The organism is Herbaspirillum sp. Her3, from assembly GCF_057961275.1.
In genome coordinates this window covers 3,015,036-3,072,706 of record NZ_CM176328.1, presented here as the reverse complement: position 1 = coordinate 3,072,706, position 57,671 = coordinate 3,015,036, and the positions used below count along the sequence as shown (strand labels likewise).

General features: G+C 59.3%; 42 protein-coding genes, 2 pseudogenes and 1 riboswitch (2 of these 45 cut by a window edge). Of the genes and pseudogenes, 36 read left to right on the top strand and 8 right to left on the bottom strand.

From position 1 onward, the window contains the following. The 7 genes from ACVC5H_RS13990 to ACVC5H_RS13960 form a co-directional block, all read left to right on the top strand. Positions 1 to 564, top strand: partial view of a sugar ABC transporter ATP-binding protein gene (locus tag ACVC5H_RS13990; protein WP_489618460.1) — the end only. Its footprint begins 1,005 nt before the window's first position; 564 of the gene's 1,569 nt are visible here — the last part of the coding sequence; its start codon lies beyond the left edge, outside the window; it ends in the stop codon at positions 562 to 564. Between the two features lie 51 nt (positions 565 to 615). After that, entirely contained in the window at positions 616 to 1,602 is a 987-nt protein-coding gene (locus ACVC5H_RS13985) for an ABC transporter permease (protein ID WP_121040189.1), read from the top strand. Between the two features lie 11 nt (positions 1,603 to 1,613). Continuing rightward, the gene (locus tag ACVC5H_RS13980; RefSeq protein ID WP_489618459.1) at positions 1,614 to 2,627 is read left to right on the top strand and encodes a LacI family DNA-binding transcriptional regulator; all 1,014 of its coding nucleotides are present in this window, start codon (positions 1,614 to 1,616) and stop codon (positions 2,625 to 2,627) included. A gap of 16 nt (positions 2,628 to 2,643) precedes the next feature. Then, positions 2,644 to 3,555 carry a ribokinase gene (gene rbsK, locus ACVC5H_RS13975; protein ID WP_489618458.1) on the top strand — a complete coding sequence of 304 codons (912 nt, stop codon included), beginning with the start codon at positions 2,644 to 2,646 and terminating at the stop codon, positions 3,553 to 3,555. Positions 3,556 to 3,586: 31 nt separating this feature from the next. Further along, the gene (gene rbsD / locus ACVC5H_RS13970) at positions 3,587 to 3,979 is read left to right on the top strand and encodes a D-ribose pyranase (protein ID WP_489618457.1); all 393 of its coding nucleotides are present in this window, start codon (positions 3,587 to 3,589) and stop codon (positions 3,977 to 3,979) included. A gap of 224 nt (positions 3,980 to 4,203) precedes the next feature. Next, positions 4,204 to 5,931 (top strand): methyl-accepting chemotaxis protein, encoded by a 1,728-nt coding sequence (locus ACVC5H_RS13965; protein ID WP_489618456.1) that lies wholly within the window; start codon positions 4,204 to 4,206, stop codon positions 5,929 to 5,931. 184 nt (positions 5,932 to 6,115) lie between these two features. Further along, positions 6,116 to 8,125 (top strand): AsmA family protein, encoded by a 2,010-nt coding sequence (locus ACVC5H_RS13960; protein WP_489618455.1) that lies wholly within the window; start codon positions 6,116 to 6,118, stop codon positions 8,123 to 8,125. Positions 8,126 to 8,137: 12 nt separating this feature from the next. Here ACVC5H_RS13960 and ACVC5H_RS13955 read toward each other — a convergent pair whose 3' ends face one another. Then, positions 8,138 to 8,905: a VOC family protein gene (locus ACVC5H_RS13955; protein WP_489618454.1), complete on the bottom strand. Its 768-nt coding sequence runs from the start codon at positions 8,903 to 8,905 to the stop codon at positions 8,138 to 8,140. Positions 8,906 to 9,141: 236 nt separating this feature from the next. On the opposite strand from ACVC5H_RS13955, the gene ACVC5H_RS13950 reads away from it, so the two are divergent. The 6 genes from ACVC5H_RS13950 (at position 9,142) to glgB (ending at position 23,771) form a co-directional block, all read left to right on the top strand. Beyond that, on the top strand, positions 9,142 to 11,250 hold the full coding sequence (locus tag ACVC5H_RS13950; RefSeq protein WP_489618453.1) for a response regulator: 2,109 nt from the start codon (positions 9,142 to 9,144) through the stop codon (positions 11,248 to 11,250). Between the two features lie 177 nt (positions 11,251 to 11,427). Next, positions 11,428 to 11,501: riboswitch (Fluoride riboswitch) on the top strand. 72 nt (positions 11,502 to 11,573) lie between these two features. Next, complete coding sequence (locus ACVC5H_RS13945; protein WP_489618452.1) at positions 11,574 to 12,914, top strand: voltage-gated chloride channel family protein; 1,341 nt, start codon at positions 11,574 to 11,576, stop codon at positions 12,912 to 12,914. Positions 12,915 to 13,089: 175 nt separating this feature from the next. Continuing rightward, entirely contained in the window at positions 13,090 to 13,704 is a 615-nt protein-coding gene (locus ACVC5H_RS13940) for a pyridoxamine 5'-phosphate oxidase family protein (RefSeq protein ID WP_489618451.1), read from the top strand. A 717-nt stretch (positions 13,705 to 14,421) separates the two neighbouring features. Beyond that, positions 14,422 to 17,787, top strand: a complete 3,366-nt coding sequence (locus tag ACVC5H_RS13935) for an alpha-1,4-glucan--maltose-1-phosphate maltosyltransferase (protein ID WP_489618450.1) — start codon at positions 14,422 to 14,424, stop codon at positions 17,785 to 17,787. A 1-nt stretch (position 17,788) separates the two neighbouring features. Beyond that, the gene (gene treS, locus ACVC5H_RS13930) at positions 17,789 to 21,295 is read left to right on the top strand and encodes a maltose alpha-D-glucosyltransferase (protein ID WP_489618449.1); all 3,507 of its coding nucleotides are present in this window, start codon (positions 17,789 to 17,791) and stop codon (positions 21,293 to 21,295) included. 115 nt (positions 21,296 to 21,410) lie between these two features. Further along, on the top strand, positions 21,411 to 23,771 hold the full coding sequence (glgB, locus tag ACVC5H_RS13925; protein WP_489618448.1) for a 1,4-alpha-glucan branching protein GlgB: 2,361 nt from the start codon (positions 21,411 to 21,413) through the stop codon (positions 23,769 to 23,771). Positions 23,772 to 23,889: 118 nt separating this feature from the next. On the opposite strand, the gene ACVC5H_RS13920 is transcribed toward glgB, so the two are convergent. Next, positions 23,890 to 24,189 carry a hypothetical protein gene (locus ACVC5H_RS13920; protein WP_489618447.1) on the bottom strand — a complete coding sequence of 100 codons (300 nt, stop codon included), beginning with the start codon at positions 24,187 to 24,189 and terminating at the stop codon, positions 23,890 to 23,892. 736 nt (positions 24,190 to 24,925) lie between these two features. Between ACVC5H_RS13920 and ACVC5H_RS13915 the strand changes: the two genes are divergently transcribed. The 4 genes from ACVC5H_RS13915 to ACVC5H_RS13900 all read left to right on the top strand — a co-directional run bounded on the left by ACVC5H_RS13915 (position 24,926) and on the right by ACVC5H_RS13900 (position 28,034). Next, positions 24,926 to 25,486 (top strand): hypothetical protein, encoded by a 561-nt coding sequence (locus tag ACVC5H_RS13915; RefSeq protein ID WP_489618446.1) that lies wholly within the window; start codon positions 24,926 to 24,928, stop codon positions 25,484 to 25,486. 200 nt (positions 25,487 to 25,686) lie between these two features. Further along, positions 25,687 to 27,279, top strand: coding sequence for a methyl-accepting chemotaxis protein (locus tag ACVC5H_RS13910; protein ID WP_489618445.1), 1,593 nt, complete (start codon positions 25,687 to 25,689; stop codon positions 27,277 to 27,279). A gap of 76 nt (positions 27,280 to 27,355) precedes the next feature. Next, positions 27,356 to 27,760 (top strand): hypothetical protein, encoded by a 405-nt coding sequence (locus ACVC5H_RS13905; protein ID WP_489618444.1) that lies wholly within the window; start codon positions 27,356 to 27,358, stop codon positions 27,758 to 27,760. A gap of 4 nt (positions 27,761 to 27,764) precedes the next feature. Continuing rightward, on the top strand, positions 27,765 to 28,034 hold the full coding sequence (locus ACVC5H_RS13900) for a hypothetical protein (protein ID WP_489618443.1): 270 nt from the start codon (positions 27,765 to 27,767) through the stop codon (positions 28,032 to 28,034). 32 nt (positions 28,035 to 28,066) lie between these two features. Here the strand turns inward: ACVC5H_RS13900 and ACVC5H_RS13895 are convergent, their stop codons facing one another. The 4 genes from ACVC5H_RS13895 to ACVC5H_RS13880 all read right to left on the bottom strand — a co-directional run bounded on the left by ACVC5H_RS13895 (position 28,067) and on the right by ACVC5H_RS13880 (position 30,320). Then, positions 28,067 to 28,741: a GAF domain-containing protein gene (locus ACVC5H_RS13895; RefSeq protein WP_489618442.1), complete on the bottom strand. Its 675-nt coding sequence runs from the start codon at positions 28,739 to 28,741 to the stop codon at positions 28,067 to 28,069. Positions 28,742 to 29,211: 470 nt separating this feature from the next. Continuing rightward, positions 29,212 to 29,532: a hypothetical protein gene (locus ACVC5H_RS13890; RefSeq protein WP_489618441.1), complete on the bottom strand. Its 321-nt coding sequence runs from the start codon at positions 29,530 to 29,532 to the stop codon at positions 29,212 to 29,214. A gap of 18 nt (positions 29,533 to 29,550) precedes the next feature. Further along, on the bottom strand, positions 29,551 to 29,913 hold the full coding sequence (locus tag ACVC5H_RS13885; protein WP_489618440.1) for a hypothetical protein: 363 nt from the start codon (positions 29,911 to 29,913) through the stop codon (positions 29,551 to 29,553). A 47-nt stretch (positions 29,914 to 29,960) separates the two neighbouring features. Beyond that, positions 29,961 to 30,320: a response regulator gene (locus ACVC5H_RS13880; RefSeq protein ID WP_489622694.1), complete on the bottom strand. Its 360-nt coding sequence runs from the start codon at positions 30,318 to 30,320 to the stop codon at positions 29,961 to 29,963. 417 nt (positions 30,321 to 30,737) lie between these two features. On the opposite strand from ACVC5H_RS13880, the gene ACVC5H_RS13875 reads away from it, so the two are divergent. The 15 genes from ACVC5H_RS13875 (at position 30,738) to ACVC5H_RS13805 (ending at position 48,246) form a co-directional block, all read left to right on the top strand. Then, positions 30,738 to 32,756 carry a methyl-accepting chemotaxis protein gene (locus ACVC5H_RS13875; protein WP_489618439.1) on the top strand — a complete coding sequence of 673 codons (2,019 nt, stop codon included), beginning with the start codon at positions 30,738 to 30,740 and terminating at the stop codon, positions 32,754 to 32,756. Positions 32,757 to 32,765: 9 nt separating this feature from the next. Then, the gene (locus ACVC5H_RS13870; protein ID WP_489618438.1) at positions 32,766 to 34,319 is read left to right on the top strand and encodes a chemotaxis protein CheW; all 1,554 of its coding nucleotides are present in this window, start codon (positions 32,766 to 32,768) and stop codon (positions 34,317 to 34,319) included. 6 nt (positions 34,320 to 34,325) lie between these two features. Then, entirely contained in the window at positions 34,326 to 35,417 is a 1,092-nt protein-coding gene (locus ACVC5H_RS13865; protein WP_489618437.1) for a protein-glutamate methylesterase/protein-glutamine glutaminase, read from the top strand. Further along, positions 35,408 to 36,025: a HEAT repeat domain-containing protein gene (locus ACVC5H_RS13860; protein WP_489618436.1), complete on the top strand. Its 618-nt coding sequence runs from the start codon at positions 35,408 to 35,410 to the stop codon at positions 36,023 to 36,025. Before ACVC5H_RS13865 ends, ACVC5H_RS13860 begins: the two co-directional genes overlap by 10 nt. Before the next feature lie 7 nt (positions 36,026 to 36,032). Then, positions 36,033 to 36,875, top strand: a complete 843-nt coding sequence (locus ACVC5H_RS13855; protein WP_489618435.1) for a CheR family methyltransferase — start codon at positions 36,033 to 36,035, stop codon at positions 36,873 to 36,875. Continuing rightward, positions 36,872 to 37,243, top strand: coding sequence for a response regulator (locus ACVC5H_RS13850; protein WP_489618434.1), 372 nt, complete (start codon positions 36,872 to 36,874; stop codon positions 37,241 to 37,243). The genes ACVC5H_RS13855 and ACVC5H_RS13850 overlap by 4 nt, the downstream gene beginning before the upstream one ends. Then, on the top strand, positions 37,240 to 39,657 hold the full coding sequence (locus tag ACVC5H_RS13845) for a chemotaxis protein CheA (protein WP_489618433.1): 2,418 nt from the start codon (positions 37,240 to 37,242) through the stop codon (positions 39,655 to 39,657). Before ACVC5H_RS13850 ends, ACVC5H_RS13845 begins: the two co-directional genes overlap by 4 nt. Further along, a complete protein-coding gene (locus tag ACVC5H_RS13840) occupies positions 39,657 to 39,935 on the top strand; it encodes a hypothetical protein (protein WP_489618432.1) in 279 nt (92 codons plus the stop codon). Before ACVC5H_RS13845 ends, ACVC5H_RS13840 begins: the two co-directional genes overlap by 1 nt. A 19-nt stretch (positions 39,936 to 39,954) precedes the next feature. Then, positions 39,955 to 40,329: a response regulator gene (locus ACVC5H_RS13835; protein ID WP_489618431.1), complete on the top strand. Its 375-nt coding sequence runs from the start codon at positions 39,955 to 39,957 to the stop codon at positions 40,327 to 40,329. A 24-nt stretch (positions 40,330 to 40,353) separates the two neighbouring features. Continuing rightward, on the top strand, positions 40,354 to 41,547 hold the full coding sequence (locus ACVC5H_RS13830; RefSeq protein WP_489618430.1) for a methyl-accepting chemotaxis protein: 1,194 nt from the start codon (positions 40,354 to 40,356) through the stop codon (positions 41,545 to 41,547). A 94-nt stretch (positions 41,548 to 41,641) separates the two neighbouring features. Beyond that, a complete protein-coding gene (locus ACVC5H_RS13825; RefSeq protein WP_489618429.1) occupies positions 41,642 to 43,894 on the top strand; it encodes a putative bifunctional diguanylate cyclase/phosphodiesterase in 2,253 nt (750 codons plus the stop codon). A 10-nt stretch (positions 43,895 to 43,904) separates the two neighbouring features. Beyond that, complete coding sequence (locus tag ACVC5H_RS13820; RefSeq protein ID WP_489618428.1) at positions 43,905 to 44,933, top strand: GlxA family transcriptional regulator; 1,029 nt, start codon at positions 43,905 to 43,907, stop codon at positions 44,931 to 44,933. A 269-nt stretch (positions 44,934 to 45,202) separates the two neighbouring features. Next, positions 45,203 to 46,420 (top strand): HD-GYP domain-containing protein, encoded by a 1,218-nt coding sequence (locus ACVC5H_RS13815; RefSeq protein WP_489618427.1) that lies wholly within the window; start codon positions 45,203 to 45,205, stop codon positions 46,418 to 46,420. A 30-nt stretch (positions 46,421 to 46,450) separates the two neighbouring features. Further along, on the top strand, positions 46,451 to 46,702 hold the full coding sequence (locus ACVC5H_RS13810) for a hypothetical protein (RefSeq protein WP_489618426.1): 252 nt from the start codon (positions 46,451 to 46,453) through the stop codon (positions 46,700 to 46,702). Continuing rightward, positions 46,699 to 48,246 carry a sensor domain-containing diguanylate cyclase gene (locus ACVC5H_RS13805; RefSeq protein WP_489618425.1) on the top strand — a complete coding sequence of 516 codons (1,548 nt, stop codon included), beginning with the start codon at positions 46,699 to 46,701 and terminating at the stop codon, positions 48,244 to 48,246. The genes ACVC5H_RS13810 and ACVC5H_RS13805 overlap by 4 nt, the downstream gene beginning before the upstream one ends. 1,008 nt (positions 48,247 to 49,254) lie before the next feature. On the opposite strand, the gene ACVC5H_RS13800 is transcribed toward ACVC5H_RS13805, so the two are convergent. Next, positions 49,255 to 49,596, bottom strand: a complete 342-nt coding sequence (locus ACVC5H_RS13800) for a hypothetical protein (protein WP_489618424.1) — start codon at positions 49,594 to 49,596, stop codon at positions 49,255 to 49,257. Positions 49,597 to 49,719: 123 nt separating this feature from the next. Here ACVC5H_RS13800 and ACVC5H_RS13795 point away from each other — a divergent pair, with 123 nt between their 5' ends. Together ACVC5H_RS13795 and ACVC5H_RS13790 are read left to right on the top strand one after the other, a co-directional pair. Continuing rightward, positions 49,720 to 51,495, top strand: a complete 1,776-nt coding sequence (locus ACVC5H_RS13795; RefSeq protein ID WP_489618423.1) for a hypothetical protein — start codon at positions 49,720 to 49,722, stop codon at positions 51,493 to 51,495. Positions 51,496 to 52,298: 803 nt separating this feature from the next. Further along, positions 52,299 to 56,504, top strand: coding sequence for a hypothetical protein (locus ACVC5H_RS13790; RefSeq protein ID WP_489618422.1), 4,206 nt, complete (start codon positions 52,299 to 52,301; stop codon positions 56,502 to 56,504). 160 nt (positions 56,505 to 56,664) lie between these two features. Here ACVC5H_RS13790 and ACVC5H_RS13785 read toward each other — a convergent pair. Then, positions 56,665 to 56,772 (bottom strand): annotated as a pseudogene (locus ACVC5H_RS13785) (integrase core domain-containing protein); the annotation flags it as partial. Between ACVC5H_RS13785 and ACVC5H_RS13780 the strand changes: the two are divergent. Together ACVC5H_RS13780 and ACVC5H_RS13775 are read left to right on the top strand one after the other, a co-directional pair. Further along, a complete protein-coding gene (locus tag ACVC5H_RS13780; RefSeq protein ID WP_489618421.1) occupies positions 56,734 to 57,078 on the top strand; it encodes a helix-turn-helix domain-containing protein in 345 nt (114 codons plus the stop codon). The pseudogene ACVC5H_RS13785 and the gene ACVC5H_RS13780 sit on opposite strands and share 39 nt — an antisense overlap. A gap of 135 nt (positions 57,079 to 57,213) precedes the next feature. Further along, positions 57,214 to 57,671, top strand: a pseudogene (locus ACVC5H_RS13775) (IS256 family transposase) (it continues 767 nt past the right edge of the window).

Sequence of the window (57,671 nt, the reverse complement as noted above, 5' to 3'; positions counted from 1 at the left end):
GTCAAGGCCGGCATCGCCATGGTCACCGAAGACCGCAAAGGGCAGGGCTTGCTGCTGCCGCAGGCTATCAGCGTCAATACCTCGCTGGCCAACCTGGGCAGCGTGAGCCGGGGCGGCATGCTCGATCATGCAGCCGAGAGCAGCGTGGCACAGGATTACGTGAAGAAGCTGCGCATCCGCAGCGGCAGCGTGGCCCAGGCTGCCGGTGAACTGTCGGGTGGCAACCAGCAGAAGGTGGTGATCGCGCGCTGGCTGTACCGCGATTGCCCGATCATGCTGTTCGATGAACCCACGCGCGGCATCGATATCGGCGCCAAGTCGGATATCTATCGCCTCTTCGCCGAACTGGCCGCGCAAGGCAAGGGCCTGCTGGTGGTGTCGAGCGACCTGCGCGAGCTGATGCAGATCTGCGACCGCATTGCCGTCATGAGCGCCGGCCGCATTGCCGATACCTTCAGCCGCGATGACTGGTCGCAAGAGCGCATCCTGGCGGCCGCCTTCAGTGGTTACGTGGGACGCCAGGAAGCGACAGAAGCCGCCCACGTGGCGGGCAACACTGCCTGAGCGGCCGGACTCTGCGGCCCGACTATCAACTGCCAAGAATCAACGAGACAGATGCAAACTTCTTCCTCTACCCCCGCCGCCAGCCGGCAAGCGGCCTACCTGGCCGGTTTCAAGAACTACCTGGGCCTGATCGCGGCGCTGCTGGCGATGTGCGTGATGTTCGCCTTCCTGAGCGAGAACTTCCTCAGCGCCGCGACCTTCATCACGCTCTCCAATGACATTCCCCCGCTGGTGGTGATGTCGGTGGGCATGACCTTCATCCTCATCATCGGTGGCATCGACCTCTCGGTCGGCTCGGTGATGGCGCTGGCCGCTTCCATGCTGTCCATGGCCATGGTGCGCTGGGGCTGGCCGCTGTATGCCGCCGCCCCCCTGGGCGTGGTGGTGGCCGCGCTGTGCGGCACGCTGACCGGCATGGTGTCGGTGCACTGGCGCATTCCCTCCTTCATCGTCTCCTTGGGCGTGCTGGAGATCGCGCGCGGCCTGGCCTACCAGGTCACCAATTCGCGTACCGAATACATCGGCAGCGCCGTGGACGTGATCAGTTCGCCGATCCTGTTCGGCATGTCGCCGGCCTTCCTGTCGGCCATCGCCATCGTCATCATTGCCCAACTGGTGCTGACCCGCACCGTGCTGGGCCGCTACTGGATCGGCATCGGCACCAATGAGGAAGCGGTGCGCCTGTCCGGCGTGAACCCCAATCCCAGCAAGATCCTGGCCTTCGCCCTGATGGGCGCGCTGGCCGGTATCGCCGCGCTGTTCCAGGTGTCGCGCCTGGAAGCGGCTGATCCCAATGGCGGTGTGGGCATGGAACTGCAAGTCATTGCAGCGGTGGTCATCGGCGGTACCAGCCTGATGGGAGGCCGTGGTTCCATCGTCAGCACTTTCATTGGCGTGCTCATCATCTCGGTGCTGGAAGCCGGTCTGGCCCAGGTCGGCGTGAGCGAGCCGATGAAGCGCATCATCACCGGCGCCGTCATCGTGGTGGCCGTGATCCTGGATACCTATCGCCGCCGCGGCCAACGCCACGCGCGCTGAGCGAAGACGCCATGGCCACCATCAAGGATGTCGCCAGGCTGGCCGGGGTGTCCTACACCACGGTCTCGCATGTGCTCAACCAGACGCGTCCGGTCAGCAGCGACGCTCGCGAGCGCGTGCTGGCCGCCGTCAAGGAGCTGGACTACGTGCCCAGCGCCCTGGCGCGCTCCTTGCGCAGCAAGGTCACCGGCAGTATCGGCCTGATCATTCCCAACAACACCAACCCGTACTTTTCGGAGCTGGCGCGCGGGATCGAAGACCATTGCTACGGCGCCGGCTACAGCGTCATCCTGTGCAATTCCGACGATGACCCGGACAAGCAGCGCGATTACCTGCAGGTGCTGCAGACCAAGCGTTGCGACGGCCTCATCATCGCCACCCTGAACCAGGCCGACCTCAACCCGGCCGGCAAGATGGATATCCCGACCGTGCTGCTGGACCGCGCACCGAAGGAACTGGACATCGATCTTGTCAGCACCGACAACGCCCTCGGCGGCAGCCTGGCCGCGCGCCATCTGCTGGAGCTGCAGCGCCGCCACGTGGCCTGCATCGCCGGCCCGGATGGTCTTGAACTGTCCGACGAGCGTGTGCAGGGCTTCCGCCAGACCCTGCAGGCGGGCGGTTTGAGCCTGGACGACGGTGATCTGCTGCATGCGGACTTCAGCGGCATCGGCGGCTACCAGGCGGCCATGCAGCTGCTGCAGGGCCGTCCCGCCGGGCAGCGTCCCGACGCCATTTTCTGCTGCAACGACATGATGGCCATCGGCGTGCTGCGGGCGGCGGGTGAATTGCAGATCGAGGTGCCGGGGGAATTGTCGGTGGTCGGCTTCGACGATATCGAACTGGCCCAGTTCGTCCATCCGCCGCTGACCACGGTGGCACAGAATACCCGCAAGCTGGGCAACCTGACGGCGCAGTTCCTGCTGGAACGCATCGCCGATCCCGGCCTGCCGGCGCGCCGCGAGACGGTGGCGCCACAACTCCAGCAGCGGGGCTCGACGGCCCCGCGCGTGAAACCGACTTGAGAACTAGAGAGCACACATGATCGTCATCATCGGCAGCGTCAACATGGATCTGGTCTTGCGCGTACCGCGCATGCCCTTGCCGGGCGAAACCCTGGCCGGCGACAAATTCATGACCATCCCCGGCGGCAAGGGCGCCAACCAGGCCGTGGCCTGCGCCCGCCTGGCGGCACCCGGCACGGCGGTCGCCATGGTGGCCTGCGTAGGCGACGATGCTTTCGGCAGCCAGATGCGCGGCTCGATCACCGCCTGCGGCATCGACGACCGCTACATCGACGAGGTGGCCGGCGAGGCCACCGGTATCGCTTCCATCATGGTCGATGCCAAGGCCCAGAACAGCATCGTCATCGCTGCCGGCGCCAATGGCCGCCTGGACGTGGAGCGCATCGAGCGCGCCCGCCCGCTGATTGAACAGGCTTCCATCGTGCTGCTGCAACTGGAAGTACCGATGGCCACCGTCATCCACAGCATCGAACTGGCCTACGCCCTGGGCAAGACCGTGGTGCTGAACCCGGCGCCAGCGCAAGCCTTGCCGCGCGAATTGCTGCAGAAGATCGATTACCTGATCTTGAATGAAATCGAAGCGGCGATGCTGGCCGAGGTGCAGTCCGATGTGCAGTCGGAGGATATTCCCTTGCTGGCCCAGAAGCTGCATGAGCTGGGCGCACGCAACGTGGTGGTAACGCTGGGCGAGAAGGGCGTCTACGGCTCCTTCGCCGACGGCCAGCAGCGCCATCTGCCGGCCCGCAAGGTGCAGGCGGTCGATACCACGGCGGCTGGCGACACCTTCATCGGTGGCTTCATCGGTGCCATTGCGCAAGGCCGCGACCAGTTCGACGCCATTGCCTATGCCCAGGCCGCTGCCGCCCTGAGTGTGACCCGCATCGGCGCTCAGACCTCCATTCCCACGCGCGACGAAGTGGTGCTCTGAGCGCCTGCGTCCGCTTTCATTCAGGATTGCCATGAAAAAGACTGCTCTGCTCAACGCCGCCATTTCCCAGCTCATCGCCACCATGGGCCACGGCGATACCCTGGTCATCGGTGACGTCGGCCTGCCGGCACCAGCGGGCGTGCCCGTGATCGACCTGGCCGTGACGCGCGGTGTGCCCGGTTTCATGACCGTGCTCGAGACCGTGCTCAGCGAATTGCAGGTCGAGTTCCACATCGTGGCCGAGGAAATGCAGAGCGTCAGCCCGGCATTGGCCGCGCAGATTGAAGCGCTGAACCTGCCGCAGCGCCGCAGCGTGTCGCATGAGGCGTTCAAGCAGGCAACCGGGCGCGCCAGGGCCTATATTCGCACCGGCGAATGTACGCCTTATGCCAACATCATCCTGGGCTCCGGCGTGGTGTTCTAAGCAAGAAATTTGCAAGACAACACATTTACACCTCTAGTTGTGTGATGACTTTGCGACACTTGCAGAAATAGTGTCAGTCAAGGGTTGTCCGTCGGGTTTCCTTGGCGCATCATTCCGACTCCAGAAATAGTTCAGTGGATATGCTTTCCCTGTTCGATAACAACAAGCTGGATCTTCGAGGATAAGGAGAGACAGCCAATAAATGAACAGCAGAGGACAGCAGCATGTTTGCATATTTCGGAAATCTCAAGGTCGCCACGCGTCTGGCGGTGGTCTTTGCCTTTATCGTGGCGCTGCTCGCGGTAGTGGCCGTCACCGCCTTCATCAAGATCAACAATATCAATCGCGGAATCGACGCGATCGTCAATGATCGCTACCTGAAGGTGCGCTGGGCCTTCGACCTGCGCGATGGCGTCAATGAGCAGATCAAATACCTGCGTGGCATGGCCATCGACATCGGTAACCCGGCCGCCAATGAAAAACGCACCGGCCAGCTGGAGGTGGCCGTACGCGCGACCAAGGAAGCCCTGGACAAGATCACGGCGCGCCAGGTCACGGCGGTGGGGCAAAAGAAGGTCAAGGTGCTGGATGACGCGCGCCAGGTCTTCGATGCCAGCAGGGCGCAATTTCTGACGCTGTTGCGAGCCGGCCAATCGGATGCTGCCGATGAATTCGTCTTGCGCAAGATCACCGATAGCCAGAACAAGTTTCTTTCGCTGGCTACTGCCTTCGCCGATTCGCAGGATAGCCAGCTGCGTGCCGAAGGTGCGCAGGCAGTAGCGGACGGCGCGATGGCCATCCAGGTGACCCTGGCCTGTTCGGCCGTCGCCGTGCTGGCTGCCATCCTGCTCGGCTACCTGATGGCGCGTTCCATCGTCAAGCCGCTCAATGAGGCTGTGCGGGTGGCAGAGAACGTTGCCGCCGGCGACCTGACTACGCGCATCGCGCCTCACTCCAAGGACGAGACCGGCCAACTGATGGTGGCGCTGCGCAAGATGAACGACAACCTGATCGATATCGTCTCCGGCGTGCGGCGCAGCACCGACGCCATCTCGACTGCCTCGGGTGAAATCGCCAGCGGCAACCTGGATCTGTCTTCCCGGACCGAGCAGCAGGCCAGCTCGCTGGAAGAAACCGCGTCCGCCATGGAAGAGATGACCTCCACCGTGCGCCAGAATGCAGACAACGCCCGCCAGGCCAACCAGCTGGCCGCCAATGCCTCCCAGGTTGCCTTACAAGGCGGCGAAATCGTGGGCCGCGTGGTGACGACGATGGAAGAGATCAATCAGTCCTCGCGCAAGATCGTCGACATCATCGGTGTCATCGACGGCATCGCCTTCCAGACCAATATCCTGGCCTTGAATGCCGCCGTGGAAGCGGCGCGCGCAGGCGAGCAAGGACGCGGCTTTGCGGTGGTGGCCTCGGAAGTGCGCTCGCTGGCCCAGCGTTCGGCTGCTGCGGCCAAGGAGATCAAGGAGCTCATCAGCGATTCCGTCGCCAAGGTGGAAGGTGGCAGCACCCTCGTGGCCGAAGCCGGCAATACCATGGACCAGGTGGTCAGCAGCGTGCGCAGCGTCACTGATATCGTGGGCGAGATTTCGGCTGCCAGCGCCGAGCAAAGCACGGGCATCGAAGAAATCAACCGGGCAGTCACCCAGATGGACGAAAGCACCCAGCAAAATGCCGCCTTGGTCGAACAGGCAGCGGCAGCGGCTGGCGCCATGCGCGAGCAGGCAGCCCATCTGGCGACGGCGATCAGCATCTTCAAGCTGGCCCAGGGAAGCGACGTGCCTGCAGCAGTTCCTGTCAAGCCCGCTCCCGTGGTCCGTCCGGTGGTCGTGGCCAGGACGGCAGCTATTGCTCCGGCGCAGCGCTTGCCCGCCGTGGCCGCTCCGGCTCCTGCGTCCAAGGCCGCGTCCCGCGTGGATGAAGACGCCTGGGAAACTTTCTGAGCCCGCAGGCGCTGCCGCGCAGCGCCTCTTTTCCGCTACTCTGACAAGCAGGCGGCTTCACCTCCTATAGCCTTGGCCTGCCGGGAAGCTGATACTGTTGCGTTCGCATGATCGCAACAATCAATGAACAGCAGCCACGGAGGAAAGGGGAGCGATGCGCTTGGACGGGCATACGGCAACGATGATGGCAAGGGCATTCAAGGTCTTGACCTGGAGTGTCATCACGCTGCTCGCACTGATGGTCGCCATGGCGTTGGCCATCGCCTTGTTCGACTGGAACCTCGCCAAACCCTGGATCACGCGCCAGCTCTCGGCCGCACTGGCGCGCGAGATCCGCATCGACGGGCCGATCACGCTGGGCTGGTCGCTGGCGCGCAACGACAAGGCCGGCAGCGTCAACTGGCTGCCGCAACTGCATTTCACCGCGCGCGGGTTGGAGGTCGGCAACCCCGACTGGGCCCGCAGTACCGGCCACCTGTTGCGCGCCCAGACCCTGGACCTGCACTTTTCCCCCTTGCCGCTGCTGCACTGGCATTGGCACATCACCGACCTGCGCGTCGATGGCCTGGACCTGGCCATGGAGCGCGTCGACGAGCGCCACAAGAACTGGCGCTTCTCCGACCAGCCGCGTTCGCGCTGGAGTTTCGACATCCACCAGATCGTCTTTGAGCGTGCGCAGATCCGCTACGTGGACCAGCCGCTGGAGATGGACCTGCACTTCGACGTCCGGCCGCTGGTGAGCCCGACCAATCAGGCGGCGCAGGTTCGCGAGAAGCAGGCACCGACCAGCGTCGGCCCCGCCAACCCGACCGCTCTGGTGTTGCAGGCTGCCGTGTCCGGCCGCTTTGGTCAGGCCCGTATCGAGGGCAAGCTGCGCGGCGGCGCCTTGCCTGATCTGCTCAACGAGGACAGCATCTATCCGCTGCAGGCTGAAGGCGACGTAGGCGGCGTGCATACGGTACTGGCCGGCAATCTCGTCAATCCTCATCACCTCGCGCGTGCCGAGTTGCAGATCGCCCTCAGCGGTGACAGCCTGGATCGTCTCTACGCCGCCAGCAGGGTGCCGCTACCGGCCACGCGTCCCTTCAGTACACAGGGCCAGCTCACCATCAGCCGCGTTGACAGCGAGACGCGCGCCTGGGACTGGCACTATGCCCACTTCACCGGCAAGGTCGGTGACAGTGACTTTGCCGGCGACGCGCAGTATTACAGAGGTCCGCCCAAGAACCGGCTGAGCGTCAAAGCGCAGGCTGATCTCTTGCGCCTGTCGGATTATGTTCCGGCCGCTGGCAAGAACGCAGGGGACAGTCAGGATCACACCAGGGTGCGCGTCCTTCCCGAGGATCCCGCCAAGCCCGAGCGCTGGGCCAAGCTGGATGCGGAGATCGGCTTGTATGCAAAACGTGTGGAGTTGCATCCAGACATCCACTTGCAGGACGCCACGACGACCTTGCGCCTGCAAGACCAGGTGCTGACCGCTGCACCGCTGCACTTTGCACTAGCCGGTGGCAAGGGCGAGGGGGAGATCAGTCTGGACGGGCGCCAGGCCGACATCCGCGCGCGCCTGCAGCTGCAGTTGCAGGCAGTGCAGGTGCGCCAGCTGTTTCCGCGCCTGAGCAAGTTCGATGCGAGCGTCGGCAAGGTCGATGGCCAGGCCACGCTGAGCGGTAGCGGCAATTCAGTGGCTGCCATGCTGGCCGGCGCCGATGGTGAGATCAAGGCTGACCTGAGCCAAGGCACCATCAGCAAGTTCATCCTGGAAGCGGCCGGCTTGAATCTGGCCAATGCCGTGTTTGCCAAGATCTACCGCGACCAGCAGGTCAAGCTGCTGTGCGGTGCGGCCGATGTCACCATCAAGGACGGACTGGCGCAGGTACGTCACGGCATTCTCAACACGGAGGATGCGGCCATCGACGTCAGCGGCCAGGTCGACCTGGGCAAGGAAACCCTGGCCTTGAACGTTGTTCCGCGGACCAAGCAGGTGCGCATCCTGTCGTTGCGCACACCCTTGTATGTACGCGGCACCTTCGCAAAACCGGACATCGGTGCCAACAAGGAGGGGCTGGCAGCACGGGCCGGCGCAGCGGCGGCCCTGGCGCTGGTGGCACCGGTGGCGGCAGTGATTCCTCTGATTACGCCGGGACAGAAGATCCCGGACGATTGCTCACCGCAGGTGGCGGCCGCTCCCTCATGAGGCCACTGCGGCTCAGTCGATGAATTCGAACACGGTTGCAAAATCCGGCAGCGCCACCTGCAGCCGTTCTGACTTCTTCTGCAGCGGCAAGCCATGGGCATGCGCACGTGCGGCAATCGCATCGCAGTCACCGCCCGTGAAACGCAAGACCGCAAAGGCCGAAGGCCGTCCAGGACCGTGGGCCGCCAGCGCATCCAGCCGTTCGGCCAGCGCCGGGGCATCCATGAACTCCAGCTGGAATCCATCCTCCCACTGGCCCAGCCGCGCATAGGACTGGCATGCCGCTGCCGGATCGCCATCCAGTACCACCATGCTGGCAATGCCGCGCACGCCGTTGGCATGGGCCATCCATTCCTGCCGCCACACCAGTTCCGGTGTGAAGTGGCGGCAAGCATAGACGCGCCCGGCCGCGAACTGGCCTGGGATCAGGCGCACCGTGGAGAAGCGCGCATCGATGGCCACCCCATCATCCACCTCCACCGGCCGCGAGAAGTGCTGCACCGGCTGCACCGCCAGCCCCAGCGCCTGCCAGGCATCGTGGCAGGCGGGCACGTCCTCGACGGCATAGACCAGTCCATCCAGGCCCAGGGGACTATCAAGGATTTCCTGGCGCACCTTGGCGCTGTCGCGTGGCTGGCCGATCAACTCAAGGTAACCGCCCTCGAACATCACCAGATGATTGACCGATCCCAGCGTATGGTGGCCGCGCGGCGTCAGGGTAAAGCCTAGCGCCTGTAACTGCGCATGGGCGCGGTCGATGTCGTAATGGGTGTTGAGCACCACGTGATCAAGCCGGGCAGGAATATTTTGTGCGGACGGGAGCATTTTGCGCGGGGCGGAGGTCATAGAAGCCAATCAACAAGAAAGAGCGCGCCAACGGTCGGCGGGCCGTCATTTTACGGGCCGCGGGCTTGCCTGTCATGGCGAGGGGAGTTGACCGGCAACATGGCCGCAGCGCCGGTTATTCCATTACCATGCCGACAAGCTCTACCGTGACGACACGACCGTGTTGGCGGATGACGCTCAATCAGACCAGCGCGACGAGGAAGGGCGTTATCTTGGATCAGCAAGCGGCAACGGAAGGCAATCCTCCTTTGAGCAAAGCGTATCGGCACGCTTTGCTGGAGGCAATCGACGATGGTTTCTGCATCATCGAATTCATCGATGGCCCGCATGGGCCGCTCAGTGACTACGTGCACATCGAAGCCAATTCCGGCTATTACCGGCACACCGGTATCGAGGGCATCGTCGGCAAGCGCCTGCGCGAAATCGAACCGGACAATGCCCAGGTCTGGCTGGACGTGTATGGCCAGGTCCTGCTGACCGGCCAACCGCTGCGTTTCGAGCAGGAGTTCCAGGCCGTCGGCCGCCACATCGAAGTCTCGGCCACCCGCGTGGGGCCGGTGGAAATGCGCCAGGTCTCGGTGCTGTTTCGCGACATCACTGCGCGCAGGCGCACCGAAGCCGCACTGCGCGAAAACGTCCAGCGTGTGCAGCTGGCCCTGGAGGCTGGCGCCATCATCGGCACCTGGATCTGGGACATTCCCTCGGATCGCTTCAACGTCGACGAGGGTTTCGCCGCTGCGTTCGGCGTGCCGCCCGAAAAGGGCCTGGTCGGACTGAAGCTGGAAGACCTCATGCAATCGGTCCACCCGGACGACCGAGAACTGCTTTCCACGCGCATCGGCGAAGCGCTGGCACGCGGAGGAGCCTATGCCCACCAATACCGCACGCGCCGGCGCGATGGCCGTTACTACTGGCTGGAGGCCAATGGCCGCGTGGAACTGACGCCGGACGGCCAGGCCAGCACTTTCCCGGGCGTACTGATCGACATCGAAGGCCGGCGCGCCGTGGAAGCTGAACGCGACCGCGCCCTGGCGGCGCTGCGCACCCTCAATGACACTCTCGAACAACGCGTGCAGGAACGTACCGCCGCCTTGCTGGAAGCCGAAGAAGCGCTGCGCCAGGCACAGAAGATGGAAGCCGTGGGGCAGCTCACCGGTGGCCTGGCGCATGACTTCAACAACATCCTGGCGGGCATCAGCGGCAGTCTGGAACTGATGAAGGTGAGGCTGGCCCAAGGCCGCATTTCCGACATCGAGCGCCACCTCAATGGTGCGCAAGCGGCCGTCAAGCGCGCCGCCGCGCTCACGCAGCGCCTGCTGGCCTTCTCGCGCCGGCAGACGCTGGACCCCCGGTCCGCCGATCTGAACCGCATCGTGGCCGACATGCATGAACTCATTGGCCGCAGCGTGGGGCCGGCCATCACGGTGGAAACCATTGCCGCAGGCGGCTTGTGGAGCACCTTCGTCGACATTGGCCAGCTCGAAAATGCCTTGCTCAACCTGTGCATCAATGCGCGCGACGCCATGCCACATGGCGGCCGGCTGACCATCGAAACCGCCAACCGCTGGCTGGACGACATCGCCGCCATGCAGCGCGGGGTGGCGCCGGGGCAGTACGTATCGCTGTGTGTGAGCGATACCGGTACCGGCATGTCGCCCGACGTGGTGGCGCGCGCTTTCGATCCCTTCTTCACCACCAAGCCCACCGGGCAGGGCACGGGGCTGGGCTTGTCCATGGTGTACGGTTTCGCCGGGCAATCGGGCGGTGCCGTGCGTATCTATTCGGAGCTGGGGCAGGGCGCGACCCTGTGCATCTACCTTCCGCGCCATCTGGGCGAGGGTGGCGAAGACGACCTGTCACTGCCCGGCGAGAGCAGTCTCCCGGCCGCGCCTGGCAGCAAGACCATCCTGGTGGTCGATGATGAGCCGCTGGTACGCATGGTCACGGTGGAGGTGCTCAGTGATCTGGGTTACAGCGTCCTGGAGGCTGAAGACGGCCCCTCTGCGCTGAAGTTGCTGACGGCCTGTCCGGAACTGGATCTGCTGGTGACCGACGTGGGCCTGCCCAACGGCATGAACGGCCGCCAGCTGGCCGACGCCATCCGCGCTCCGCGCCCGGAATTGCCGGTGCTCTTCGTGACGGGCTATGCCGAGAACGCGGTACTCAATCACGGCCACCTGGAGCGCGGGATGCAGGTGCTGACCAAACCGTTTGCAGCCGATGTGCTGGCGCGCAGGGTGAAGGAACTGGTAGGGGACGATGATCCTGCCGCACCGTGAACCATGGGACCACCGGCCGCCCATGGCGCACCAAGGCGGCTGGCACACCTATCTGAGCAGTCAGAAAATTCAGTCGGCGTGCGACTTTTGGTCTGCCAGGCGGCTCAGATAGTCGTCTAAATAAGACAACAGACAGGGCGAGCCCCGTTGTCCTTCAAATCGAAACTTGCTAGTATCGGAGCCTCAGGAGATGGCATTCCTCCTTGAACCGCCACCAACGTTCTGTTGGGGCTGATGATGCCTACAGCACCCTGGCAACCCGGGACTGTAGGCATTCGCCTTGATAGTTCTGCGCCAGGCCGATGACCTTGATTCCTGGCAGCATGAAACATTACAACTACCCCGAACAACTCGATCTGCTTCCGTACATCGGAAAGTGGTGCCTCATTGCCAGCCTGATTGCAGTGCTGGCTGGCTCGGCATCTGCGTTCTTCCTGTTTTCTCTCGATTACGCCACGCAGTGGCGGCAAAGCCATGCCTGGATCATCTGGCTGCTGCCGCTGGGCGGCTTTCTGGTCGGCTGGCTCTATCTCCACACCGGCAAGCCGGTCGAGGCCGGCAACAACCTGCTGATCGATGAAATCCACGATCCGAAAAAAGTAATCCCGCTGCGGATGGCGCCGCTGGTGCTGTTCGGCACGGTCATGTCCCATCTGTTCGGTGCCTCGGTCGGCCGCGAAGGTACGGCCGTGCAGATGGGCGGCTCCCTGGCTGACCAGTTGACGCACGTGTTCAGGCTGCGGCAGGAAGATCGCCGCATCCTGCTGATGGCCGGTATCAGCGCCGGCTTCTCCTCGGTCTTCGGTACCCCCATGGCCGGCGCGATCTTCGGGCTGGAAGTCCTGGCTATCGGACGCATGCGCTATGACGCCATCTTTCCTTGCTTCATTGCCGCCATTGCGGCCGATCAGGTCGGCCTGGCCTGGGGTGTGCATCACACGCACTATGCGATGACCGGCAGCGCGCCCATCGCGCTCTGGAGCGTGGTGGCCGTGATAGTCGCAGGCATCGTCTTCGGCCTGGTCGGCATGATCTTCGCCAATACGACCCATCGCCTGTCTGCTTTCATGAAGCGGCACATTGCCTATGCGCCGTTGCGGCCCTTCGTTGGCGGCCTGGTGGTCGCCATCGCGGTATGGCTGGTGGGGTCCGATCGCTATATCGGGCTGGGCATCCCGGTGATCGTGGAATCCTTCCAGCATCCGGTGGCGCCGTGGGATTTCCTGGCCAAGATGATCTTTACCGTCACCTCATTGGGCACAGGTTTCAAGGGAGGCGAGGTGACTCCCTTGTTCTACATCGGTGCCACCGTCGGCAACGCCCTGGCACCGCTGCTGCATCTGCCATTTTCCTTGCTGGCGGGCCTGGGATTCGTGGCGGTCTTTGCCGGTGCGGCCAACACGCCCATTGCGTCCACCATCATGGCCATTGAATTGTTCGGTCCCGAAATCGGCCCCTTTGCTGCACTTGCCTGCGTTGTCAGCTATCTCTTTTCCGGACATACCGGCATCTACCATGCGCAACGGATAGGCCAAGCCAAGCATCGCCCGCATCCGGAAGGGATGAAGATATCCGAGGTCAGCGCCTATAGGGCAAAACTGAAGAGTGAGCATCAGCGGCAGACCACCGGAGCCGTGACAGAGAAGGCGCAAGGCCATGAATGAAACAGCCGCGCCTTGCATGCCGCACGTCGGACAATAGCGCCTGGCGTTGCCTGAGCGGGCGTGGGGCGGCTGTACATGCCCACGTACTGGTGGCCGCCGATACTGTGCCGGTCATCGAAGCACGAGAGCGTGCCCGCTATACTGGCGCTTTGCCACGGCCACCAAGGAGACCTCTGTGAAGGACAGCATCACCACCCTGGAACAATTGGAAGCGCTCTACGGCCAGCCCGGCGAGCGCGCCCTGGTCAAGGAGATCGATCACCTCAACGAGGACTATCAAGCCTTCGTGCGGGCCTCGCCCTTCGTGGTGCTGGCCACGGCCGGTGCGGAAGGCCTGGACTGCTCGCCCAAGGGAGACCCGCCGGGATTCGTGCAGATCATCGATGCGCGCACGCTCGTCGTTCCCGACCGCCCGGGCAACAACCGGCTCGACAACCTGCGCAATATCATCGCCGATCCGCGCATCTCGCTGCTGTTCATCATTCCTGGCGTGGGGGAGACTTTGCGCGTGAACGGACATGCCACCATCTCGACCGATCCGGCCTTGCTGGCCCGCTTCGAAATACGCGGCAAGCTGCCGCGCAGCGTCATCGTGGCAAAGGTCGAGCGCGCCTACTTCCATTGTTCCAAGGCCATCGTGCGCTCTGAACTCTGGTCTGCCTCGGCCCAGGTGGCACGCAGCAGCCTGCCTTCGCCGGGCGCCATGCACCAGCGCCTGAGCGGCGGCAAGGTCGATGGCCAGGCCTACGACCGCGAGCTTCCCCAGCGTACCGAAGCCGGCCTCTACTGACGGCATCGGCAGCGCTCAATCCACCTTTGTAAGCCAATGTGCTTGCACACGGTACGGCCTTCGCAGTCACTGCGGAACTGGCCGTACCGACCAGCGGGCAAGGACCGACATAGCCGACCGGCACATCGCCACCGGGAATGGCCCCGATCACCTCGGCACCGGAGTTGAACTTGCGGAGTCCCTCTTCTGCCCGGTGACTTTTCCAAATTCCCCATTGCCAATGGCCCGCGAAGAAGGCAGGGCACCGCGCCGGTCGCCCACCACAATGGGCTTGTCGGCAGCACCGGCAGCAGGGCGGCGATGGCCGTCTTGATGACTCTTCTGGTGATGTGCATGGCCTGTTCCTGGCTTTAATGGCCTGCCCAAGATGACGTGGCTGCTGAGTATGCAAAGCGCCAGGGGCTTTCCCAACAACCGTTTTTGCAATCTCCTGCTGATGCGGATTTCGTCGTTGGCCGCTGACGTGCCAGCACGTGCGGGATGACGAAGGCCGGCGTGGAGCTCTTCTGTCGGCGCTGCCAGTGGAGGATCTTCGAGTGCCGATGCATCAAGCGTGGTAAGGGGGCATGGCTTCGGGAGGCAGCATCCTACAAGGGTATGAGTTGCTGTCCGATGTCTGCGCGCCGCCTGCATTGCTAACTTGAGCCAGGGCCGTGGCTTGAGTACGCATGAGTAATGGCCTCCCTGTAGGCATCAACAGCAAAGAGAGAATAGGCATTGGAAAATCCTCCCCTCCACGATTTTTCTCCGCGCATCTACTGCGTTGACCCGTTCCTTGTGGCGCCGGCCGATTGGGACGATGTGCTGGCGCGTGGCGCAGCGATGGAGTTCAACCATGTTCTGCTGTGTGGCGACGAACAAGGGGTAACAGACCTTGCCCAGATCGCTGAGATTGTCAAGCTCTGCAACGTGTATCGGTTACGTCTGCTGGTGGACCTGGCGCTGACGCGGTATCACGCTGATGAGCCTGTACTGCATGAGCATGCCGAATGGTTTGCAGTGCGGCCCGGTGCCGAAGATTCGGATCCCTTGCCTGACCCTCGGCATACCATCACCATGCGGACGCCGGAGACCAAGCTCATCACGTGCAGGCCGCGTTTCGAAGATCCGGCCGTCGCCGATGCCGTGCTCGACTGGTGGACGACGCGATTGCGTGGACTCCTTGATGCCGGCGTGACCGGATGGCGCTGCCTGGAGCCGGCGAGTGTGCCAGTGGATTTCTGGGCCCGGATTTTTGTAATGGCGCGCAGCGTTCGTACGGACTGCTGCTTCCTCGGGTGGACGCCTGGCTGTACCCATGCTCAGCTTGATGGACTGGCGGGCAGCGGCTTTGATGCGGTCTTCTCTTCCGGGGCGTGGTGGGACTTCCGCGCTCCCTGGTATTTCCGCGAATACAAAAAGCTCTCAGCAATAGCGCCCATACTGGCGTTTCCTGAAGATCCCTCTGGCCCCCGGTTGTCCCGTCTACACGGTTTGCGCGACCTGCGAATGCGGCGTGCGGGCGCGCTTCGGGCCCTGCATTTTGCCACCCTCAGCGCGGCCGGGTGGATGATGCCGATGGGCTTTGAACATGGCCTCACCGATTCGCTCAGCGTGGCGCACGGGGCGGGCAGTGCTACCCGATTGACCACGCCGGAGGCTTACAAGCAAGCATGCGCCGACGCTGATCTTGATTTCAGCAACGAAGTAACGCAAGCCAATCGCGCCCTGGCGCAACGAGGCCAAGTATTCAGTTTGACGCCACTGAGTGCAGCTGACTCGCCATGGCTACTCATGGAGCGCCGCGACGCCTCATCGGACAATGGCGTGCTGATTGCCGTCAATACCGATCTGGAGGCGGCGATGCGCATCAGCGATGACGGCTGGTATCAGCGCCTGCAAGGCGGCGTCGTGCAATGGCAGGGAGAAGAACTCGTACTGGCGCCCGGTGCCGTGAAGGTGCAGACCCTGGAGGCGCCGCGACGCGTGCTCGGTGAGCTCGATCACGTCACCCCTGCGCCAGATGACATGCGCTCCAGCCGCATTGCCATTGAATGCGTTTCCCCTGCCGTGGATCAGGGTGCCTTCGCTGCCAAGCGTATCGTCGGAGAGCATTTCATCGTGAGCGCCGACATCTTCATGGATGGGCACGATCATCTTGCCGCTGAAGTGCTGGTGCGAGCGGCCGACGAAGTGCAGTGGCATCGCGTTCCCATGCAGCTCGGTACCAATGACCGCTGGCAGGCGCGTTTGTCCCTGGCGCGCATGGGGCGGCATTACTTCTGCATCCAAGCGTGGAGCGATATCTTTGAAACCTTCCGCGATGGCCTGCAGAAGAAGATGGCGGCCGGACAGGATGTTGCGGTAGAGCTGGAAGAAGGGCGGCTACTCATCGCCGGCTTGGTAGATCGCGGTGTGGAACAGGACGTCGATCCGATCGTGCTGGAACGCGGCGTAGCCTTGCTCAAGGCACTGGGGCCTGCGCTGTCGAAGTCCAGAAGGAGCGCCAAGCGGCAAGCTGAGATCGATCAAGGGCTGGCCTTGCTGTGCAGGGACGATACCAGTCAACTGGTGAAGCAGTTGACGGACCTGTCGGGTGCACGTGCCTTCCTGACCCGCAGCGCCGCCGAATATCCGCTGGAGGCCGAGCGCAGCGCCGCCTTGTTTTCCAGCTGGTACGAGCTGTTTCCCCGTTCCCAGAGTGGTAGCGCCGATGTCCACGGCACCTTCGATGACGTCATCGCGCGCCTGCCCGCCATTCGTGCGATGGGGTTCGATACGCTTTACTTCCCGCCCATCCATCCCATCGGGAAAAAGCACCGCAAGGGAAAGAACAACAGCGTCACTGCCGGGCCAGAGGATCCCGGAAGTCCTTATGCCATCGGCAGCAAGGAAGGCGGGCACGATGCCATCCATCCGCAACTGGGGACCTTCGAAGACTTTGCACGCCTGCGCGCCGCCGCCGCCGCACACGGTCTGGAGCTGGCGCTGGATTTCGCGATTCAATGCTCACCGGATCATCCGTGGCTCAAGGCGCATCCGGGCTGGTTCGCCTGGCGTCCCGATGGATCGATGCGCTATGCCGAGAATCCTCCGAAGAAATATCAGGATATCGTCAACGTCGACTTCTATGCCGACGACGCCATCCCTGATCTCTGGATCGCCCTGCGCGACATCGTGGTCTTCTGGGTGCAGCAGGGTGTCAACGTATTTCGTGTCGATAACCCGCATACCAAGCCGTTTCCCTTCTGGAAGTGGATGATCGATTCCGTGCGCAGCCGGTATCCGCAGGTGATCTTCCTGTCCGAAGCATTTACCCGTCCCAAGCCGATGTACCGCCTTGCCAAGGCGGGCTTTTCGCAGTCCTACACGTATTTCACCTGGCGCCATGGCAAGCAGGAGCTGATCCACTATCTGAACGAACTGACGGCGGATAAGGGTGAGGACGCTCAGCCGCGCGATTTCTACCGGCCGCATTTCTTTGTCAACACACCGGACATCAATCCGCAGTTCCTGCAGCGATCAGGACGGGCGGGCTTCCGCATCCGTGCGGCCCTCGCGGCCACCTTGTCCGGGCTGTGGGGGGTGTACAGCGGCTTCGAGTTATGCGAGGCAAGCGCGGTGCCGGGCAAGGAGGAGTATCTCGATTCCGAGAAATACGAAATCCGCAGCTGGGACTGGCAGCGCCCGGGCAATATCGTTGACGACATCACGCGCCTGAACCAGATCCGTACCGAAAATCCCGCCTTGCAGACGCACCTGGGCGTGCGTTTTCTGACGGTGACCAACGATCAGATCCTTTACTTCGTCAAATCAACCGCAGCCATGCCGTCAGGCTCATCTGCCGATCAGAACACCACGCGCTTCGGCGATAACACCGTATTGGTAGCCATCAATCTGGATCCTTTCCAGACGCAGCGGGGCGAAATCGAGTTGCCGCTCGCAGGATTCGGCCTGCCTGAACACGGTGAACATGCCTGCCTCGATGTGGTGGATCTGCTGGGCGAACAACGCTTCAACTGGTATGGCAAACATCAGTCCATCGTGCTGGACCCGCGTGAGCGGCCGTACGCTATCTGGCGCATTCGGGCAGGGGAGACATGAGATGAAAATCGATAACGAGAGCAAGCTTGCGCAACAAGCGGCTCCGCTTGAACAACATGCCGGCCAGGCAAAATCTCAGGCCCGGGAAGGGAAGGGCAGCAGCCGAAAACGCGCCGGCAGGACGAAACCGGCTGGAAGTGGGCTGCAATTCACTCGCGATCCGCTCTGGTACAAGGATGCCGTCATCTACCAGATTCACGTCAAATCCTATTTCGACGCCAACGATGATGGTATCGGGGATTTTGCCGGGCTGATCCAAAAGCTGGACTACATCGCGGGGCTCGGGGTCAATACGATTTGGCTTCTGCCTTTTTATCCGTCACCACGCCGCGACGATGGCTACGACATTTCTGAATACAAGAACGTGCATCCCGACTATGGGAACATGAGCGACGTGCGGCGCTTCATCGCCGCAGCCCATGACCACGGCCTGCGCGTCATCACCGAGCTGGTCATCAACCATACCTCGGACCAGCATCCCTGGTTCCAGCGCGCACGCCGGGCACGCCCAGGCTCGGTAGCGCGCGACTTCTACGTCTGGTCGGACGACGACAAGAGCTACGGCGGCACGCGCATCATTTTCGTCGACACGGAAAAATCGAACTGGACCTGGGATCCGGTCGCCAAGGCGTATTTCTGGCACCGCTTTTATTCGCATCAGCCTGATCTCAATTTCGACAACCCGCACGTACTGAAGGCGGTGCTCAATGTCATGTCGTTCTGGCTCGATCTCGGCATCGATGGTTTACGCCTGGATGCCGTGCCCTATCTGATCGAGCGCGAAGGAACCTCCAACGAAAACCTGCCGGAAACGCACGCCATCCTGAAGCGGATTCGCGCCGAGATGGACCGCAACTATCCGGACCGCATGTTGCTGGCCGAAGCGAACATGTGGCCGGAAGACGTGCAACAGTACTTTGGCGACAACGACGAATGCCATATGGCCTTCCATTTCCCCCTGATGCCGCGCATGTACATGGCGCTGGCCAGTCAGGATCGTTTCCCCATTACCGATATCCTGCGCCAGACCCCGGACATCCCGCCCGACTGCCAGTGGGCGATTTTCTTGCGCAATCACGATGAGCTGACGCTGGAAATGGTGACCGATGCCGAGCGGGACTACCTGTGGAACTTCTATGCCCCGGATCGCCGGGCCCGCATCAATCTCGGTATTCGCCGACGACTGGCACCGCTGGTGGAGCGGGACTGGCGCCGTATCCAGTTGCTGAACAGCTTTCTGCTGTCAATGCCCGGCACGCCCGTCATTTATTACGGCGATGAAATCGGCATGGGTGACAACATCCACCTCGGCGACCGCGACGGCGTGCGTACACCGATGCAATGGACGCCAGACCGTAACGGTGGTTTTTCGCGCGTCGACCCGGCGCGGCTCGTCTTGCCGCTGCTGATGGATCCGCAATACGGTTACCAGACGATCAATGTCGAAGCACAAAGTGCGGACCGCCACTCCATGCTCAACTGGATGCGCCGCTTGCTCAGCGTGCGCAAGCAGCACCAGGCGTTCGGGCGCGGCAGCCTGGCGCTGGTCTATCCCAGCAACAGGAAAATCTTCGCCTATTTGCGGGAATTCACCGATCCGGCGCCAGGTGGTGTGACCGAGACCATCTTGTGCGTGGCCAACGTATCGCAATCGGCACAGGCCGTGGAACTGGACTTGTCGGCCTTCGCCGGGCGCATTCCGATAGAGATGATGGGCGGTGCTGCATTTCCGCCCATCGGGCAGTTGAACTACCTGCTGACCTTGCCACCTTTCGGCTTTTACTGGTTCTTGCTGGCCCCGGAGGCCAATATGCCCTCATGGCATGCAGCGACCCCGGAGCCGCTGCCCGAATACGTGACATTGGTGTTGAGGAAGGGCGTGCAGGAGATCATGGATCAGCCTGCGCGCGCACTGCTGGAGCGGGAGGTCTTTCCACACTATTTGCTGAAGCGCCGCTGGTATGCGGGGAAGCAACGGCATATCGAGCGGGTGGAAATGATGGAAACAACCACCTTGCCGATGTCCAGGACCCGGCCCGGTGCCTTGCCGATCGTGCTGACGGAAATTGACGTCCACAGCAGCGGGGCAGCGGGTGAAGCGGAAAACGCGGAGCGCCATGCCATCCATCGCTATTTGTTGCCGCTGGGTTTCATCCGCGAAGAGGATACGATCTCTGCATTGCCGCATCAACTGGCACTATCGCGGGTGCGGCGCGGCCGCAATGTAGGTTATCTGACCGATGCCTTTGCGCTCGACTCTTTCATCATCGCGGTGCTGGAGCTGCTTGCCGACAGCGCCACCATCAAGACCCGCTCCGGACAGCTGCACTGCACTCCCACCAAGGCGTTCGATCCGGCCATTCTCGGCACTGCACTGGAATTGCGCCGCATCACCCAGGAGCAGTCCAATAGCTCGGTGGTCATCAACAACGTCATGATGATGAAGGTGCTGCGGCAGGTCCAACCAGGCATCCATCCGGAAATCGAGATGGGGCGCTATCTCACCGAGCACGGGTTCGCCAACGTGGCAGCCACCTTGGGCGAGGTGGTGCGGGTCGACGCTGATGGAAAGCCCTACGCGCTGATCGTGTTGCAGCAGTACATCGACAATCAGGGCGATGCCTGGCAATGGAGCATGGATACGCTGGAGCGTGCGATTCAAAGTGAAGCGCTGGACCAATCCCGTCAGCCCCCTGGCCGGGATGCACAGAAGATGGACGACAACTCCGCCCTGGCCGAACTGGTGACGTTCTCGCGCTTGCTGGGCCAGCGTCTGGGGGAGATGCATAGTCTGCTGGGTCAACCCAGCGATGATCCTGCCTTCGATCCCGAAACCATCCTCCAGCCTGTCTGGACGGAATGGGCGCAGGCAGCGGTCCGGCAATTCGATGCTGCGTGCGACATCCTGCGCAAAAAGGAAGAATGGTCCAACGCCGACGATGCGCAGCGGGTCAGCCGCTTGCTGGACCAACGCGCAGCCTTGCTCGAGCGGATCCATCAGCTGGCGCAGGCCGCAGAAGGGTCGCTTGGCATGCGCCTGCATGGCGACCTGCATCTGGGTCAGGTGCTGATTGCTTTCAATGATGTCTATATCGTCGATTTCGAAGGGGAACCGGCTCGTACGCTCGAGCAGCGCCGCGCAAAAGGAAGCCCGATGCGCGATGTCGCTGGCTTGTTGCGCTCGTTTGATTATGCGGCCGCCTTTGCTCACACCATCGGCCCCAGTGATCTTGACGAGACTGCTCTCGCCTGCAAGGCCAGGATTCTGCAGAGCTTCGCGCCGGCCTGCAAGGCAGCGCTGATGGAAGGCTACCGCCTCGGCAATCCGTTGCTGGAGCAGAGCCTGCCGCTGACCGCACAAGCCGAGCTTCTGGATTTGTTCACTCTGGAAAAAGCGGCTTATGAGATTTGTTACGAGGCGGCCAATCGCCCGACCTGGATGCATGTTCCGCTCAACGGCCTGTGTGTCATAGCGGATCGGATCCTGGGACAGGAAAGCGGCGTGTAGTCCATCGTCGCGGCCCGGGACACTACTGATCGACAAAGGAGCAGGAATGGTACGGCCACGAAGCAAGAGCATCACTGAAGCCTCAGCTGATCAGCCATCGGAAATCTCTTTGGATATGACATTGGCCACCAGCCTGCAGGAAGGACGGTTGGGCGACCCCTTCGCGTTGCTGGGGCCACGGGAAATATCCGACTCCACAGGTGCCGGGACTCGGAAAGCCAAACAAAAACGGTTGCGGCTTTGCTGCTATTTTCCAGGCGCTAGCGCTGTGCAGGCGGTTTCAAGGTCGCCCGACGCGCCCGGTGCGCTTGGACCATTGTTGGGCAATTTGCCTGAATGGTCGCCGAGCGCCGACCCGGCCCAAGCGCATGAAAATGCGCGCCCGCACAGCGGGATTTTTTGCGGCGACGTGACGTTGCCGACGCAGGATGGGCAGCCTGCGATTCCCTATGTCTTTCACGTGACCTGGCCGGGCGCTGGCGGTGCCGAGGTGGTTCAGATTACTGAAGACACCTACGCCTTCGGCCTGTTGTTGAGCGATTTTGATCTGCATCTTTTTCGCGAAGGGCGGCATCGGCAGCTGGCACGCTGTTTCGGATCGCAAGTCATGGTGATCGATGGCGTGGCAGGCGTGCGTTTTGCGGTCTGGGCTCCCAATGCGCAGCGCGTGTCGATCATCGGCGATTTCAATCAATGGGATGGCAGGCGCAATCCCATGCGTCTGCGTCAGAGTGCCGGCGTGTGGGAGCTGTTCGTTCCGCGTTTGGGTGAGGGCGTGCTTTACAAGTATGAAATCATCGGCCCGCGCGGTGAACTGCTGCCTGCCAAGGCCGACCCGATGGCGCGCGCAACGGAAGCCCCTCCGGCCACCGCCTCCCGCGTTGTCGATGACAGAAAACTGGCCGCCGGCCGCCGCTGGCAGGATGGGGAGTGGATGCAGCAGCGCGTGCAACGGCAGGCTCGGCAGGCGCCGATGTCGGTCTATGAAGTCCATCCGGCCTCCTGGATGCGGGTGCTGGAGGAGGGCAATCGAAACCTTGACTGGTACGAACTGGCGGACCGGCTGATTCCCTATGTCAAGGGCATGGGCTTCACGCATGTCGAGCTGCTGCCGGTGATGGAACATCCGTTTGGCGGCTCATGGGGGTATCAGCCCTTGTCGCAGTTTGCACCCAGCGCCCGCTTCGGTCCGCCGGGGGATTTCGCCGTCTTCGTGAATGCCTGTCATCGCGCGGAAATCGGCGTTCTGCTCGACTGGGTACCGGCGCATTTTCCATCGGACGCGCATGGCCTGGCGTATTTTGATGGCACGCCCTTGTATGAACATGGCGACCCGCGCGAGGGTATCCACCAAGATTGGAATACGCATATTTATAACTTCGGGCGGCATGAGGTGCGCGGATTCCTGATCGCCAGCGCGCTGGAATGGCTGGAGCATTTTCATGTCGACGGCCTGCGCGTGGATGCGGTTGCATCGATGCTTTATCGGGATTACAGCCGCAATGCCGGAGAATGGGTGCCCAATATCTATGGTGGCCGGGAGAACCTGGAAGCCGTGGATTTCCTGCGCGAGCTCAACCAGACTGTGGCCGAGCGCTGCCCCGGGGCGCTGATGATCGCCGAGGAATCCACGGCCTGGCCCGGCGTCACGGCGCCGGTGGAGAAGGGCGGATTGGGATTTTCCTACAAGTGGAACATGGGCTGGATGCACGATACGCTGCGTTACGTTGAACGCGACAGCATCCACCGGCGCTACCATCATCACGACCTGACTTTCGGTATGGTCTACGCGTTTTCGGAAGCCTTTGTGCTACCGATCTCGCACGACGAAGTGGTGCATGGGAAGGGCACGCTGCTGCAGAAGATGCCAGGCGATTCGTGGCAACGTTTCGCCAATTTGCGGGCTTATCTCGGCTTCATGTGGACGCATCCGGGGAAGAAGCTGCTGTTCATGGGTTGCGAATTTGCTGAAAACAATGAGTTCAACCCTGACCGGTCTGCGCAATGGGATCTGCTGGATGATGTTCGTCATCGTGGCGTCCAGCGGCTGGTACGTGATCTGAACCGGTTGTACGCATGCACCCCGGCCTTGTATCGTCACGACACCGAGGCGAAAGGGTTTACCTGGGTGGTGGGTGATGATGATGTGAACAGCGTATTCGCGTATCTTCGCCATGCAGCCGGAGATACCGACGGAACCGCTTCTCAAGGCATGCACACCGGTAACGCGCCAATATTGGTGGTGGTCAACATGACGCCGGTGCCACGTCACCACTACCGGATCGGTGTGCCACCAGGTGAGGCCAATCAATATCGATGGGAAGAAATTCTCAATACCGATGCTGATGTCTATGGCGGCAGCAACCTGGGCAATGGCGGTTGCCTGACGGCGCAACCGGAAGCTTCTCATGGGCAATCCAGCTCGCTGGTGCTGACCTTGCCTCCGTTATCGACCTTGGTGCTGCGGCGATGTTAAAGAGGTTTCTGGGTGGGCCAGCCGGTGCCAGCTCTCTTTTTTCCTGTCAGTCCGGCTCGACGGACGAGCCAGGCGCTAGCATCGGAACCGCCGATTGCCGTTATTCAGCAAGAGGGCCCTAGTGCTTTTCCCCGTATTCCACACGAAGCATATGGTCAGCATAGTCAACGGCTGACTCTATTACTCTCCTTACATGTTGCCCCTTTGGCTCCATGTCATCCAACGACTGTCTCGCCAGCTCGAAATAGACAGCAAATACCTCTGTCGGGGCGGCACCAGTTGCCTCCATTGAAATTAAACATTTACGTACTGCATAACGCACTAGCGCCAGGGGCAACTCCTCCTTTTCGGACATTTCGCCCAAGCTTTCCAGTACCGCAAAGTGGCGAATTCCTATCCTCCGCATGTTCTTCTTCATTAATCGCTCCAATGATCGGGTAACACGTTACCTGTGCATCGAAGAAGCTGCCATCAGGAAAAACCGGGCGAGAAACAGAAGATTCCCCTGGCCGGTCTCGGTGAAGAGGGAATGATGCGAAACCGGCAGATACAGAATTTCCTCCGGCTGGCTCCAGGATGGAAAAAAGGCTGTTCTACGGCCGTGGAATGGCATCCCGGCTGCGACCTCTTTCCCAGGAAATTTGCAGCCTAAGTTGCCCATGTTGAAACCTCGGTCCTGCTCATCACAGCGAGCCGGAGACCGGGGCGGTAGACGTGGCCGGGTTCGGAATCATCCGACGCTGGTGCATCCGGGTCGCAGTTAGAGAAGAGAAATTGCCCACCAACGGGACATCTCTCGCGACACGGTTCGTCGCTACATTCGCTCTAACGCGATCGAGCCGTGGTATCCCGCCAGGGCAGCGCAAGCGCCCTTGATCTGTTCACGACTCGATTCTCTACTTGGGCACCTTAAAGATATCAAATTTATTGTTCTGTGGAATCCCTCTTTTTTTTAAATTTTGTATTTTTTTGACAAAATAAAAAAGTAGATCGTGCTAAAAGTACAGTTAAGTTGTATTATTTCTATTTAAAAATGCTGAATATAAAAAATATTAAAGTTTGCAGCGACTGGTTTTGTAACCTTTTTGAGAATTTTTAGCCTCCTTTCAATCAATGCACTGTCGGTGAGGGCGGGCTAGCAATCAGTGAGACCCATGGTGCCGGATGTGCTCAACACCGAGGTCCTGGTTGTGGTCGGGGCGTCGAACAAAGCATTGAGGCAGGTTGATCTGGGGCGATCAGGAATCGGGGAACGCTTGCTTAAAACAAAAATGGATGAATTGCGACTTGAGGAGCGATTCCATCGGCTCAATTGGCTGGCTGCCGAATTGTTGGACGTCCCTATGGCATGGGTGAAACTTTTTCCGTCGGACAAAGTAATTTTTCACGGCGTGGCCGGCTTGCCAATTGACGATAACTCGTATCCGCACGCGTTCATCAGCTTCGCGCTGATGCATGCAGGTGTTCTCGTAGTTCCGGATGCCAGCAGGGATCTGCGCTTCTGTCATGAACCGCTGGTCGTCAACTCGCCGTTCGTCCGGTTCTTTGCGGCTACCCGGCTGCTTTCGGTGGATGGGACGCCTTTCGGAGGACTCTGCGTCATGGACACCGAACCACGGATGTTTCGGCTGCGCGAGAGGCGCGCTTTCGAGGGGCTGGCCATGATAGCGGCTGACTTTCATCAGCTTTGTCAATTGGAGCGTCCGTCGCATTGACTGGAACGAGGTGTACGTGGGGTGGTACTGGCGCTGCGTGAATGGCTCAAGGCGGTGGCCGCCATCATGGACCCGCCGGAACAGATCACGGCTATGCGTTGTGCGTTCTGGTGAGCGCAGCGGTTGAGCTGAGGCAGGCTTTTATAGTCCCAATGAGCAATTCAATTTGCCATCAATTTAGATCAATAAAGAGGGAGTTCATGCGTTCTTCGCTAACCATCGCAAAAAAGCTGGGGATGGCTTTCGCCTCCATTGTCGTCATATCGCTGGTCGGAAGCACGCTCTCTCTGCTGAGCTTTCAACGCCAGGAACAAGCGAACGCCTTGAATCTGCATACCTATGAGGTCATCGCAACCAGCGGCGAGATGTTGGTCAACATGGTGAACATGGAAACCGGGGTGAGGGGTTACCTGGTGTCGGGCAACGAGAGCTTTCTGGATCCGTATCGACAGGGAAAGGAGAATTTTGCGATGGCCTTCTCCCGCGCGCAATCCTTGACCTCGGATAATCCAGCTCAGCAAAAGCGGCTCCTGGAGATCCAAAGCCTGCGAAACAAGATAGAAGACATCGATAGGGAATTGCTCCGCCTGCGGCAGGACGTCAATGCAGGCGCGTCGCCGCAGGCACTGAGCAGCTATTTTGCCGCGGCGCCGGACAAGATTCTGATGGATCGCTTCCGTCTGATCGCCCACCAATTCGTCGAGGAAGAGCAAGCGCTCCTCTCCGAGCGCCGTGCTGAATTGAGGACGTCAAGCAAGATGACGACCATTGCTTTGCTCAGCTCGGGGTTGATCATCATCCTGTTGTCGATGGTGATCGGCTGGGCCCTGACCCGCAGTATTACCCGGGCGCTGGGCGGCGAGCCCGATGATGCAAAAGCGGTGGCCCAACAGATTGCTGCGGGCAATTTGCACATTGCCGTGGCGGTCAAGGGCAATGATGACGTCAGCCTGATGAGTTCGCTGGCGAGGATGAAGGATCAACTGTCAGCAATGGTCAGGGGAATCCAGTCGTCCGGGGAGTCGATCGCGCTGGCTGCCGGCGAAATCGCCACCGGCAATACCGACCTGTCCGAACGTACTGAAGAACAAGCCAGCTCCCTCGAGGAGACGGCTTCGAGTCTCGAACAACTGGCCGCAACCGTGCGGCAGAACTTTGAAAGTGCCAAGCAGGCCAATAACCTGACAACCAATGCCTCCCAGATGGCGGCCAAGGGAAGCGAGGTGGTAGGCCGGGTCATTGACACGATGTCAGACATTTCGGAGAGCTCGGCCAAGGTATCGGAGATCATTTCGGTCATCGAGGCCATCGCGTTCCAAACCAATATCCTGGCGCTCAACGCTGCGGTCGAGTCTGCGCGTGCGGGCGACCAGGGGCGCGGATTTGCGGTCGTTGCCAGCGAGGTGCGCGCCTTGGCCCAGCGCAGCGCCTCGGCCGCCAAAGATGTCAAGGATCTGATCAGCCTGTCTTCGGAGCGGGTCGCACGTGGGACCCGCCTGGTCATTGAGGCAGGAGAAACCATCGACGATACCGTCACCGCAGTGCGCCGTGTCTCGGAGATCATGAGTGAAATCACGGAGGCATCCTCGGAGCAGACCGCCGGCATCGATCAGGTCAATCAAGCCGTCCTTCAAATGGACCAGATGACGCAGCAGAACGCCGCGCTGGTGGAAGAGGTGGCCGCCGGGGCCAAGACGCTGGCCGAACAGACTATCGAACTGCGCGCTGCAGTGAGCGCATTCAAGCTCGAGTCATCGTCGGCGGACAACTTGCTAACCATGGCGCTGCACTAACTGGGAGATCGGGATGAATAGCGTTCCATTGAACACGTCCAAGCTCGCGGCCATGCGTCCAGATGAGCTACGGTCCATGATCCGCTCGGTCAGGCGTTTGACCGACCAGATCAAGGTACTGACCGACTATTTCGAGCGGGCCGGTGATCGGCTGAAGGAGCAAAGTGCGCAAGATCTGAGCAAGGCAGTCCAGCAGATTCTGCATGAGCAATATGGGGCGGAAGATGGCGCCTGTGCGGAATTGATGCTGGCCAACACGATGATTCGCTCGATCGGTGCAGAACTCTTCGTCAAGAAGCTGCTCTGGGGAAGTGATGAGGAGGACATCAAGCTGGCAATGTTGCTGGTCAAACTCATCCCTCCCTTCGAGCTTGCGGTCCAGGAACATCCCGTATTGCTGTTGCGCCAAGCCACCGAATGCCTGGAGGCGATCAAGATGTTGAAGTTTCCGGGCGCGGCCGCTGACAGTGCAGGGGCCTGATCGCATGAAGGGGAGCGCCGCGAGTCAGGTTGGCCAATATGCGGAGCGTCTACGTGATCTTGCCGTGAAAGCCAGTGCGGGGCAGGACATGATGGAACAACTCGCATTTACGCTGGTTAGTGCCAAGATGGCGCTCGGAAGCAGCAGAGGGCCGGCAGTGGTGGCATGTCAGCAGTATTTGCTTTCCTGCATGCAGGAAACCATCGAGACTGACTCGGACGTGATCTATAACGCGGTACTGAACTGGGCAATCAGGGATCTCGGAAAGGATTGACGGTTCACCGTTGTCAAGCTGCAGCCGGTTAGTCAGCGTGACTCCAGAATGTGCAGCTTGAGCAGGTCCGAAGCAACCAGTCCGAGCTCTTCCAGTGCCTGTTGTTCATGCGAGCGCAATATGCGAGGTTCTGTATCGGCGACGCAAAGTGCTCCCAGCGCCTTGCCCTCGTACGTCAAGCGGACCCCGGCATAAAAGCGGAAGAACGGTGCCGACGTGACCATCGGGTTGCTGGCGAAGCGAGGGTCGGCTTTTGCATCGGGGACGCAAAATACCCCCGGCTGTGTGATCGTGTAATTGCAGAATGCCCATGCCCGCGGTGTCGAACTCATATTGAGGCCACGGGCCGATTTGAAGATCTGCAGTTCGGTGGTCAGGAAGGTGATCATCGATACCGGCATATCCAGAAGTCCGCTCGCAAGCCAGGTCAGGCGATCAAAGCGCGAATCTGGCCGCAAGCGCGTATTGACCTGTTCAACAAACCTCGATCTTCCCGTATCCTCGCCGACGATCTTGCCGGTTGGCATCTCCAGCGCTTGGGCAGAGGGCGGCATTTTCCTTTGATCGATGAGGGTCATCACAGAGCTCAAGCGGGTGCGCCGGTGGCCGCCGGGGGTTTTCCATGACGCCAGCATTCCGCTCTCCATCCACATCTGTGCGGTGGTGATTGAAACGCCCAACATATTTGCGGCCTCTCGCGAAGTCATCACAGGATCCGGGCTGGAAGGCGTGGCCACCCGAGATAGCGTTGCATGCTCCATCAGTTGAGTCCTCGCAGGTAATGGGAATTGACGGCAATATTTTAAATTTTCATATTTCGCATTTTCAGCAAAAAATATCAAGAAAATGTAAAAAACGGAATTTTAATTTAGGGTTGGCAATGAAAACGTTTTCATTTGCGCTCTACTGTGACATTTCTGTTGCAATTGACCATCTCGGCGCCCGGGCGAGCAAAATCACAGAACCTTATAGGCTTTAAGCAAAGCGCCTGATTGTACTCTGTGCCGTCTCCAATGTTGGCCATTTACGCCGGCGTTTGAAATTAAGATGAGCCAGATCAAGGAATGGTAAAGCCTTTTGTGGCTGCAGATATTGGTATGCTGAGGAGCTGAGGGCAACGGCTGCGCGCAGCTGGCAGCCGGTCAACGAACGGAAAACTGCCAGCAGGGAAGGGCGATTATTTTTTTGGATTGGCCATGGGAGGAAACTTCCGCGTGTCCGGCAGAAAGGTATTGATGTTGTCGATGTAGGTCTGAATGAATCGATTGTCGACGTCGGTGCTGATCTGTTGCGTAAGGCGTGCAGTATGGATGCCGGACAGCAGTCGGGAGAAATCAGGTTCATTGCTCACCATTGCGGCCAGCGTCTGCAAGATCGCCGTATGTGCCTCGCGGATGGCAATGTCGGTCTCAATCAGTTTGGTTATCTGCGCCAGCATCTGATACTGCTGTTCTACGACACGGCTCAGTGCCGTCAAGTCATTTTCTATCGTGGACATAACTGGGTTCGGTGTTCATTACGAGTTGCCGGATTGAGCGGAAGCCATCCTCGGATCGGCTGTTGCGTTGCCGCGATCTCCTGCCTGCCCTTGTTCCACATACGCCTCGCACAGAGCGACCAGCGCGTGCGACGTACAGATATCGGTCCGGCTGCGCAAAGTCTCCAGTACTTGCGCAATTTGCTTGCGGCTGGGAATGATCTCGATCGCACTTTTGTAGATCCACTTGCGGATCAGGAGATGCAGCTCATCGGGCGGCAGGGTTTCCACCTCCGCACGCGTAGGCACCTTGACGTTCCTGGGGCGTGCTCTGGTCGACTGGTGGGCCAGCGCTGCCTCCATGTTTTCCAGGGGAACGTCGAAATAATCGTGGGATTGCATGGTTCAAGCTCCAGGGCGTTGTCTGAAAGGGGCGGATTGACGTGAGTTCATTGCAGGCCCATGCTGCGTCGACGCTGCAGGATCTTGCTGATCTTGTCGTCCAGGGTTGCGGCGTTGAATGGCTTGACGATGTAGCCGTCGGCGCCGGATTCGGCGGCCAATACGATGTTCTCCTTCTTTGCCTCCGCGCTGACCATCAGCACCGGCAACTTCAGCAGTTTCGGGGTTTCCCGAATCTTCTTCAGAAGGGAAAGCCCGTCCATGCCCGGCATGTTCCAGTCGGTGATGACGAAGCTGATGGGCAGCACTCCCGACTCCAGAATCTTCCAGGCCGACGAGCCGTCATCGGCGTCGGTGATCTTCATATATTCCAGTTCCTTGAGCAGTCCGATGATGATGCGACGCATCGTCGAAAAATCGTCCACTACCAGGAAATGTTGGTCCGCGCTCACTAGAGGCTCCTTTCGGTCTGATGGATACACCCTGCTCTCGTCAGGCGTTTGATCTGGGACACGCTTCCCTCGCAGGTAACGGCCGACGTGTAAACAATTTCCGCCTGCGCATTAAATCGATGATTAATACATGAATTAAAATGCAAAAACTACAAAATATAATTTCAATACTGCGCATAATATGTAAAATCTGTAAAATATGCAAAAGTACTCAACGATAAATTCGCCTTCTGAAGAATTGCTTGGTTGAGTATTTAATCAACCTGATTGCGTAACTATTGAGCAAATTCAGGGTGGTCAGAGGACCGGCCGATATGGCCGGCAGAAGTCCATAACGAAAGCCTCCATGGCTGGGGGTGGTTTATGCCGTTGTTGGCGCTGACGGATGCGAAAAGCTCCGCTGGCGACGAGGTGGCGGCACCGGGACCGTTTCCAGCTCTATTTCATTCGAAAGGAATTCTCGTGGCCCTGGTGAAAAAAAATATCCTCCGCTCTTCAGCGGCATTTCAAGACAAGGATGCCGACCGAAGGGCCGGCATGTCCGCGCGCGAGGCAGAGGTGCAGCGCAAGCGCGCACGCACGCTGGCCAAACAGCAGCAGGCCGCCGAGCGCATCGCGGCTGCCACGGGAGAGCTGTCTTCCGGTATCAACGAAGCCGCTTCGGCCGCAGAGCAGTTGCGCCGCGCTGCAGACCAGATCTCGACAGGGGCGGAGGAGGCTTCCGGGGCAGCACAGGAATCCAGCAGCGCTTTTCAGCTGGTGACCGAATCCATCGCCAGTCAGTTACGCGATTCCGAGATCAGCGAAACCAAGGTCAATGCCTGCCAGAACCTGCTGGCAAGGACCTCCGGTGACGTTGCCAATCTGATTACCAACGTCGTCGTGGCCAGCCAGCGCCAATTGGGCTCGGTGGCTATGGTGAGCGAACTGGAGGCTCAGGCATCCAACATTGGGGATATCGTCAAGGCGGTCGCTCGTATCGCCGATCAGACCAATCTGCTGGCCCTGAATGCGGCGATCGAGGCGGCACGCGCCGGCAAGCACGGCAAAGGCTTTGCCGTAGTGGCCGATGAAGTGCGCACCCTGGCAGAAACCTCGGAACGCAGCGCCAAGCAGATCCAGGATCTGGTAGGGCAGATCCAGCAGGACGTCAAAACGATTGCTGAAGGCATCACCAGTTCTGCCAATGTACTGAGCGGGGAAGTGGAGAACGGCAAGGTCATCACGGCGCAGCTGGAACGCATCGATATCGATTTCCGCGAGATTGCTCGCGGTGTGGCGGAGATCGCTTCCGGTGCAAAACAGTCCGATACGGCTGCGCAGCAGGCCATGAAAGGCTCTCAGGATATTGCCGCAGCGGCCTTGCAGCAGGCCGCTGCCGCCGAGGAAACCGCCAAGACCGTCAATGAACAGGCGCAGGCTCTGGCCGAGGCCGAACAGGCCTCCCAGGCGCTGGCGGAAGTCGCGGAAGAACTCAAGAATTCGACCGATGTCGGCAAGAGCGCCGAGGTAGTCGCGTCCAGCGCTGAACAGCTGTCTGCCGCCGTGGAGGAAATCAATCGCGCAAGCGCCCAGATCATGGGGGCGCTGGAAGAAATCAGCAAGGGCACCCAGGTGGCGGCGGCCGCGAGCGAAGAATCGTCGGCAGCGATCGGCCAGATCGAAAGGGGCCTGGAGCTTGCGCAACAGCGTGCCTCGGTGAATGGGGAGAAGGTCAAGAGCATCCAGTCACTGCTGAGCACCAACAAAACTGACGTGGGAAAGCTCATCGAGGGCATTTCCAGTTCGGTTCGCACCACCCAGGACAGCATCAGGCAGGTGAGGGATCTCGAGCAGGTCTCGCGCCGCATCGACAAGATCGTGGAAGCGATCACGACCGTGTCGATCCAGACCAACATGCTGGCCGTCAATGGCTCGGTGGAGGCTGCCCGCGCCGGTGAATTCGGCAAGGGTTTCGTCGTCGTGTCCACCGATATCCGCAATCTGGCGCGCGATTCGGCAGAAAACGCCGATCGTATCAAGGACCTGGTCAAGGCTGTGCAAGACCAGATTTCCCGCGTCAGCGCCGACCTCGAAGAAATCGTCAAGTCCGCCACCACCGAGGCCGAGAAGGCCAAGACCACCACTGAGAACCTTGTGCTGATCGATAACGATGTGGCCGAGGTGGAGCGCGGGACAGCGGCGATTCTGGCGACCTCCAGCGAGATCGCCGCCTCCATCGGACAGGCCAGGAAAGGTGTGGAACAGATTTCGAGCGCTGCCCAGGAAGCCGAAAAGGCTACTGGCGAAGCCGCCGGCGCAGCCGAACAGCAATCGAAGGGCGCGCGTGAACTGGCGTCAGCCATCGAAGAAATCTCCTCGCTGGCCGACGAACTCCAAAGCGCAGTCTAAGGGGCTGCCATGACCACCGATATCGTCACTGACAGCACCGCCCCTGACCTGGATGAACGAGAGAGTGACGGGCGCGTAAGCACGCGGCAGTTCGTGACCTTCCTTGCCGGCGATGAGGTCTTTGCCGTGGACATGGCCCCGGTGCAGGAAATCATACGTTCGCCGGAGGTGGTCAGGCTGCCCCTGGCCCCGCACACATTGGACGGATTGGCGAACCTGCGCGGGAAAATACTTCCCATCGTCTCGCTGCGGCGTATTTTCGGATTTCCCGACCGTGACAAGGACGACGCTACTCGTGCTGTGGTGATCAACGTAGGCCAGCCGCTGGGCTTCGTGGTGGACCGGGTCACCAGCGTTCTGGATGTGGGCGTGGACAAGATCGAGGCAGCGGACGGCTTGCAGAGCACCATCGATACCGCACTGCTGGCCGGTTTGCTCAAGAACGTGGGTGGCTATCCGGTAGTCATGGTGCTTGATTTCGAGAAGCTGGTGCTTCGTGAGTTTGCCCAGATGGCTCGCATGGACCGGAACGGTGCACGTCTTTCCGGCAGTCTTGAGCTGCGCAAGCAGGAACAGGAAGAAACGCCGAACGACGAGTTGCAGCTGGTCAGTTTCAGGATCGCTGCCCAGGAGTATGCGATTGATATCGCCGCAGTCCAGGAGATCGTGCAGGTCCCGCCCCGCATCATTCATGTGCCTCATTGCGCAGCGCACGTCATCGGCGTCATGTCGCTGCGCAACCGCCTGGTGCCGCTGGTCGATTTGCGCCAGATGTTGGGCATGCCCGCGCAACCCCTGAATGACAAGTGCCGCATCGTAGTCCTGGCGCAGGAGGGCGGTTCCGTCGGCTTGACCGTGGATAGTGTCAGCGAAGTACTCCGGGTTCCCAAGGAACTGATCGACCCCTTGCCAGCCATTCTGGCCAAGGACGGCGAGTTGCAAGAGATCGTATCAGTCTGCCGGCTGGAGCAGGGCCAGCGCCTTGTCTCGGTCATCACCAGCAAGAATCTGCTGGTTCACTCCACCCTGAAGGATGCATTCAACACCATGAGTGAAGCCAATCTGGATGACATCGCGCGAGCCGATGAAGCCGACAACGTGATCGATGACGATGAACAGATGGTGATCTTCCGCCTGGACAAGGAGGAATTCGGTGTCCCCATCCAGAGCGTGCAGGAAATCGTCAGGGTGCCCGAAGAGCTGGTCCACGTCCCGGGTGCGCCGGATTTCGTCGAGGGAGTCATCAATCTGCGCGGCAGCGTCCTGCCGGTGATCGATCTGCGTGCGCGTCTGGGCCTGCCAGGGATCGAGCGCAGTGATGGCCAGCGCATCATGGTGTTTCTCATTGCCGAGGTGCGGACCGGTTTCATTGTGGACCAGGTGGCCGAGGTGTTGCGTATCGCAAGCAACGCCATTGAACCGGCACCCGATTTCTCGGTCCAGCAGAGCGCGCTGCTGGCGCGTGTGGCCAACCTGGAAAAGCAAGGCCGCATGGTGCAACTGCTGGAACCCTCACAGTTGATCGGCGCCGATGAAATGGCCGGACTGGCAAGGCTCGACTGATTGGACATGATCAAGCTCCTGATCATCGACGACTCCGCCTTGATGCGGCGTCAGCTCACGCAAGCGTTCGAGCAAGAGCCGGATTTCGAGATCTGCGTCGGACGAAATGGCCGCGAGGCCGTCGAGCTCAATCGGACCTTCCAGCCGGATGTCGTCACCCTCGATATCAACATGCCGGAAATGGATGGTCTCTCGGCGTTGTCGCTGATGATGCTCGACCGACCTGTTGCGGTGGTGATGGTTTCTTCGCTGACCGAGCAGGGGGCGCTGGCTACCTTCGAAGCGATGAACCTGGGCGCGGTCGATTACGTGGCCAAGCCGGGCGGCACGATCTCCCTGACGCTGCATGAGATCGAACAGGAACTGGTGAACAAGGTGCGCGTAGCCGCCAAGGCCAGGATCAGGACGCGTGCACGGACGACAGCCTCCTCCATTGCCAGCGCGGGACAGATGAAGTCGGTGAGGACGGCATGGCGGCAGGGAACCGGGCGAAAGCCGGACAGTGACGGTCTGGTCATCATCGGCGTTTCCACCGGCGGGCCGAGCACCCTGGAGCAGATCCTGCCGCAGTTGAGCGCATCGTTTCCCTGGCCGGTTGTGATTGCGCAGCATATGCCTGCGGCGTTTACCCGGTCCTTCGCCGAGCGCATGGACGGCATTTGTCCGCTCAAGGTGATCGAGGTGACTGCGCCCACCGCCATGGAAGGAGGCCATGTCTATATCGCCAAGGGTGGGGCGGACATGCTGGTGACCCGCCGCGCCAGCAGGTTGTCCCTGGTGTCCAAGCCGGAATCGGCCGCCCATCTGTGGCATCCCTCCGTGGAGTTGCTGGGCCGCTCGGCGCTGGAGCACGTGGAGGCAAGCAAACTGATCGGCGTCATGCTGACCGGAATGGGAAGTGACGGCGCATCTGCCTTTCTGGACATCCGGTCCGGGGGCGGGCGCACCATCGCCGAGTCGGAATCTTCGTGCGTCGTTTATGGGATGCCGAAGGATCTGATTGAGCGCGGTGGCGCCAGCGTCATCTTGCCAGCGTCGAAAATCGCCGCCCAGCTCAATGTCTGGGTGGAACAATCAAGGAACCAACCATGGCATTGATCAAAGGTACGCAGACTGCTCCGTCTTCCGAGCCGTCTTCCGGGCGTGATTGCAAGACGCTGATCCAGGCGCTGGCCGACGCGGACGCGTCGGTGCGCCGCTCGGCTGCACGCGATCTTGTCAATTGCCCGGACGCTTCCCACGCACTGCTGGAAAGACTGATGGCCGAGCCCGTTCTCTCGGTGCGGGAGGTCATCATCACTACCCTGGTCCGCTTGGGCGACGCCGATTCGGCCGCCGGGCTGATCGAATGCCTGCGCAGTGACGACGCTGCCCTGCGCAACGAAGCCATCGACGCCATGAAGCAGTTGCCCAATGAGGTCGCGCCGCTGATGGAAGAATTGCTTGCCGACGAGGATGCTGACATCCGGATCTTCGCCGTCAATGTGCTGGAGTCCATGCGTCATCCCAAGGTCGAGGAATGGCTTATCCAGGTGGTCCTTGCCGATCCCCATGTCAACGTCTGTTCAGCTGCGCTGGATGTGCTCAGCGAGGTAGGGACGATGAACTCCCTGGAGGCGATAGAGCAGGTCAAGGCACGCTTCGCCAATGATCCGTACATCCAGTTTGCCGCCACCCTGGCCCTTGGCCGCTTACGCGAAGAATGACGTCGACATGAACGAGATCGCCATCAGCGAAGCGGACTTCCTGAAGTTCAGGGAGTACTTCTATCGCAAGACCGGAATCAGTTTCGAGGCGACCAAGCGGTACTTCGTCGACAAGCGCCTGGTGGAACGCATCGAAGCGACGGGCAGCGGGAGCTTCCGCCATTACTTTTCGCTCTTGCGATTCGAGGCCGACGGCAAGGAACTGCAACTGCTGACCAATCTGATGACCGTCAATGAAACCTATTTCCTGCGCGAGCAATACCAGTTCCAGTGCCTGGTCAACTCCATGCTGCCCGAGATCGTCCGCAACAAGCGGGGCAGTGCGCCGATCAGGATCTGGTGCGTTCCCTGCTCGTCCGGAGAGGAGCCCTACACCTTGGCGATGTACCTGATGGAATGCTGGTCAGGCATCGAGCAGTGGGACGTCGAAATCATTTCCTCGGACATCGATACGGGCGTGTTACGCAAGGCCCAGATCGGACGCTATTCGGCGCGTTCGATACAGAATGTGCCCGCGGCCTGGATGAACAAGTATTTCCGTCGCGAGGACGATGAATACCAGATCTGCGACGAGCTGCGCGGCGCCGTCGAATTCACCCGCGTCAATATCGCCAAGGCGGAAGATACAAAGGCCTATCGCAACTTCGACGTGATCTTCTGCCGCAATCTGCTGATTTATTTTGACGATGTGTCTCGCAAGGAAGCGGCCGAGACCTTCTACGAGGCCCTGAACCTGAATGGATTTATTTGCCTGGGACATTCAGAGTCGATGAGCCGGATTTCATCGCTGTACCGGGTTAGAAAATTTCCGGAAGCCATTGTTTATCAAAAAACTGCGGAGGCCCAATGAAGCGCATCCTGCTTGTCGATGATGCGGCTACGGTGCGCATGTACCATCGCAACATTCTCGAAGCTGCCCATTACGTGGTCGAAGAAGCGGTCAACGGCATAGAAGGGCTGGAAAAGGCATTGCAGCAGCCCTTCGATCTCTACATCGTGGACATCAACATGCCCAAGCTGGATGGCTACGGTTTCTTGCGCCAGCTGCGCGGTGAACCTCTGGCCCATGCGCCGGCGATCATGATCTCCACCGAGTCCAAGGCCCATGACCGTACCCTGGCTTATCGCGCCGGCGCAAACGACTACCTGGTCAAGCCGGTCACGCCGGCGCAACTGCTGACCCATGTCAGGCTATTGGTGGGAGAGAGCGGCGCATGACTCTTCTGCACGATCAATTCATCAGCGAGACCCGCGATCTCCTGCAGGGCATCAGCGAAAAACTGATGCAGCTCGAGGATGCCCCGGAGGATGCGGAGTTGCTGGAGTCGCTGTTCCGCATGGTCCACACGCTCAAGGGCAACAGTGGCCTGTTCGATGTTCCGGATATCACCAGGGTCCTGCATGCAGGCGAGGATCTGATGGACGCGGTACGGCGACGCCAGATCCGCTATTCCGAGGTGTTGGCCGATCGCCTGCTGGATGCCATGGATTTCGTCGCCATGCTCTGCGATGGGATGGAGAATGGGGAGCAGCGCGGGCAAGCGCGGGGGGAGGAGGCGGTGCAGATCGCCAGCGCCCTGCGTGAGCTCATCGGCGACCGCGCCGTGATCGAGGAGGATGCCGCATCCCCCGGTCCGCACACGGACGCGCCGGTTGCCGTCATGCCGACACTGCCATTGATGGCGGTGCCCGAAGCCCTGCGCATCGAGGCCGTGGGTCAAGCCCATGCGGGAGGCGAGCTGCACTGGGTGGCCTACCATCCTGCCCGGGACTGTTTCTTCCACGGTGATGACCCGTTTCACCGCGCCCGCAATACGCCCGGGTGCCTCTGGGGAGCAATCCAGGCGCCAGCCACTTGGCCGCTGCTGGCCGAACTTGATGCCTACGATTGTGTCCTGCAGTTCCAGATGCTGGTGGCGGCGCCGCGCGCCGATCTGGCGGAGTACTACCGTTATGTTCCAGAGCAGGTGATCATCACTTCGCTCGATCCCTCGTGCCTGGTCACCGCCCAGGGCGAACATGGGGTCGCCGGCCAAGCGCAATACGACACGGCAGCACAAGGCGACTTCCCGAACGAGGAAGTCGGGGCTGCCATCGCCGAGATCTTCGCGATCCAGCAGCAGATATTGCAATCCGAAGCGAATATGGGATGGCAGGACGGACGCACGCAGGCGGTGGCCTCTACGCTGATGAACTGCTGTCGCTCCATGGGCCGTCTTGACATGCTCGGCGAACTGGAAATCGCACGCCAGCAATCGCTGCAGTTGCACAGTTGCGAACCGCTGCTGGCCTGGCTCAACAGCGGCCGCCTGCCCTTGCCTCGTGCCATTGACAGCGATGCGCTGAAGGAAGAGGTCATTGCCCCACCCGATGCGCCGATCCCCGGGCACGTCAGGGAGCGCCCGCTCGAAGAGCCCGGTCGAACAGGGCGGCGCGCCGAGGACAACGGCATTCCCGCGGCAAGGAGCGTCAAGGTCGAGCAGGTCAAGATAGACCGGCTCATGAACCTGATCGGCGAGATGGTCGTCTCCAAGAACGCTCTTCCTTATCTGGCCCAACGTGCCGAAGACCAGTTCGGGGTGCGTGAACTCTCGCGCGAGATCAAGGCCCAGTATGCCGTGATCAACCGCATCGCCGAGGAAATGCAGGATGCCATCATGCAGGTGCGGATGATGCCGGTATCCGTGGTGTTCCAGCGCTTTCCTCGTCTGGTCCGTGATATCTCGCGCAAGCTCGGCAAAGAGGTGCAACTGGTACTGGAAGGCGAGGAGACGGAAGCTGACAAGAGCATCATCGAGGCACTGGCCGATCCGCTCATCCACATCGTGCGCAACAGCCTGGATCATGGTCTTGAAGCTCCGGAGCAGCGTCGCAGCGCCGGCAAGGTGTCCACCGGAACCTTGACGATCAGCGCAGCCCACGAAGGCGATCAGGTCGTCATCGTAATTCACGACGACGGGCGGGGGATCGATCCAGCCCTGGTCAAGCGCAAGGCCTACGAGAAAGGCTTGATCGATGAAGCAGTGCTGGAACGTATCACCGACCAGGAGGCAGTGAACCTGGTGTTTTGCGCCGGCTTCTCCACGGCAGAAGTCGTCTCCGACCTCTCCGGCCGCGGAGTGGGCATGGATGTGGTGCGCAATGCCGTCGAAAAGATCAATGGCAGCATTTCCTTGAAGAGCACGGTCGGGAAGGGTACGCATCTGCAGATCTCGCTGCCGCTGTCGATGGCCGTCACCAAGGTGATGATCATCGAGTCGGACGGGCAGCTCTTCGGCGTGCCGATGGAACATGTGATGGAGACGGTGCGGGTACCCCGGCGCGCGCTCAATTTCGTCAAGAGAAGCGCCACGATGGTGCTGCGCGGGCAGGTGCTCGGACTCAAGGGCATCAACCAGATCCTGGGCATCCGTGCCGAACAGAAGCCCAATGCCGACGACGAGACGGCGGTGCTGGTGGTGCGGGTGGGAGGGCAGTCCGTGGGGCTGATCATCGATGACTTCCGGGAAACCATCGATGTGATCCAAAAACCGCTGGACGGCATCCTGGGCAGCCTGTCGATGTATTCCGGCTCGGCCCTGATGGGGGATGGCTCGGTGCTGATGGTCTTGAATATAAGGGAGATGTTCTGATGCCGATTGACTACGACGGGGATCTGGCCAGCTTCCGCGAAGTGGCCTCCGGCGACGAGGCCGAGCAGTTGCTGGGCTGGTTGCAAGGCAAGCCAGAGGCGCAGCTGGATTTGCGGGACTGTACCCACATTCATCCCGCTACGCTGCAGGTCCTGCTGGCCTCGGGGGCGGACATCGTGGCATGGCCGCAGGATGCGTCGCTGCGTGCATGGCTGGAGCCGCTACGTCCCGTCGGACCGCGATCGTCGCCCGACGCCGGTCCGGCAAACTCAATTTAATCAAAGAAAGGGAAATGCGATGTCGAAATCTATCTTCCTCGTCGACGACTCGGCCACGATGTTGATGAGTGTACGCAGCAATCTGGAAATAGCGGGGTTCAAGGTTGACACTGCAGAAGATGGCGTCAAGGCGCTCAAGAAGATGCAGGCGGGATACAAGCCAGATCTGCTGATCACGGATATCAACATGCCCAATATGGATGGCCTGGAACTGATCCGCAACGTCCGAGCGTTGCCGGGCTGCCGCTTCCTGCCCATCCTGACCCTGACCACCGAGAGCCAGTCGGCCAAGCGTGACGAGGGAAAGAAAGCCGGTGCCACCGGATGGCTGGTCAAGCCGGTGGGCGGTGCCGATCTCCTCAAGATCGTCCGGCAGGTTCTTCCTGGTGTCTGATTCCGGCAGCTTTTGTAAGTCGACATGCCAGAGGCCATGAACGTTAAAAAAAGATCCGCCGGCACTTCCATTGTCCGGGAGCTGCTGTTCAGGCAGGAGAATCGCTGTTTTATCGGGACGACGGTCCTGGCAACACTGATCCTCATCCTCTTTTTTGCGCTGGATGCGCAGGGCAGCCAGCGCTCCCTGCTGGTGTCCATCGGCGTCGTGGTGGGCTCCAATGCGCTGCTCTACTGGACGTTTCGCCGGTTCTCAATGCGCAAGGACGACGCCATCAAGGGTGTGGTGGAGCAGCATCTGGACCTGGAACGGCAAACCGGCCTGCGCCTGTCCGAAGCGGTGGGCGACACCGAGTCTGCCGCCATCGCACTGATCAACCAGGTCAAGGAGATTCACGACGCCGCCGCATCGCTGGTGCGCTATCTCGATCAGGCGTCTTTGCAATCACTCCAGCTGGAGCAGGAAATCGACGTCAGCGTGGACCAGATTTCCTCGATTGGTGATTTCATCCTGGAGCTGCCCAATCGGATCAGGCAGGACATGGACGCCATCCATGAGGCGTCCAGGGAGATACAGCAGTTGGGAAAGTTGGTGGTGCTCATCAAGCAGATCGGACGCCAGACGGAATTGCTGGCCCTTAACGCGGCGATCGAAGCCGCCCGCGCGGGCGATGCCGGACGCGGCTTCGCCATCGTGGCCAAGGCAGTGCGGCAACTTGCCCTGAGTGCGACACAGGCTGCCGGCGTCATCGACGACGGCTTGAAGAAGGCCCAGCTGAAAGTGGATGCGGGCCTGAAATTCAAGTTCCTGGAAGAGTCTGCTCAGCAGTTGGGCGAAGCCGCCGTACTGGCGGAATCGACCCGGCGCCTGCGCGAACGCTATGAGGAGGTGCGACGCTTCTACAAGGGTGCCTTTTCGGTGGTCGCCTCGCATGACACGCAGCTGGCCAGAGATCTGGGCGAGATCCTGGGAGAGATACAGTTTCAGGACATCGTGCGCCAGCGCATCGAACGCCTGCGAGAAGCCGGCGAGCAACGCAATGCGCTGTTCGAGGAAATGGCCGGGCAGGGTGACACCCTCGATACCTCCTTGCTGACGCTGGCCGAGAAACTGCGTCAGGTGATCCAGGACTACCTGCTCAAGGAATCGCAGCATTCCAAGATGACGTCCCAGCAGGATCAAAGCGAGGGGGATCTGCCGAAGTTCGAGTTCTTCTAACGCGGGCGGCCACGTGCGGTTGAAATCTGACAGGCGCGTTCCCCATGCCGGTTTTATTTGAGCTCTGTTTAATGATCGTCCAGGAGCAGAAGCCATGATTCGAGATGTACCCGGAGATATTGCGGAGAAATACTTCGCCTTGCTGCACGAATTCCTGCTTTCCACGGGACTGAACTGCGCCAACGCACCGCTGGAGCTCGCACATCATCTGGGCCAGCAGCTTGTGCAAGCCGGGGTACCTCCTGCCGAGATCTTGCAGATCCATCATCTGGCGCTTGGACGTCTTGCCAATCGATGCCCGAGCATCAGTCTGGCGCGTGTCGGAGCGCAGATCAATGTGCCGCTGATCACGATGTATCGCGCCTACGAACATGCTTTCAGGGAGCGCATCGCCACGCGCTACCAGGATCTGGCCACCTCCTTTTTTGACGTCAGCGGGGAACAGGAACTGATCGCACGACAGATCGGCGATGTGTTCAACGACTTCAATACCCATCTTGGCAGCATCATCGGTTTTGCCGAAATGGTGGAAGATGACCTCTCCCGCAAATCATCCGGACAGCAAAGCCTGCACATGCTGATGCAGCACCTGACGGCGCTGCTCAAGGCCGAGCATGCGATCCAACAGCGCATCAGCAACAGCGAGCGCCAGTTCCGGACCCTGGTCGACAATTCGCCCGACGTGATTCTAAGGTACGACATCGACGGCAAGTGCGTCTTCGCCAACCCCGCGTTTACCCGCGAGACCGGATTGAGAGCCGATCAGGACATCAATTCGATCCTGGGGAGCTCGGCCGGCCGCAGACGCTGCGACCAGGAGCATAGCTTTGACCAGCGCGTCAGGGGAGTTGCAGCCACTGGCGTGGCCGATGTGCTGGTGCTGGAATGGCGCCATCCACAAGGGCACCTTGTCTCACACGAGATGCACATCGTTCCTGAATATGATTCGGAAGAGAAGATCTTCGGCGCGCTTGCCATCGGGCGCGATGTCACGCGGCGCAAGGAGATGGAATTCAAGTTGCGCCACCAGGCCAACTATGATTTGCTATCCGGTTTGCCCAACCGGCGTCTGCTGGGCGACATGCTGCAGCGAGAGGTGGCTGGCGCCAAGAGAGAAGGCCGTTCATTGGCGGTCCTGTTCATCGATCTGGATCGCTTCAAGGATGTCAACGATACGCTCGGACATTCAGTAGGGGACCAGTTGCTGATGGTGGCGGCGCAAAGGATACGCGCCAGTGTGCGCGAGTACGATCTGGTGGCCCGCTTTGCCGGTGACGAATTCGTGGCGGTGCTGCCCGGACTGGAAGAATCGGACGCCCTTACCCGCATCGGCAATGACATCGTGGCTGCGCTGGCTGAACCGTTCCAGCTGGGACCACACAGGGTACGCATCTCAGCCAGCGTCGGGGTCGCGATCTATCCGCGCAATGCAAGCACGGTCACCGCGCTGATCGGCTGCGCCGATCAAGCCATGTTTGCCGCCAAGGGGAGCGGCCGAAACAGCGTGGCGTTCTTTACAGAAGACATGCGCGCCAAGAGTTCCGAGCGCCGGCGCCTGCTCAACGACCTCTATGATGCACTTCAGGAAGACCAGTTCGAATTGCATTTCCAGCCAGCGCTGGAGCTCGAGAGCGGATATGTCCACAAAGCCGAGGCACTGGTCCGCTGGCGTCATCCGAGTTTGGGCATGATCGCGCCGGACCGGTTCATCCCCTTGGCCGAAGAGAGCGGCCTGATCTTCGAACTGGGCCGCTGGATACTGCGGGAGGCCGCGAGGGTGGCGGTACGCTGGAACGCACAGGCCGACTCAGCATGGCGCAAGCAGATCAGCGTCAATCTCTCGCCGGTGCAGTTCCTCAACGGTCAATACGACAGGGTGGTTCTCGACGAACTCTGCCTGCAAGGCTGCGCGCCGAACCTGATTGCGGTCGAGATCACCGAAGGTCTGTTGCTGGACGATAGCCAGGCCGTCAGGACGCAATTGAACAATCTCCGGCTGGCTGGTATCCAGGTGGCCCTGGACGATTTTGGCACCGGCTATTCGGCGATGTCCTATCTCAAGAAGTTCAGCATGGATTACCTGAAGATCGACCGGTCTTTCGTGAAGGACATGGCTGATGCCGACGGCAACCGCGCCATCGTCGAAGCTATCGTTGTCATGGCGCATCGCCTGGGTATGGAAGTCATTGCCGAAGGTGTGGAAACCATGACGCAGGCACAACTGCTCAGGGATGCGGGCTGCGAGTACGTGCAAGGCTATCTGTACGCGCGCCCATTGCCCGAGCAGGAATTCCTGCGTTTCGCCACCTCCGGACATACGGTCGCCGATGTCGCTGCGCTGCGTTAATCAGCTCCTGATGGAGATGCCTGCCCAACGCCGTGCGGGAAGTCCCGAGGTGGAGGAGCGTATTCCCGCCAGGCAGCTTACGGCGGCGTTTCTGCTGTGGCCCGGTTTCCCGCTGCTTTCGCTGGCGGTGTTTTGTGATGCTCTTCGCCATGCGGCGGAGGACGGAAACCAGAACCGGCATCTGCAGTGCACGTGGAGCATCATTGGCCTGGAAGGGGAGCAGGTTCAATCCAGCTGCGGCATCTCGGTTGCCGTGCAGACGCCGCTGCCGGACCCTGCGCAGTTCGATTACATCGTCGTGATTGGCGGGGAGCTGGAGCGCCTCGGTGAAGTCAATGCACATTACTCGCGCTATCTGCATGGCGCCGGGAAGATGAACATATCCCTGATCGGCGTGGGGACCGGCAGTTTCGTGCTGGCCCATGCGGGATTGCTGGATGACCGGATGGTCTGCGTCCACTCCTTTCATCATGAAAGTTACCGGCGTCTTTTCCCTCAACACCGCGTTATCAGCCACAAGGATTATCTGATCGATGGAGACCGCATCACCTGCGTCGGCGGCATGTGCGTGATCGACTTGGTTTCCCGGCTCATCCAACTGCATTGCGGACCAGACCGTGCGGCCAAGGTCATGCATCAGATGGCAGCCAACCATGGGGGCCGCACGATGCTGGGCGAGCGCCGTCACGCCTTGGAAGAATTGACCGTGGAAGACGCCACGATCCGCCATTGCATCATGCTCATGGAGGAAAACCTGGAGCGGCCTTTGTCCATTGCCGCGCTGGCAGCTCGCGCCAGTCTGAGTTCGCGCCAGTTGGCGCGCAAGTTCCATGAGGAGCTGGGCGCATCGCCGCAGGAGTTCTACCGCTTGATGCGCCTGCGCTTTGCGCGTTGGCTGCTGCTGAGTACCGAGAAGAACATCACCGACATTGCCTATGAATGCGGCTTTGCCGACGCCTCCCATTTCATCCGCGGGTTCAAGCAGCGCTATGGCACTTCACCGGCGCGCCTGCGTGCTCATTACGTACCGTCTGCCTGATGCAATCCGGTGATTGCAATCGACGATCCGAAAATGGCTGTAGCGCTGTAGCGCAGGGGAGACGACAGCATTTCCGAGTGGAAATCATTGCTTAACAAGATGTCCGAAATGTTCCATCTCGGGGCGCATGGATGCAATGCCGTTTTTCGTTCGCGCGGTAAAGTCAGTGAGCCATGACGACTGGCTGCTCAGAAGGATCGATTGCGGTCCCGGACAAATAGAGATCATGTTCCAAGGGGCGGTATTTGCTGGCCACGAGAGATAACTGAATGCTGAAGTTCATTTCAACCAACCAGTTGCGTCTGGGGATGTACATCCAATCTTTCTCGGGAAGATGGCAGCTTCCGCCGTCCTGGCGCAAGCCATTCCTGATCGAGAAGGAGTCCGATCTGCGTGCGCTGCAGCGCAGTCCTCTACGGGGCCTCGTGATCGACACGTCCAAGGGCTTGGATGTAATGCCACCCGAAGAGGAACAGCACGGCGGCGAGCCGGAGGACGCGAATGAAATGGCCTCGCGCGCACCGGCAGCATTGCAATCGAATGGGAAGACCCATCTTCTGCGAGAGCGGGAACGTGCTGCACGCATCATGTTTCACGCCGAAGAGACCGTGGTGAACATGTTCTACGAGGCCAGAATGGGACAAGCGATCGATTTGCAGGAGGCTGGTGATCTTGTGTCTGAAATCACCGCCTCGGTATCGCGCAATGCGGAGGCGTTGGTCTCGTTGGTACGGCTCAAGACGGCCGACAACTATACCTACATGCATTCGGTCGCGGTGTGCGCCATGATGATTGCGTTATCCAACCGGCTCGGCCTGAGTGCAGCGGAGAGGGAACAGGCGGGGATGGCAGGCTTGCTGCACGATATCGGAAAGATAGCGGTGCCGGGCAGCATCCTCAACAAGCCCGGCCGCCTGACCGATGCGGAAACCGCCACTGTGCAATTGCACCCTGCGTCGGGATATGCGCTGCTCAGGGATTTACCGGGCATAGGAAGTGTGCCCCTGGACGTAGCGTTGCACCATCATGAAAGGATGGATGGAGCCGGTTATCCACATCGGCTGGCCGGTGAGAACATCTCGATCGCGTCCAGGATGGGTGCCGTGTGCGATGTGTATGACGCCATCACCTCCAACCGACCTTATAAGGCCGGTTGGGATCCGGCACATTCACTGCAGCACATGGCGCAGAGCAAAGGCCATTTCGATTTCGATGTGCTGCAGGCCTTCGTCAGGGCCGTGGGCATTTATCCGACAGGTTCATGCGTGACCTTGCAATCGGGACACCTGGCCGTCGTGCTGGAACAGCGTCCGGGGCAACTGCTCAATCCGCTGGTCAGGATCTTCTATTCGCTGCGGGAAAACAGTGAAATCACACCGATGGTGGTGGATCTGAGGCATTCCCGGGACAAGATCGTCGGTCATGCCGACCCTGTGAAGCTGGGCCAGCTGGGCGATCTCTTGTTGCAGCAGGATCTGAGTTATTGAGATGAATGATATCGGCGGCCGAGTGACTTGATGATTTCTGATATTGAGCGTGGGGGAGGGGATATGGCTTTTCCTGAAGAAATGGTGTCGGCGAGGCAAACGGCAATTGCGTTGACGATCAATCAGCGGACTTATACCGTCGAGGCCCGGATCTGCCATGCACCGGATGGTCGGCAGGTGGAACAATACCGGGTGCTGCTAGGGCAGAAGTTGATCAAGGATTGGACACACGGAAATTTCTTCAATTACCTCCCTCCCGAATGTTGCGATGAAGACGAATGAAGTTCACGTACAGCAGCAGGACCCAAGAGGTATCCAAGGCAGCGCGCCTGTTTGTGATCGCGGTGTGTGTGATCCTGTTGGCGCTGGAGTGCTGGTCGATCTGGCGGGAAAGGTGCGCAGCGATTGAGGAGGCTTCCCGCCTGACGGCCAACATGGCGTCGGCCCTGGCTCTGCACGCGGAACTGACCATCGACGAGGTGGACGTCGTTCTCAGGACGGTATTGCGCCAATTGCCGCATGACGGCGATCGGGCCGCCTATCGCGAGCGCATCCATGATCTACTCGTGGAAGACGTTGCGGGGCTGCCGCAGCTTGCCGGCCTGTTTATCTATGACGAGAACGGCAATTGGCTGGTCAATTCGCAGCCTTTGCTTGAAACGCGGTTCAACGACAGCGAACGGGACTATTTCGTTTATCACCGCACGCATCGTCAACATCGTCCTTTCATCGGAAAACCCATCAAGAGCAAATCGACAGGACAATGGGTTCTGACAGTGAGCCGTCGCATTGATCGCCCCGATGGCACTTTTGTCGGCGTGGTTGTGGCGACTTTGGACCTGGGGTATTTCGAGCGTCTCTATCGGCAGTTCGACATCGGCAAGCGAGGGGCCATCGTGCTTGGCGCAAGCGAAGGCACGCTGCTTTACCGGCGGCCGCTACTGCACGACTCGCTAGGCAAGGACCTGGGTTCATCAATGCTGTTCGACCAGCATATCAAGCATGAGCAGTCTGGCACGGTCGAGATGGTATCCGCGCAAGATGGCGTCCGGCGTCTGAACAGCTTCAAGCATGTGGCGACTTATCCGCTGTTTCTCGTGGTCGGTGTCGCCAAGGATGAAATCCTTGAGGACTGGACAGTGAGCACCTGGCGCAGTGCCACCGCACTGGTGATCCTGCTGGTGCTGGTGTATTGCGGCGGAATCAAGATCGTCCGACAGGTTTCGCTCAGGGAAGCGGCGCAGGCCCAGACGGTTCGAGCGCACGAAGACCTGGAGAAGATGTTCACCGCCCTGGAGGCACAGTCCCAACGAGACGGCCTGACCGGCGTCTTCAACCGCCGTTACTTTGATTGCGCCCTTGAGGCCCAGGCCGACCGATTTTCCCGGGTTGGCGGAGGTGTTTCGTTGCTGATGATCGACGTAGATCACTTCAAGCAATACAACGACAAGTACGGGCATGTGGCCGGAGACCGGTGTCTTAAAAGAGTTGCGACGGCGATAGCGGCAACGGCGCGACGCGAGGTCGATATCGTCGCCCGTTACGGAGGAGAAGAGTTTGCCATTCTGTTGCCGGCCTGCGAGACAGGCGGCGCAATGGTGGTGGCTAACCAGGTCTGCCAGGCCGTCCGAGAGCTCGGTATCGTACATGCAGCAAATCCCGTCGGCATCCTTACCATCAGTGTCGGTGTCGCCGTCATGCAGTCGGACCAGGGTATGCCGTGTTCAGCCAAGGAGTTCGTCGATCAGGCGGACAAGGCCTTGTATCTTGCCAAGGCGACAGGACGGGACCGCGCCGTTCTTTACCAGGACGAACTCGCTGTGTAGGTCGGCGCGATCCGATTCAGGTAATGTTCATTAATTCGCAATCTTGGTACTTTAGGTGTGGTGTTGTGAACAATTTCGCTCAGAATACCTGATTTATTGCTTTCATAGCGTTGCGTCGTTGGTGCCTCCCTTTTTGTTGCGGTCGAAGTGCTTCCGGACGCAACACTTATCAACAGCAAATTTTTAGTTTCGAGCGCGAGTGTTGCGTCAAAGTCTAGCTCGACGGGAGTTTAGTAAGAGCCTGCTGGCGTAACGCTGACTGCCATTGGGTACGGGTGCACAAGGTAAGGAAGGTTGAGCGAAAAAATGTTTCAAGCTTGTGCGCACGTGCGAGATAGAACGATGCGGCTTAGAACTACTACTGTGTTACCTGAACACAAGGCCCACGCGCGAGAGACACCTCGGTAAACCCGGTGCTGTTGTCGCGATTAACCGAGTGGCAGCCTTAGGAAGCCGATGGAAGGGGGGCATGTTGATTTGCTCGCAGATTCGACCCTCTCCATTTGACCCACCTTCCATTGCCTGCTGAAGGCAGCCACTCGGTCATACGGCCCCTCGTATCCCAGTTCTCTTAAGTCCAGGCACATCTGTTTCAGGGTCCTTCGTTGCTTCCAAGATTTGACCGCCTCTGCGCTGAGCTAGGCAGAGAGCCTGCGGTGAAGTCATCGAGCGAGCTTGGCGAACGCCTTGCTGGATAAGCAGGTTCGCCGACATCTGATCGGATGTGGCGGCAAACTGTGTTGCGGGAAATGTCGAGCCTGTGAGCAATTTCCCGAATTGAGATGCGGTCTCTGATGTACCAGCGTCTAATCCCTCCAGCATCAAATAAGGTGTGATCCTGCTCGGGGACCTTCAAGTGCAGTCACGACTTAATTATGAAAATGAAAATGCCTTCCTGATGGGAAGGCATTTTTTTTCCATTGATCTTGTCTAGCTCAATGTGTGTTGGCATGGCCGTATCCACGGCACGTGAAGGGCTGCCCCAAATGCAGTAAGTTAGCCAGGGCGCTAGCTTTTGGCGGGCTTCGTATCTACCTCAGGTGGCGCAGCTTTGGGATTTTTGGCTTGATCCTTGATCAATGCGCGCGCTTGGCCAGCGGTGATGCCAACCTTGGTCTCGACGTCCTTGAACAGCTTCTTGAAGCTTTCGATATCTTGGGGCGAGTATGGTTGGCGGGTGTGGCTATTGTCTGCCAGCTGCGCTGAGATTGCGCGATTGCTAACCCCTGCTTTTGCCATTTTTGCAATACGTTCGATCGTCACACCAGCACGGGAGGTGGCGCCAGAAACCTTGTCGAGAGTATCGACAATCGAATCTTGCACGGCATTAATTTTCTTTACAATGCTCATTTTCGGTACCTAGTTTATTGAAGTTTAAGAAGTGCTGACTCATTCCGCCTCGCGGTGAGAAAGCGCCTCTATCGTAGGGTTACCCGCAATTCACAGGTGCCGGAAATTTACGGAGACGTTGGCATGCCACTGGAAATTCAACAAAATAATGTAAAACAGACAACAATTATCCAATTTGTGGAGTCGCTTAGTGCAATGTTTGATTTAGGTACTCAGCAGGCTGAAAAGTTATCTTTGGCCAAGTCGTTCGGCACAAAGCAAGATCGCTATGAACTTCTGGACGGTGAAGAAGGTAGTCCACTCATCGACGCGTTGGTCGGCAGGTCTGTTGTCCAAGATGATGTGCAAAACGAAGTAGCACTAAAATTAGTACGCGCATTTCTTGCCTATGCGCAACAACTAATTTCGTGGTTGCAGGCGAGTCTGGTGCATGAAGCAATAGACCAAGAAGACCTCAATATTGCCTCAAGCAAATTATTTGGCACGCCTCAACTGGTGATGTTGATTTATGCCCTGCTTGAATCAGACCTGTTGAAGGACAATAGCCCGCTGAAACAGATTCCTTGCTGTGTTGAGACCCTAGTTGAACACGACTTCGACCCCATCCGCGCATGCAAGACACTGTTACGGTTACGCATCCAAGAAAGGCTATACGAAAGAACGCCGCTTGGTCTTGCGTTTCTCAAGCACATCAATAGTCTCGACCCGCGCTCGGTGCCTCGTCCGTCAACTCAGCGTCTTGCACTCAAAAAACTGGACACGGAATTAATTAATGTGCCGAAGTTCACCGAAAGTGAAAGGCATGCGCTAATCGACGAGTTGACAGGTATCTATGCGGCCATGATGGCTTTGCACGAACTACGTCGTCGTACTACTGAGCGGCACCCGCGGTTCTTCTCCTCAGTCGTTTGCCAGCTTCATTCAGATTTCAAAGAAGTCTTCGGCGCGTTCGAGCCTTCACGCCGACTAAAGGCAAACCGCGATTTGTTCTTGTTGATGTTGAATGCCGATGATCCCAGAAGGCTAACGGCAACGATATCGAACACCTCATCGTTTAGATCGCTGCTTGACAAGCATGCATCATTTTCAAGCAAAGGCCTGCCGAACCTCTTACGCGACTTTCTCCACGGTGGCATGACGCCATTTTGGAGCAAATCGAGATTGTTGAAAGCTAAGTCTCAGCTCAATCGCTTTACTAATAAGCCATTCTTCCACGGAGTGCGTTCGTTCATGGAAGGCCTTCTCGCTTTGAGCGATAACGCACCAGTTACTCAAGTCCATTTTGAACACTGCCTTGACGCTTCGGATCGATGGCCTCTTGGTCCGTTTCGCAGCCAAGCGGCCTTATTCCTGCTTGGAATTAAGTTGGCGCTGGAACCGGCGCAGTCACCAAATATATGGAATCCCTTACTTTCGATTTACCTCGATGCCATTCCGCAAGAGTTCATATTTCGGCTAAAGAGCGACGAGCAGGAAACAGTCGAAATGTACAACTTACGTGAACTTATAGGTAAGTACAACTCGTTAGTCTGGGCTCTCAGTCGTGCCAACGGCGCGTTGATAGTTAACCCGTTCAAGAAAATCGATACCTACTTGCAAAAAATATTTGATAAGGCAGGGAAGAGCAATTTGACGCTGACAGCCGAAACTATGGCGAAGCTCAGTATTGAGTCCACCACGAAGCGCGATCTGGAGCGAGTCAAGAGCGACTTCTACGGCACGCCACTCAATCAATGGCTGGAAGAGAAGCATATAGAGGAGATAACTCGTACATTCCCAAATCCCGACATGTGGGAACTCGTACCAGCAATTGAGCGCTACATGAATCTGCAAAGACCAATACAGAAAGCGATAGCCAGTGCTAGCGCATCGTCTATGGCAGAGAATTCCTTCAAGTAAATTAGCAGGTTCGATCTATTAAATGAGCATATAGGTAATTATCACTTTTTATGCCGAAATTGGCAGCCCATAGGGCACGTCATGAGCGGAATGTCGCCAAAAACCGCTGCAGGAGCTGAAATTTCGCATTCTTGGCACTTCCGGAACCTAGTGCGTGAACTTATAGTGCTTCATCATTGAATTAAAACTATTGGCGATCTGTTTTTATGTTGCGCAGTGACCTAGTACGGTTATGTTGCGTAGCTCGTGCGAAGTCGCACAACACAAACTGTGAGAAAAACAATGCGACTTGCTTTCCGTGTTGCACTTGACACAGGTCCTACTAGGCTCGTTTTGATGTCAAATCGGTTCGACACGAGGCAGTCGCATGCGTATCGATGCCTTCCAGTTCGGCACCCTGACAGCCACCGGAGCGATGATTGAACTACTCTGCCAGAGCGGGCTGACCCGCACTGGTCCTTGGCTTCAGCCTGCTGGTTTGTACCTTACCTCTAGGCTCGGCTATCGATTTGTCAATCAGTGGGGCCCCGCTTTTGCCAGTAGTTGCCCCATCCTGGGCTATTTCCCTGATGTCGCACGCGTGCCGCCGGCGCGGCACGCATTCAGATCGGGCTGTTGGATGCGCGCCCGGCGGCGCCCCGCCGACTTTTAGCAATTGGTCGATACACGTGTTGTCGCCCGCTTATGGCGGTCAGGATTGCCTACAGTTGAAGAAAAAAGTTGATGCATGTGCTAGATGTAATGCAATAAGATTGTTGCCCGGATTCACACATCATTGCCGCAAGCCAAAAAGAACATTAAGCATGAGCGAAGCAGACAACATATTGCGGGTCATAGAGCGCGACGACGCCACCGTCGAAGTCCTTTTCATCCACGGGCTCAATGGACACCACATCGAGACCTGGGCCCTAGGCGGGAAAGAGGACAACTACTGGCCGAAGTGGGTAGAAGACGACGTTCCCGGCAGCCTGTCGCTATCTTTCGGCTACCCAGCTCCTATCACTCTTCTTGGCTCAAATGACATGGCCCTGCCTGATCGCGCCAGGAACGCCTTGCAGTACTTACTGAACAAGCGTACTTGGAACCGGCCCGTGATCGTTATCGCGCACAGCATGGGTGGGCTCCTGATCAAGCAGATGCTGCGCGTCGCAGCCGACGGTAATAATGCGTGCTTCAAAGCCTGGGCCAGTAACATCGCCGGCATCGTCTTCTTCGCGACTCCGCATCATGGTTCAGACTGGGGCAGCGTTCTGGCGAACTTCTTGCCTGCCTCGGAGACGTCGGCGCAGCTGCAGCGCAGCTCCTCCTGGCTGCAGGACCTGCACCTCTGGTTCGACGCGCGCAAGCAACACCTGGCAAAGGCCGTATTCTATGAAACCAAGGATATGTACGGTTTTGCGAGAATTGTGCAGGCGCACAGCGCCATCTTCAATTTGCCCGACGGCCCAGTAGGGCTGGACGCCAACCACGAGTCAATCACCAAGTTTTCCGGGCGTGACGCTACCGGTTACGCTCAGGTCTGTACTCTTGTCCGGACCGCCATGCAGACCCAACTGCTGCAATGGCCGCAGGAAATAAGATTCCTTAAGGCATTATCGACGGAACTTGCCCGCGAAGCAGACCTCGCAGGCCATGTATCTGACGATACAGAGGTGAAACTCAGCGATGGCGTCTACATCGAACGGGATGCGGGCGCGGCGATCGAGGAATGGATCCTGAGGCCTGGGGAAGTCCGGGCAGGCTTGACCAGCGAAGCCGACGGTGCAGCCTACTTGATCAGCGGCGAAGCCGGCTACGGCAAGACGTCTTTGCTGTGGTGGTTATACCGACGCTTCGAAGACGACCGCAGTTTCCTAACGCTTTTCCTGCGCGCCTCGTGGCTCTTTAGGACCGAAGGCGCGGCCGCGGTCACCAACGAGAAACTGCTGACTTTCTGCGCACACGCGGCCCAGCTCGGACGGACGCCGCTGATTCTCATTGATACTGTCGATCTCCTGTTGCGCAGCGATTCGGACGCTGCCATTGTCATCCATGCATTACTCAACGCGATGTGCGGGGCAGGCGCCCGCGTCGTGATGACGACGCGGCCGCAAGAGGCGGCGCGTTTACGCATGACCAACTACACACTGACGTGCAATCGACTGGACGGTTATTCCGCGAGCGAAAGGACGGCAGCGCTTGCCGCTTATGCGGCGAGGTTCTACCCCTCGGCCCAGATTGCAGGTGCCCTGCCGAACGTCCAGAATTTGCAGAAAAAACTTACCTACGCGGGACCGCTCGCTGAGGTCTGCAGTTCCCCGCTGGCTATGCGCATGCTGTTTGAGATCTATGCGCCTGAAACCATTCCGCTACAAATTGACATGTTTCAGCTGTATGCACAGTACTGGACCGACCGCGTCGAAAGCGATCGCCGTTCGCTAAGTGGACAATCTGGCGGCAAGGACCTGCGAGCAGAAACTCAGTGGATCGCTTTGCTGATGCTGAGTGAGGGTAAGCTCGAACTCGATACGGGCTTCCTGAAGGAGCAATTCCATGCAAAAGACTTACAGTCCGACACAATCGGCGAACTGGCGCACCGCAGCATCCTGGTGCGTTCGGGCGACGATGCTTATGCCTTTTTCCACCAAACGTTTTTCGAACACGCGGCCGCGCGCGCAATACTCGACCTTTACAAGGACGGCGGAATCCGTATGCTCCGGGAACGGTCCGCATCCCGCGGGGGCGACTTATTCATAGGGCCCATCCTGGAGCACGCGCTGTTGCTCGCCGAGCAACTCAGCCATGCGTTCCGCGCCAAGGCTAGGGAGAACTTCTGCGAAATGCTGCATACGATGCAGTTGCATGACGAGACGATCGCGATCGGCGTTTTCTGTCGCTGGAGACAGAACGATGAAGAAAGGTTTGCCTACATACAGGACTGGATCCGTTCCGCCGACTGCACCCCGCTGCACGTGGCGGAGTTAATGCGCCACGCAGTGAACCTTCCCCAGCAACGCACGGGTGAGCTATTTCGCTTGCTGCCGGATCTTTGGAAGGTTGCCGGCGGCGCGCTGGATCTGCGTCTACACATCCTGGGTGCGCTAGCGCGTTTTGCTTGGCGCAACGCGCGCGAGGTCGCTTGCTTCCTCAAAGAGCACGAGGTGTTCGACTATGCGTTTCACCAGGACCAGATGCGCAGCGCAGCGGCCACGCTGTTCATGGAAACTGTATCTAATGTCTGGCTGAACGGAGGCGACGATGCGCAGGCCGCCTTTGAGCAATTAATGCTGGCTCTTGACCGCTCCATGATCCGCAAGAACACCGCACGCGCGGAGCGCCTCATTAGGATAGTCGGTGACGCCACCCCGGAGCATATCTCACTATTTCTCAATCGGTGTACACCCATCTTTGCGCGGTACTGGACGACGGTGATCCGCGCCAAGGACTTGTGCGATGCTTATGCGAAACTGGTCGCCACAAACTGGCACAAGCACGCGCTGAAGTTGAACGACATTGTCGACCAAGTGGACCTAGACCAGGCACACGCGGGACTCATCTTGCGCTCGCTGATCCATTGGATTGAAGACCACGATGTAGCGCAACGGATCGTGTTATACCGCCAGTTGATGGCTGCCACGGCGGTATGGCCTAGCCGGATTGCGCAGGGGGCGTATCCGCGCGTTTTCTATGGAGAACTGTTCGAGCGCTTCCAGTTCATCCCCGAACTAGCGGATGAGATCACGCAGTTCATCGCGGAGCTGATGCGCGATGAACTGGCGCGATGGACACCGCAGTGCAAAACGACGCGCCTGCAGGTCAGCATACGCTTAGTTCTTGAGGCGAATCTCGGTGCAGCACTGGTCACCCGCATGTTTGATCTGCTGGACAACATACCGGCTGACACCTGGCTCGCATGCAAGCCACTTTCCAAATTGCTGGCGCGGGCGAATTTTGCCGGTGTCGAGAGCGCAAAAATTGCCTACGATCTCTTTAGGAAAGACCCGAACGCCTTCGTTGAACTCGAGTACAACATGTTTCTCGGATTAGTTGCCGAGTACAGGGCGACCGGTATCCTGAAAGATCCCGAGTTGGTCTTGAAGCTCGTTGCGCGTCTGGGAGACGTGGCCAAGCTGCAGTGGATTGCGCCGGGACTGGCGGCCTGGCTGCCAGATTCCACTCAAATTCGCAGCGTGCTCCATGCCACTATCGACACGCTCCTGACGGGAAAGTCGTATCGTGGTCGCACTGCTACCGTACAGGCGCTGCCTCAGCTGATAGAGGACGGCTACTACCCGATGCCCTCGGCGGAGACAGCGCTCGCCTTCTTGAAGGAGGAAACGCGGGTGCTCAGCCGGGCCCATCTAGCCCGCTGGGTTGCGACGACCAATATCGCTTCTCCCGAAGATGCGGCCACGCTGGCGGCATTCTGCGTCGAGCAGCTGTCGACATTGCTGGAGCAATCTCGGCACAATTTGGAATTCCTAAAAGACGCTTATCTCGAGGCGCTCGTAAGCTTGGTGGAGAAAGGGCTCCTGGCGCCGGACGTGTCGTTTTCCGGCGAGTCTCTGGAACAGAAGCTGCTAGCGCTTACGCTAGCACAGCCTGTCAATGAACTGCACGCGCGTAAATTCGGGGCAGTCATCCGGCGCGTCGCTACATCGGATGTTCCCCGTGCGGTGGTCTTATTCGAGCAACTGCTTGAGGCGCCGGTGATCGATAAATTCGGACCTAGCCAAAAAGTCAATTTGAGCCGTCATCTGTGGCCGGCGTTCCGCGCGGTTTTCGAAGCAGGAGACTTGTTACAATTGCGCAAAATGCTTCAACTCGGGAAGAGAACAAAAGCGCACCTCGGCCGCTCGGCGTTAATAGCGGCGCTCGAGATTCGCTTCGACGAGCTTCAGCAAGATCTTGATCACATGCGCAACGACCTTGACCTCGCACCTGAGTTGGTACGCCTGATTAACACTTTCATGCGCTACCACGACAGGTCGCGCGGTTCGGAAGCATGGGAAGAGCTATTGACCGCTTGAGAGAATAGCCGACTATGACAGATTGTGAGCGCCGCTTGGCGTCATACAACGGCGTGGCAGCGTTTGTCCAATAAGGCTGCCGCATTGACCGTCCTGAAAAAACGGGGCCAGACTTAAAGTTAGTTTAAGAGGCAAGCCGCAGTGGTCCTGGAGTGGTTGCAGGCAATGTGGCCTGAGCTGTTGGTGGCCGGTATTTCAGTGAGCTATGCGGCCGAACGGTATTGTACTGATGGCGCCGCCTTTCGAAGATGACCTGAGCTTCTTTCAAGATCCTCCTCATGACAGCGAGCGGGAGAACTGGGTGAAAGACGTGGCCCTACTTGGAATTGTTAGGCGCTGGTACATCAGAGACCGCGTTTCGATCAGCGAAATAGCCCGCAGGCTGGGCGTTTCCCGAAACACTGTTCGTCGCTATATTCGGCCCGAGGCGATCAAACCTCAGCTGGCCAATAAAGAGATATGGGCCACTATCAAACGAGATTTCAAGGATGCCAGCATATCTTCTCTACGATCTGTCTCTATGCAGTTGCTGGAAGGCTTTGTGAAAAAAAAGATAGAGGGCTACCTTTCTTGATGAAGCGAAAATGGGAACGCCCAACGCCGGCAAGTTGGTGAAGCAACGATATATCCACGGCCCGCTAGAGGGCCTGTACATAATTTTGTGCAAACGGACTATTGGCAGGAAACTGTCGCCTTGTCCGGAGCCACAATGAGTAAAAAGAAACACGACGTACCAGAAGAATTACTGGCTGGATTGCTAGCCAATTACAAGAATCCCGAAGATTTAATAGGTGAAGAAGGCCTGTTGAAGCATCTCACCAAGCTGGTGGTGGAACGAGCCCTGGAAGCCGAACTGAGCGAGCACCTGGGTCATGAGAAGCAGGGGTGCGTAGCCAAGAGTCGGGCAATACCCGAAACGGCAAGAGTCGCAAGACGCTCAAGGGCGAATTTGGCGAGTTGCCGATTGAAGTTCCTCGGGTCCGTCATGGCAGCTTCGAACCGAAGCTGGTAACCAAGCATCAGACGCGCTGGGCCGGCTTCGACGACAAGATTATTTCGCTGTATGCCCGTGGCATGACGGTAAGAGAGATTCAGGCGCACCTGGAAGAGATGTATGGAACCGAGGTGTCACCCAGCCTGATTTCATCGGTCACTGACGCCGTTGTC

Bases quoted from the DNA above. Each gene is read 5' to 3' on its own strand.
- ACVC5H_RS13985 (WP_121040189.1), top strand. From the start codon at position 616: ATGCAAACTTCTTCCTCTACCCCCGCCGCCAGCCGGCAAGCGGCCTAC.
- ACVC5H_RS13980 (WP_489618459.1), top strand. From the start codon at position 1,614: ATGGCCACCATCAAGGATGTCGCCAGGCTGGCCGGGGTGTCCTACACC.
- rbsK (WP_489618458.1), top strand. From the start codon at position 2,644: ATGATCGTCATCATCGGCAGCGTCAACATGGATCTGGTCTTGCGCGTA.
- rbsD (WP_489618457.1), top strand. From the start codon at position 3,587: ATGAAAAAGACTGCTCTGCTCAACGCCGCCATTTCCCAGCTCATCGCC.
- ACVC5H_RS13965 (WP_489618456.1), top strand. From the start codon at position 4,204: ATGTTTGCATATTTCGGAAATCTCAAGGTCGCCACGCGTCTGGCGGTG.
- ACVC5H_RS13960 (WP_489618455.1), top strand. From the start codon at position 6,116: ATGGCAAGGGCATTCAAGGTCTTGACCTGGAGTGTCATCACGCTGCTC.
- ACVC5H_RS13950 (WP_489618453.1), top strand. From the start codon at position 9,142: ATGACGCTCAATCAGACCAGCGCGACGAGGAAGGGCGTTATCTTGGAT.
- ACVC5H_RS13945 (WP_489618452.1), top strand. From the start codon at position 11,574: ATGAAACATTACAACTACCCCGAACAACTCGATCTGCTTCCGTACATC.
- treS (WP_489618449.1), top strand. From the start codon at position 17,789: ATGAAAATCGATAACGAGAGCAAGCTTGCGCAACAAGCGGCTCCGCTT.
- glgB (WP_489618448.1), top strand. From the start codon at position 21,411: ATGACATTGGCCACCAGCCTGCAGGAAGGACGGTTGGGCGACCCCTTC.
- ACVC5H_RS13920 (WP_489618447.1), bottom strand. From the start codon at position 24,189: ATGAAGAAGAACATGCGGAGGATAGGAATTCGCCACTTTGCGGTACTG.
- ACVC5H_RS13915 (WP_489618446.1), top strand. From the start codon at position 24,926: ATGGTGCCGGATGTGCTCAACACCGAGGTCCTGGTTGTGGTCGGGGCG.
- ACVC5H_RS13910 (WP_489618445.1), top strand. From the start codon at position 25,687: ATGCGTTCTTCGCTAACCATCGCAAAAAAGCTGGGGATGGCTTTCGCC.
- ACVC5H_RS13905 (WP_489618444.1), top strand. From the start codon at position 27,356: ATGATCCGCTCGGTCAGGCGTTTGACCGACCAGATCAAGGTACTGACC.
- ACVC5H_RS13900 (WP_489618443.1), top strand. From the start codon at position 27,765: ATGAAGGGGAGCGCCGCGAGTCAGGTTGGCCAATATGCGGAGCGTCTA.
- ACVC5H_RS13895 (WP_489618442.1), bottom strand. From the start codon at position 28,741: ATGACTTCGCGAGAGGCCGCAAATATGTTGGGCGTTTCAATCACCACC.
- ACVC5H_RS13890 (WP_489618441.1), bottom strand. From the start codon at position 29,532: ATGTCCACGATAGAAAATGACTTGACGGCACTGAGCCGTGTCGTAGAA.
- ACVC5H_RS13885 (WP_489618440.1), bottom strand. From the start codon at position 29,913: ATGCAATCCCACGATTATTTCGACGTTCCCCTGGAAAACATGGAGGCA.
- ACVC5H_RS13880 (WP_489622694.1), bottom strand. From the start codon at position 30,320: ATGCGTCGCATCATCATCGGACTGCTCAAGGAACTGGAATATATGAAG.
- ACVC5H_RS13870 (WP_489618438.1), top strand. From the start codon at position 32,766: ATGACCACCGATATCGTCACTGACAGCACCGCCCCTGACCTGGATGAA.
- ACVC5H_RS13865 (WP_489618437.1), top strand. From the start codon at position 34,326: ATGATCAAGCTCCTGATCATCGACGACTCCGCCTTGATGCGGCGTCAG.
- ACVC5H_RS13860 (WP_489618436.1), top strand. From the start codon at position 35,408: ATGGCATTGATCAAAGGTACGCAGACTGCTCCGTCTTCCGAGCCGTCT.
- ACVC5H_RS13855 (WP_489618435.1), top strand. From the start codon at position 36,033: ATGAACGAGATCGCCATCAGCGAAGCGGACTTCCTGAAGTTCAGGGAG.
- ACVC5H_RS13850 (WP_489618434.1), top strand. From the start codon at position 36,872: ATGAAGCGCATCCTGCTTGTCGATGATGCGGCTACGGTGCGCATGTAC.
- ACVC5H_RS13845 (WP_489618433.1), top strand. From the start codon at position 37,240: ATGACTCTTCTGCACGATCAATTCATCAGCGAGACCCGCGATCTCCTG.
- ACVC5H_RS13840 (WP_489618432.1), top strand. From the start codon at position 39,657: ATGCCGATTGACTACGACGGGGATCTGGCCAGCTTCCGCGAAGTGGCC.
- ACVC5H_RS13835 (WP_489618431.1), top strand. From the start codon at position 39,955: ATGTCGAAATCTATCTTCCTCGTCGACGACTCGGCCACGATGTTGATG.
- ACVC5H_RS13830 (WP_489618430.1), top strand. From the start codon at position 40,354: ATGCCAGAGGCCATGAACGTTAAAAAAAGATCCGCCGGCACTTCCATT.
- ACVC5H_RS13825 (WP_489618429.1), top strand. From the start codon at position 41,642: ATGATTCGAGATGTACCCGGAGATATTGCGGAGAAATACTTCGCCTTG.
- ACVC5H_RS13820 (WP_489618428.1), top strand. From the start codon at position 43,905: ATGGAGATGCCTGCCCAACGCCGTGCGGGAAGTCCCGAGGTGGAGGAG.
- ACVC5H_RS13815 (WP_489618427.1), top strand. From the start codon at position 45,203: ATGCTGAAGTTCATTTCAACCAACCAGTTGCGTCTGGGGATGTACATC.
- ACVC5H_RS13810 (WP_489618426.1), top strand. From the start codon at position 46,451: ATGATTTCTGATATTGAGCGTGGGGGAGGGGATATGGCTTTTCCTGAA.
- ACVC5H_RS13805 (WP_489618425.1), top strand. From the start codon at position 46,699: ATGAAGTTCACGTACAGCAGCAGGACCCAAGAGGTATCCAAGGCAGCG.
- ACVC5H_RS13800 (WP_489618424.1), bottom strand. From the start codon at position 49,596: ATGAGCATTGTAAAGAAAATTAATGCCGTGCAAGATTCGATTGTCGAT.
- ACVC5H_RS13795 (WP_489618423.1), top strand. From the start codon at position 49,720: ATGCCACTGGAAATTCAACAAAATAATGTAAAACAGACAACAATTATC.
- ACVC5H_RS13790 (WP_489618422.1), top strand. From the start codon at position 52,299: ATGAGCGAAGCAGACAACATATTGCGGGTCATAGAGCGCGACGACGCC.
- ACVC5H_RS13780 (WP_489618421.1), top strand. From the start codon at position 56,734: ATGGCGCCGCCTTTCGAAGATGACCTGAGCTTCTTTCAAGATCCTCCT.